Source organism: Streptomyces sp. NPDC107521, from assembly GCF_055598485.1.
Genome location: NZ_JBVKAT010000001.1, coordinates 217,437 through 273,848 on the forward strand (window position 1 = coordinate 217,437; position 56,412 = coordinate 273,848).

Annotated in this window: 50 protein-coding genes and 1 other RNA gene (1 of these 51 cut by a window edge); 22 read left to right on the forward strand and 29 right to left on the reverse strand. The window is 76.4% G+C overall.

Annotated elements, in window-relative coordinates; translation table 11 throughout:
* Positions 1-184: 184 nt before the first annotated feature.
* Entirely contained in the window at positions 185-541 is a 357-nt protein-coding gene (locus ACZ7LB_RS00900) for a hypothetical protein (RefSeq protein ID WP_471464519.1), read from the reverse strand.
* Between the two features lie 334 nt (positions 542-875).
* Between ACZ7LB_RS00900 and ACZ7LB_RS00905 the strand changes: the two genes are divergently transcribed.
* The gene (locus ACZ7LB_RS00905) at positions 876-1,103 is read left to right on the forward strand and encodes a DUF2277 domain-containing protein (protein ID WP_471464521.1); all 228 of its coding nucleotides are present in this window, start codon (positions 876-878) and stop codon (positions 1,101-1,103) included.
* A 29-nt stretch (positions 1,104-1,132) separates the two neighbouring features.
* Here ACZ7LB_RS00905 and ACZ7LB_RS00910 read toward each other — a convergent pair whose 3' ends face one another.
* The 5 genes from ACZ7LB_RS00910 to ACZ7LB_RS00930 all read right to left on the reverse strand — a co-directional run bounded on the left by ACZ7LB_RS00910 (position 1,133) and on the right by ACZ7LB_RS00930 (position 4,136).
* Entirely contained in the window at positions 1,133-1,777 is a 645-nt protein-coding gene (locus ACZ7LB_RS00910; protein ID WP_265291384.1) for a DedA family protein, read from the reverse strand.
* 222 nt (positions 1,778-1,999) lie between these two features.
* Positions 2,000-2,452: a DoxX family protein gene (locus ACZ7LB_RS00915; RefSeq protein ID WP_471464523.1), complete on the reverse strand. Its 453-nt coding sequence runs from the start codon at positions 2,450-2,452 to the stop codon at positions 2,000-2,002.
* Positions 2,453-2,731: 279 nt separating this feature from the next.
* Positions 2,732-2,944, reverse strand: a complete 213-nt coding sequence (locus ACZ7LB_RS00920; RefSeq protein ID WP_471464525.1) for a DUF397 domain-containing protein — start codon at positions 2,942-2,944, stop codon at positions 2,732-2,734.
* A gap of 149 nt (positions 2,945-3,093) precedes the next feature.
* Positions 3,094-3,306 carry a DUF397 domain-containing protein gene (locus ACZ7LB_RS00925; protein WP_471464527.1) on the reverse strand — a complete coding sequence of 71 codons (213 nt, stop codon included), beginning with the start codon at positions 3,304-3,306 and terminating at the stop codon, positions 3,094-3,096.
* Positions 3,303-4,136, reverse strand: coding sequence for a helix-turn-helix domain-containing protein (locus ACZ7LB_RS00930; RefSeq protein WP_471464529.1), 834 nt, complete (start codon positions 4,134-4,136; stop codon positions 3,303-3,305). The genes ACZ7LB_RS00925 and ACZ7LB_RS00930 overlap by 4 nt, the downstream gene beginning before the upstream one ends.
* Before the next feature lie 112 nt (positions 4,137-4,248).
* Between ACZ7LB_RS00930 and ACZ7LB_RS00935 the strand changes: the two genes are divergently transcribed.
* The 4 genes from ACZ7LB_RS00935 to ACZ7LB_RS00950 all read left to right on the forward strand — a co-directional run bounded on the left by ACZ7LB_RS00935 (position 4,249) and on the right by ACZ7LB_RS00950 (position 6,824).
* Positions 4,249-4,494, forward strand: a complete 246-nt coding sequence (locus tag ACZ7LB_RS00935; RefSeq protein WP_471464531.1) for a hypothetical protein — start codon at positions 4,249-4,251, stop codon at positions 4,492-4,494.
* Complete coding sequence (locus ACZ7LB_RS00940) at positions 4,491-4,985, forward strand: hypothetical protein (protein WP_471464533.1); 495 nt, start codon at positions 4,491-4,493, stop codon at positions 4,983-4,985. The genes ACZ7LB_RS00935 and ACZ7LB_RS00940 overlap by 4 nt, the downstream gene beginning before the upstream one ends.
* Before the next feature lie 282 nt (positions 4,986-5,267).
* Positions 5,268-5,441, forward strand: a complete 174-nt coding sequence (locus ACZ7LB_RS00945) for a hypothetical protein (RefSeq protein WP_471464535.1) — start codon at positions 5,268-5,270, stop codon at positions 5,439-5,441.
* 255 nt (positions 5,442-5,696) lie between these two features.
* Positions 5,697-6,824, forward strand: coding sequence for a Rossmann-fold NAD(P)-binding domain-containing protein (locus ACZ7LB_RS00950; RefSeq protein WP_471464537.1), 1,128 nt, complete (start codon positions 5,697-5,699; stop codon positions 6,822-6,824).
* A 106-nt stretch (positions 6,825-6,930) separates the two neighbouring features.
* Here ACZ7LB_RS00950 and ACZ7LB_RS00955 read toward each other — a convergent pair whose 3' ends face one another.
* The gene (locus tag ACZ7LB_RS00955; RefSeq protein WP_471465099.1) at positions 6,931-7,575 is read right to left on the reverse strand and encodes an HNH endonuclease family protein; all 645 of its coding nucleotides are present in this window, start codon (positions 7,573-7,575) and stop codon (positions 6,931-6,933) included.
* Between the two features lie 961 nt (positions 7,576-8,536).
* Entirely contained in the window at positions 8,537-9,859 is a 1,323-nt protein-coding gene (locus ACZ7LB_RS00960) for an MFS transporter (RefSeq protein WP_471464539.1), read from the reverse strand.
* Positions 9,860-9,940: 81 nt separating this feature from the next.
* Here ACZ7LB_RS00960 and ACZ7LB_RS00965 point away from each other — a divergent pair, with 81 nt between their 5' ends.
* From ACZ7LB_RS00965 to ACZ7LB_RS00975, 3 genes are all read left to right on the forward strand, one after another.
* Complete coding sequence (locus tag ACZ7LB_RS00965) at positions 9,941-10,669, forward strand: helix-turn-helix domain-containing protein (RefSeq protein ID WP_471464541.1); 729 nt, start codon at positions 9,941-9,943, stop codon at positions 10,667-10,669.
* A gap of 208 nt (positions 10,670-10,877) precedes the next feature.
* Positions 10,878-11,459 (forward strand): TMEM165/GDT1 family protein, encoded by a 582-nt coding sequence (locus tag ACZ7LB_RS00970; protein ID WP_471464543.1) that lies wholly within the window; start codon positions 10,878-10,880, stop codon positions 11,457-11,459.
* A gap of 896 nt (positions 11,460-12,355) precedes the next feature.
* Positions 12,356-13,018 (forward strand): HAD-IA family hydrolase, encoded by a 663-nt coding sequence (locus ACZ7LB_RS00975; protein WP_471464545.1) that lies wholly within the window; start codon positions 12,356-12,358, stop codon positions 13,016-13,018.
* Positions 13,019-13,103: 85 nt separating this feature from the next.
* On the opposite strand, the gene ACZ7LB_RS00980 is transcribed toward ACZ7LB_RS00975, so the two are convergent.
* The gene (locus ACZ7LB_RS00980; RefSeq protein WP_471464547.1) at positions 13,104-13,973 is read right to left on the reverse strand and encodes a peptidoglycan-binding domain-containing protein; all 870 of its coding nucleotides are present in this window, start codon (positions 13,971-13,973) and stop codon (positions 13,104-13,106) included.
* Positions 13,974-15,693: 1,720 nt separating this feature from the next.
* Between ACZ7LB_RS00980 and ACZ7LB_RS00985 the strand changes: the two genes are divergently transcribed.
* On the forward strand, positions 15,694-17,748 hold the full coding sequence (locus ACZ7LB_RS00985; RefSeq protein ID WP_471464549.1) for an MDR family MFS transporter: 2,055 nt from the start codon (positions 15,694-15,696) through the stop codon (positions 17,746-17,748).
* Positions 17,749-17,836: 88 nt separating this feature from the next.
* Here ACZ7LB_RS00985 and ACZ7LB_RS00990 read toward each other — a convergent pair whose 3' ends face one another.
* Positions 17,837-18,373, reverse strand: a complete 537-nt coding sequence (locus ACZ7LB_RS00990; protein ID WP_471464551.1) for a GNAT family N-acetyltransferase — start codon at positions 18,371-18,373, stop codon at positions 17,837-17,839.
* Between the two features lie 535 nt (positions 18,374-18,908).
* Between ACZ7LB_RS00990 and ACZ7LB_RS00995 the strand changes: the two genes are divergently transcribed.
* The gene (locus ACZ7LB_RS00995) at positions 18,909-19,337 is read left to right on the forward strand and encodes a hypothetical protein (protein ID WP_471464553.1); all 429 of its coding nucleotides are present in this window, start codon (positions 18,909-18,911) and stop codon (positions 19,335-19,337) included.
* Between the two features lie 182 nt (positions 19,338-19,519).
* Positions 19,520-19,912 carry a hypothetical protein gene (locus ACZ7LB_RS01000; protein WP_471464555.1) on the forward strand — a complete coding sequence of 131 codons (393 nt, stop codon included), beginning with the start codon at positions 19,520-19,522 and terminating at the stop codon, positions 19,910-19,912.
* 78 nt (positions 19,913-19,990) lie between these two features.
* Here the strand turns inward: ACZ7LB_RS01000 and ACZ7LB_RS01005 are convergent, their stop codons facing one another.
* Entirely contained in the window at positions 19,991-20,662 is a 672-nt protein-coding gene (locus tag ACZ7LB_RS01005; RefSeq protein ID WP_471464557.1) for an O-methyltransferase, read from the reverse strand.
* An 800-nt stretch (positions 20,663-21,462) separates the two neighbouring features.
* Between ACZ7LB_RS01005 and ACZ7LB_RS01010 the strand changes: the two genes are divergently transcribed.
* Positions 21,463-23,784, forward strand: a complete 2,322-nt coding sequence (locus tag ACZ7LB_RS01010; RefSeq protein WP_471464559.1) for a bifunctional glycosyltransferase 87/phosphatase PAP2 family protein — start codon at positions 21,463-21,465, stop codon at positions 23,782-23,784.
* Here ACZ7LB_RS01010 and ACZ7LB_RS01015 read toward each other — a convergent pair.
* The 7 genes from ACZ7LB_RS01015 to ACZ7LB_RS01045 form a co-directional block, all read right to left on the reverse strand.
* Positions 23,738-25,378 carry a hypothetical protein gene (locus ACZ7LB_RS01015; RefSeq protein WP_471464561.1) on the reverse strand — a complete coding sequence of 547 codons (1,641 nt, stop codon included), beginning with the start codon at positions 25,376-25,378 and terminating at the stop codon, positions 23,738-23,740. The two genes, ACZ7LB_RS01010 and ACZ7LB_RS01015, sit on opposite strands and share 47 nt — an antisense overlap.
* A gap of 182 nt (positions 25,379-25,560) precedes the next feature.
* Positions 25,561-25,974, reverse strand: coding sequence for an aggregation-promoting factor C-terminal-like domain-containing protein (locus ACZ7LB_RS01020; protein WP_161225011.1), 414 nt, complete (start codon positions 25,972-25,974; stop codon positions 25,561-25,563).
* A 282-nt stretch (positions 25,975-26,256) separates the two neighbouring features.
* Positions 26,257-27,108 (reverse strand): ECF transporter S component, encoded by an 852-nt coding sequence (locus ACZ7LB_RS01025; protein ID WP_471464563.1) that lies wholly within the window; start codon positions 27,106-27,108, stop codon positions 26,257-26,259.
* On the reverse strand, positions 27,105-28,814 hold the full coding sequence (locus ACZ7LB_RS01030) for an ABC transporter ATP-binding protein (protein ID WP_471464565.1): 1,710 nt from the start codon (positions 28,812-28,814) through the stop codon (positions 27,105-27,107). The genes ACZ7LB_RS01025 and ACZ7LB_RS01030 overlap by 4 nt, the downstream gene beginning before the upstream one ends.
* Complete coding sequence (locus ACZ7LB_RS01035) at positions 28,811-29,953, reverse strand: CbiQ family ECF transporter T component (RefSeq protein WP_471464567.1); 1,143 nt, start codon at positions 29,951-29,953, stop codon at positions 28,811-28,813. The genes ACZ7LB_RS01030 and ACZ7LB_RS01035 overlap by 4 nt, the downstream gene beginning before the upstream one ends.
* 349 nt (positions 29,954-30,302) lie before the next feature.
* Positions 30,303-31,004 carry an SCO2322 family protein gene (locus ACZ7LB_RS01040; protein ID WP_471464569.1) on the reverse strand — a complete coding sequence of 234 codons (702 nt, stop codon included), beginning with the start codon at positions 31,002-31,004 and terminating at the stop codon, positions 30,303-30,305.
* Positions 31,001-32,260 (reverse strand): prenyltransferase/squalene oxidase repeat-containing protein, encoded by a 1,260-nt coding sequence (locus tag ACZ7LB_RS01045; protein ID WP_471464571.1) that lies wholly within the window; start codon positions 32,258-32,260, stop codon positions 31,001-31,003. The genes ACZ7LB_RS01040 and ACZ7LB_RS01045 overlap by 4 nt, the downstream gene beginning before the upstream one ends.
* Positions 32,261-32,935: 675 nt before the next feature.
* On the opposite strand from ACZ7LB_RS01045, the gene ACZ7LB_RS01050 reads away from it, so the two are divergent.
* The 3 genes from ACZ7LB_RS01050 to ACZ7LB_RS01060 are packed head-to-tail and all read left to right on the forward strand — an operon-like array spanning position 32,936 to position 36,128.
* Positions 32,936-34,324, forward strand: coding sequence for a glycosyltransferase family 4 protein (locus tag ACZ7LB_RS01050; RefSeq protein ID WP_471464573.1), 1,389 nt, complete (start codon positions 32,936-32,938; stop codon positions 34,322-34,324).
* The gene (locus tag ACZ7LB_RS01055; protein WP_161225017.1) at positions 34,318-35,052 is read left to right on the forward strand and encodes a class I SAM-dependent methyltransferase; all 735 of its coding nucleotides are present in this window, start codon (positions 34,318-34,320) and stop codon (positions 35,050-35,052) included. The genes ACZ7LB_RS01050 and ACZ7LB_RS01055 overlap by 7 nt, the downstream gene beginning before the upstream one ends.
* On the forward strand, positions 35,049-36,128 hold the full coding sequence (locus tag ACZ7LB_RS01060) for a prenyltransferase/squalene oxidase repeat-containing protein (RefSeq protein ID WP_471464575.1): 1,080 nt from the start codon (positions 35,049-35,051) through the stop codon (positions 36,126-36,128). Before ACZ7LB_RS01055 ends, ACZ7LB_RS01060 begins: the two co-directional genes overlap by 4 nt.
* A gap of 82 nt (positions 36,129-36,210) precedes the next feature.
* Here ACZ7LB_RS01060 and ACZ7LB_RS01065 read toward each other — a convergent pair whose 3' ends face one another.
* The 3 genes from ACZ7LB_RS01065 to ACZ7LB_RS01075 form a co-directional block, all read right to left on the reverse strand.
* Positions 36,211-37,047, reverse strand: a complete 837-nt coding sequence (locus ACZ7LB_RS01065; protein WP_471464577.1) for a hypothetical protein — start codon at positions 37,045-37,047, stop codon at positions 36,211-36,213.
* A 168-nt stretch (positions 37,048-37,215) separates the two neighbouring features.
* A complete protein-coding gene (locus tag ACZ7LB_RS01070) occupies positions 37,216-38,238 on the reverse strand; it encodes an N-acetylmuramoyl-L-alanine amidase (protein WP_471464579.1) in 1,023 nt (340 codons plus the stop codon).
* Positions 38,239-38,248: 10 nt separating this feature from the next.
* The gene (locus tag ACZ7LB_RS01075; RefSeq protein ID WP_471464581.1) at positions 38,249-38,905 is read right to left on the reverse strand and encodes a class I SAM-dependent methyltransferase; all 657 of its coding nucleotides are present in this window, start codon (positions 38,903-38,905) and stop codon (positions 38,249-38,251) included.
* Between the two features lie 395 nt (positions 38,906-39,300).
* On the opposite strand from ACZ7LB_RS01075, the gene ACZ7LB_RS01080 reads away from it, so the two are divergent.
* A complete protein-coding gene (locus tag ACZ7LB_RS01080) occupies positions 39,301-40,761 on the forward strand; it encodes an MFS transporter (RefSeq protein ID WP_471464583.1) in 1,461 nt (486 codons plus the stop codon).
* A gap of 740 nt (positions 40,762-41,501) precedes the next feature.
* Here ACZ7LB_RS01080 and ACZ7LB_RS01085 read toward each other — a convergent pair.
* Positions 41,502-42,701, reverse strand: coding sequence for a hypothetical protein (locus tag ACZ7LB_RS01085; RefSeq protein ID WP_471464585.1), 1,200 nt, complete (start codon positions 42,699-42,701; stop codon positions 41,502-41,504).
* A 196-nt stretch (positions 42,702-42,897) separates the two neighbouring features.
* Here ACZ7LB_RS01085 and ACZ7LB_RS01090 point away from each other — a divergent pair, with 196 nt between their 5' ends.
* Genes ACZ7LB_RS01090 through ACZ7LB_RS01100 form a run of 3 tightly spaced genes read left to right on the forward strand, consistent with a single transcriptional unit; the run spans position 42,898 to position 45,862 of the window.
* Positions 42,898-43,764, forward strand: coding sequence for a Nif3-like dinuclear metal center hexameric protein (locus ACZ7LB_RS01090; RefSeq protein WP_471464587.1), 867 nt, complete (start codon positions 42,898-42,900; stop codon positions 43,762-43,764).
* Positions 43,761-44,504, forward strand: coding sequence for a zinc ribbon domain-containing protein (locus tag ACZ7LB_RS01095; RefSeq protein ID WP_471465100.1), 744 nt, complete (start codon positions 43,761-43,763; stop codon positions 44,502-44,504). Before ACZ7LB_RS01090 ends, ACZ7LB_RS01095 begins: the two co-directional genes overlap by 4 nt.
* Positions 44,505-44,527: 23 nt before the next feature.
* On the forward strand, positions 44,528-45,862 hold the full coding sequence (locus ACZ7LB_RS01100; protein WP_471465101.1) for a bifunctional RNase H/acid phosphatase: 1,335 nt from the start codon (positions 44,528-44,530) through the stop codon (positions 45,860-45,862).
* On the opposite strand, the gene eda is transcribed toward ACZ7LB_RS01100, so the two are convergent.
* From eda to ACZ7LB_RS01115, 3 genes are all read right to left on the reverse strand, one after another.
* Positions 45,837-46,541: a bifunctional 4-hydroxy-2-oxoglutarate aldolase/2-dehydro-3-deoxy-phosphogluconate aldolase gene (eda, locus tag ACZ7LB_RS01105; RefSeq protein ID WP_471464589.1), complete on the reverse strand. Its 705-nt coding sequence runs from the start codon at positions 46,539-46,541 to the stop codon at positions 45,837-45,839. The genes ACZ7LB_RS01100 and eda overlap by 26 nt on opposite strands.
* A 676-nt stretch (positions 46,542-47,217) precedes the next feature.
* Entirely contained in the window at positions 47,218-48,000 is a 783-nt protein-coding gene (gene yaaA, locus ACZ7LB_RS01110; RefSeq protein ID WP_471464591.1) for a peroxide stress protein YaaA, read from the reverse strand.
* Between the two features lie 319 nt (positions 48,001-48,319).
* Positions 48,320-49,111 (reverse strand): MerR family transcriptional regulator, encoded by a 792-nt coding sequence (locus ACZ7LB_RS01115; protein WP_471464593.1) that lies wholly within the window; start codon positions 49,109-49,111, stop codon positions 48,320-48,322.
* Positions 49,112-49,501: 390 nt separating this feature from the next.
* Here ACZ7LB_RS01115 and rnpB point away from each other — a divergent pair.
* Positions 49,502-49,908: RNase P RNA component class A (gene rnpB, locus ACZ7LB_RS01120), an RNA gene on the forward strand.
* An 821-nt stretch (positions 49,909-50,729) separates the two neighbouring features.
* Here rnpB and ACZ7LB_RS01125 read toward each other — a convergent pair.
* Positions 50,730-51,188 carry a MazG-like family protein gene (locus ACZ7LB_RS01125; protein ID WP_471464595.1) on the reverse strand — a complete coding sequence of 153 codons (459 nt, stop codon included), beginning with the start codon at positions 51,186-51,188 and terminating at the stop codon, positions 50,730-50,732.
* 53 nt (positions 51,189-51,241) lie between these two features.
* Complete coding sequence (locus ACZ7LB_RS01130; protein WP_471464597.1) at positions 51,242-51,784, reverse strand: DoxX family protein; 543 nt, start codon at positions 51,782-51,784, stop codon at positions 51,242-51,244.
* Between the two features lie 704 nt (positions 51,785-52,488).
* On the opposite strand from ACZ7LB_RS01130, the gene ACZ7LB_RS01135 reads away from it, so the two are divergent.
* Complete coding sequence (locus tag ACZ7LB_RS01135) at positions 52,489-52,815, forward strand: nuclear transport factor 2 family protein (protein WP_471464599.1); 327 nt, start codon at positions 52,489-52,491, stop codon at positions 52,813-52,815.
* Between the two features lie 311 nt (positions 52,816-53,126).
* Here the strand turns inward: ACZ7LB_RS01135 and ACZ7LB_RS01140 are convergent, their stop codons facing one another.
* Entirely contained in the window at positions 53,127-53,861 is a 735-nt protein-coding gene (locus ACZ7LB_RS01140; protein WP_471465102.1) for an SDR family oxidoreductase, read from the reverse strand.
* 357 nt (positions 53,862-54,218) lie between these two features.
* On the opposite strand from ACZ7LB_RS01140, the gene ACZ7LB_RS01145 reads away from it, so the two are divergent.
* Positions 54,219-55,862 (forward strand): alkaline phosphatase D family protein, encoded by a 1,644-nt coding sequence (locus tag ACZ7LB_RS01145; protein WP_471464601.1) that lies wholly within the window; start codon positions 54,219-54,221, stop codon positions 55,860-55,862.
* On the opposite strand, the gene ACZ7LB_RS01150 is transcribed toward ACZ7LB_RS01145, so the two are convergent.
* On the reverse strand, positions 55,849-56,412 hold the 3' portion of the coding sequence (locus tag ACZ7LB_RS01150; RefSeq protein WP_471464603.1) for a Gfo/Idh/MocA family protein. The gene runs 471 nt beyond the window's last position; 564 of the gene's 1,035 nt are visible here — the last part of the coding sequence; the start codon falls outside the window, past its right edge; it ends in the stop codon at positions 55,849-55,851. The two genes, ACZ7LB_RS01145 and ACZ7LB_RS01150, sit on opposite strands and share 14 nt — an antisense overlap.

Below are 56,412 nucleotides of genomic sequence, written 5' to 3' on the forward strand. Positions count from 1 at the left end.
GCCACCCGGAGCCACCCGGAGCCACCCGGAGCCACCCGGAGCCACCCGGAGCCACCCGGAGCCACCCGGAGCCACCCGGAGCCACCCGGAGCCACCCGGAGCCACCTCGGGGGCGACCCCGGTGTCGTGGCATCCGGCGCGCCCCGGGCCCGGCGTCGCCCGCCCGCCGTCCCGGGGCCGCGTCCTACGCGTCCCGCTCCGGGCCGTCCCCGTCCGCGGACTCCCGCGTGCGCTTCAGGTCGCTGCGGGCCCGCACCCGGTCGGGACCGGTGATCTCCGCCCAGTAGCGGTGCGTGCTGACGAACACCGCCAGCTCGCGCTCGCGGCGGCGGAGCTTCTCCACCTCGGCCTGCTCGTCCTCCGACCAGCCGGGGGAGGCGGGGCGCTCGACCTTGCGCCAGCCGTTCTCGTCGCTGAACCCGTCCAGCGGCTCGACCGACCAGGGGAGCCGTTTGAGCAGGGCCGACAGCTCGGCCCGGACCTGATGCAGTTCCTCCTGGCCGGCGAGGAGGTCACTGGGGAAGTCATAGGTCGTTGCCACACCCCGATGATACGCCTGTTCGATTTTATGGCGCGCGCCATCGCGTGCACGGGACGCCGGATTTCCGGCGCCGGACGCGGCCGGGTCTGTCGGTGGGGCGTTCTACGGTGGGAAGCGTGGACGACGTGCGAGGCGTCGTCGCCGGCGCGCGGTTCCGTCGCGGGGGACGGACACGGGGACGGAGACGGGGACGGGGGCGTCGCGCCCGGGCCCGTCGGCTCGGGGCGCCCCCGCCGGTTCACCGGTCCCGCCTCCCGGGGCGGCCGGTGCCGGACGGGTCCGTCGCGAGGCCGGGACCGGCGCGCCGGACGGGACGAGGGGAGAGACTGGGACCATGTGCCGCAGCATCAGGACACTCCGGCCGCCCGCGACGGCGGAGGAGGCCACCGAGGACGAGATCAGGGCCGCCGCCCTGCAGTACGTGCGCAAGGTCTCCGGCTTCCGCGCACCGGCCGCCCACAACCGGGAGGTCTTCGACCGGGCCGTCGATGCGGTCGCGCGCGCCACCGCCGACCTGCTGGCCGACCTGGAGGTACGGGGCGGCGCCCGCCGGGCGGAGTAGTGCCCCCGCCCGGGGTCCGGCCCGGTCCGTCAGGCGGTCTCCGCCGCCGGCCGCCGCCGGACCACGAACGCGGCGCCCGCGCCCGCGCCGAACAGCGCGAGCAGGGACACCCCGGTCGCGAGCCACGTCGCGCCCAGCCACTGGCCGCCGAAGTACCCGAGGGCGACGCTGTACGCCGCCCACGCCAGCCCGGCCACCGCGGACCACGGGAGGAACTCGCGCTTGCGCCGGTGCGCGGCACCGGCGACCAGGGAGACCACCGAGCGCCCGGCCGGCGCGAACCGGGCCAGGACGACCAGCGCGCCCCGGGCTCCGCCGCCCCGCGCGAGCGCGCCGCCGAGACGCTCCCGGGCGGAGGTCAGCCGCCGGGAGCGGGCGATGGCACGGTCGAGGCGCGGCCCGCCGCGCCAGGCGAGCCGGTACGCCACCAGGTCGCCGAGGACGGACGCCGTCGTGGCGCACAGCAGCAGCACGAGTATGTCGGGCACGTCGTGCGGGACGTGCCCCGCTGCCGCCGCTCCCGAACCGGCTGCCGCCGCCGTCGCGGCCCCGATCACCAGGACCCCGCTCGGCAGCACCGGCAGGAACACGTCCAGCAGCACCGACACGGTCACCATCGCGTAGATCCATGGGCTGCTGACCAGCGCCACGACGCTTCCGAAACTCTCCACCACCACTACTCCCCGTGAATCCCCCGTTGGCCGGACCAAGCCGCGACGCGGGGAACGGCGGGAGCGGCCAATGACAGCCATACAGCGTACGCGCAGGGTGGGGGCCGTGGTTCACAGGGGGCACGGGCGGGGGCCACGAACCGTTCACAGAAGGTCCTGTGAACGACGGCGGTGCCGCACCCCCGGCCCTTGGGGGTGCGGCACCGCCGTGTGCGTGCCGTGCGGTCAGGCCGCTATCGGGGTCTTCCCGGCCCGGTTCTCCTGGGTGGCCGCCCTGCGGGCGAACACCCGGTCGACGCCGAGCGCTCCGGAGCCGGTGAAGACCAGCAGCAGGAACGTCCAGCAGAACATCGCGGACGCCTCACCGCCGTTCTCCATCGGCCAGAGCGCGTCCGGCTGGTGCACCTTGAAGTAGGCGTACGCCATGGAACCGGACGCGACGACCGCGGTGACGCGGGTGCCGAGGCCCACCATCACGAGGATCCCGCAGACGAGTTGGATGACGGCCGCGTACCAGCCCGGCCAGGTGCCGGCCTGGAGGGTGCCGCCGTTCGTGCCCGCGGCACCGCCGAGGACGCCGAACAGCGAGGCGGCGCCGTGGCAGGCGAAGAGGAGCCCGACCACGATGCGGTACAGGCCGAGGGCGTAGGGCGCCGAGGTGTCTAGGCGTTGGGACATGCGAATGGAGCTCCTTCGGTCGGCCGGCCCGGGAAGACCGGCTGGGGGGACGGAACCGAGTGAGCTGTTCACGTTAGGGGTGCCTAACTAATGCTTGCAAGTTCAACATTCAGCCAAGAATTCGCTGGTGGTGAGGGGGGTCGCGGAGTGCGTAATCACAATTGGGAGCGCTCCCAGAATGGGGATCGCGGCCGGCTTGATGGCCGAAACGCATCTGTCCGTCCGGCGGGAACGGTGAGGGCGCCCGTCGTCCCGGGCGCCGGGGGAGCCGCCGCCGGGTCAGCGCGCGCGCTGCGCACCCGCGCGCAGGCCGCTCACGAAGGCGGAGAAGGCGGCGGCCGGGAAGGTGAGCACCGGGCCGTCCTGAACCTTTGAGTCGCGGACGGGGATCGTGCCGTGCGAGGGGGCGAGGTTGGTGGCCACCTCGACGCACTGCCCGCCGTTGCCGCTGTGCGAGGAGGTCTTCCAGCGGGGGGTGCGGGGCGTCGTCATGGGGGTGCCCTTTCGGAACGGTTGCCGCTGGGGTGCTTCGGCGTGCTTCCGATGGTAGGGCGCCGACGGGGGCGTTGCGGAGGTGCTTTCGGGGCGCGTGCGACGGCCCCGCCGCTCCGTGGGGAGGGGCGGGGCCGTCGGGCGGTGCGTCAGACGGCGCCGGGCCCGGCCGCCTTGAGGCCGTTCACGAACGAGGAGAAGGCGGCGGCCGGGAAGGTGAGCACCGGGCCGTCCTGAACCTTTGAGTCGCGGACGGGGATCGTGCCGTGCGAGGGGGCGAGGTTGGTGGCCACCTCGACGCAGGCGCCGCCGTTGTCGCTGTAGGAAGAGGTCTTCCAGCGGGGGGTGTGAGTCGTTGTCACGCGGTGCCACCCTTTCGGAGCTGTTCAATCATGGCCACAGATGCTGCTTGTGAGAGCGCTTCGGCCTGTAGCTGATGGTAGGCGGTCAACACCGGGATAACCGAGGCTGGTTCTCGATCAAGATGCCCTTGGGTCTGGGACTCTGCGTAGCACAGAACGGACCGGTCCGGCAGTGTCAACAAGTAGACCGGGAGATTGACCGATCGGCGTTCCCCTATCCCGAAAGGCGCGATCTGGAGCACGGTGTTCGGAAGGGCGGCGAACTCAAGAAGGTGGTCGAGCTGGTTGTCCATCAGCTCGGCTCCACCGACGGACCGGCGGATGCAGCTTTCGTCCATGACCACCCACAGCATGGGCGGGCGCGTCCGTGCCAGGGCTTCTCTCCTGGCCGCAAGGGATGAGACTCGTTCTGCCGCCCTTTCCTGTGTTGTCGCACCGCGCCGCACCGCGCTGTCGGCCAGCACCTGGGCGTACTCCGGGGTCTGCAACAGGCCCGGGACGATGCCGATTTCGTAGAGCCGGATCTCGACGGCGCGTCCCTCGTAGCCGACGTACTCCGCGAAGCCCTCCAGAAGCGCGCCGTGCTTGATCTTGTGGCACTCGCGCTGGAACAGGTCGCCCGTGCCCAGGGCGCGGTCCGCGCTGTGCGCGAAGCGCGAGGTTGGACATTTACGGCCGGTTTCCACGGCCGAGATGTGCGTGCTGGAGTATTCCATCCGGGCGGCCAGATCCTCCTGCTTCCAGCCGTGCTCCTCCCGTGAGGTGCGCAGTAACGCGCCGTAGGCCGCTTGCGGGCTGCTCTCCGGATGCAGTTCCTTGCGGTTGACCATGTCGACACCAACTTTCCTGCCGGAACTGCCACGTTGAAGGGTCTCCGACTCTAGGTCACTCTGAAGCCGCTTGGTAGCGGAGTCGCTACGGAGAGGAATGGTCGTGCCGTGTATGTGTGGATTGATCCGCCCTCCGGAGCTGCCCGAACCCCCGGCCGTGGGAACGCACGTGGTGGACGCGTGGGACAGGGTCGGGGAGTTCCGGGGGGAGTGGGCCGGGTTCTGGAACCTGAGGCCCCCGGCGGGCGGCAGGGAGTGGAGCGTGCGCCCCGAGGACACGCGGCCGGCCGGTCCGGAGCAGTGCCTGCGGGCCAAGGCCGCCCGTGCGAACGCCCGGAGCCGGGGGGAGGTGCTGTGATCCGCCCGTGCGGCGGTCCCCCGGCCGAGCCGCCGGGCTACTGGGCGGAAGTGGTGGCGCGGGGGCCGGTGTGCGGCACGGGGGAGAGCGCCCGGCATGTGCTCGGCACCTTCCGGACCCTCTCGCCGGTGCTGGCGCTGCGCTGGCTCCGCGGGCAGGCGCGGCGGATCGCGGACCGGATCGACCCGGACCCGGCACGGTCGGAGTGGGCCGGACGGGTCGTGCGCGCGACGGCGCGGTCGGAGCCCGACTGCCCCGCGGAGCTGCGCCGTTGGGCCGGGGACGCGGCCGGGGAGCGCGTGGCGCGGGAGCGCGTCAAGGGCGGTCGGCCGCTCTCGGTCACCTTCGCGGATCTGGACTGCGCCTACACGCTGACCGTCGGTCCCGTCCCGCCGGGCGGCACCGCGCCGCGCGGCGGGGCCCCGCGGACCGGCGCCCCGCCGTCCCGGCCCGCGTGCCCGCCGCCGACGGGGGAGGGTGCATGGGCGTAGCGGAGGCGCGCCGCCCGACCCCCGCCGAGCTGGCCGCGGCGCGGCAGGCCGCGCGGGCCGACCGCGAGGCGATCGTGCGCCGCTGCCGGGCACGGGAACCGGTGCGGCGCATCGCCGCCGGATACGGCGTCACCCGCGCCTGGCCGACCCGGTGCCTGGCTGACCCGGCGGCTGCGCGACTGGGGCGTCACTCCGCGCCGCGGGTACGAGGCCCACGCGCACCGCCGGTCCGCCGGCCGGGTCTTCCGGGGCCGGCCCCTGACCCGGCGGACCGCCGCCGAAGTGCGGGCGGCGCGCGACCTGTTCATCGCCGCACGCGACGAGGCGGTCCGCCGCTACCGTTCCGGCGAGGTCTCCGCCGCCGGTCTCGGGCGCGAGTTCGGGGTCCATCCCGCCCGGGTCGGCAGACGCCTGGCGGAGTGGGGCGCGCGCGAGGCCCGGCCCCGCCCGCGCTGACACCCCGCCCGCCCCGACGCCCGTCCCCGCCCCGACACCCGTCCCGTATGCGCCGCGTACGGGCGGACGCAGCCGTTCGCAGCCCCGTACCGACGCTTCGTACCGCCCCGCCGTACGCCCGCCGTACGCCCGACCCGCGCCGTACCGGAGCCACCGCGCTCCGTACCGGTGAACCGCCGAACCGCCGGATCTCCGCCGTCCCGTACCGGACAGTGGAGGGCGGCCGGACCCGAACCGACCGAGGAGAGGTGCCCCATGGACATCCGGGAACGCACACGGCTCGACGCCTACTTCGCCCATGTGGCAAGGGAGTTCATGATGCCCGGGCCGCCGCCGTCCGCCGTGCTGGTCACACCGCTGCTGCCCGAGCACCCCCCGTTCGTCAGAGCGGTCGGCGCCGTCTCGCGGCTGCGCGCCGTGCTGCCGGACCCGGACCCGGCCGACGGGCTCGCGCACCGCGAGGTCCAACGCGCCTTCGCCGTCGACGAGCTGGCCCGCGACCGGCTGGCCGACCCGGACACCGCCGTCACCTACCTGGAGGCGCGGGCGGCGGGCGAGCGGGTCGTGCTGCTGGACGCGGGCGGCCGGTTCGCGCCCTCGCTCGACGCGCTGTGCGAGCGGTTCAGCGGCACCGTGCTCGGCGTCGTCGAGTCCACCGGCGGCGGCCACGACCGCTACGCGGCGCGGACCGGGCTGCCCTGCCCGGTGGTGTCCGTCGCCCGGTCCCCGCTGAGGGAGCCCGAGAACTACCTGGCGGGGCACTCCATGGTCGCCTCGGCGGAGGACCTGCTGAGGGGCCGCGGGGACACCCCGCACGGCATCCGCGCCCTGCTCCTCGGCTTCGGCGGCCCCGGCGGCCACGCGGCCCGGCTGCTGCGCGGCCGGGGGGTGCGCGTCACGGTGCACGACCCCGACCCGGTGGGCCGCACCCGGGCCCTCGCGCAGGGGTACGGCGTCGTCGAGGACCGGGACCGCGCGCTCGGCGCGGCCGGACTGGTGCTGTGCTCCACGGGAGCGCACCGCCTGGGCGGCGAGGAGGCCGCCGGGCTGCGGAACGGCACGCTGGTCGCCCTGCTCTCCGCGCCGGAGGACGGCCCGGGGCCGTACGCGCCGCCGGAGGGCTACGCCCGGTACGGCGCGGCGCGGCACATCACGCGTTACGAGAGGGACGGGCACCACTTCTACGTGCTGGACGCGGGCGGGGTCACCGCCGCGCCGCGCGGGGTGCGGGCCCGGCGGTTCCGGACCCTGGTGCAGGCCGAGGCCATCGCGGGGCTGCGGGCGCTGGCCCGGGACGGCCTGGAGCCGGCCCTGCACGAGGTCCCCGCGGCGGACCGGGCCGGGATCGCCGGTGTCTGGCTGTACCACTTCGGTGAGCGGTGACGGCGCCGTGCCGTCCGGTGCCGCCGGGCGCCGTGCGCGCGGGGCGGGGCCCGGCGGTCCCGGGGCGCGCGTACGGCGGCCCGGGACCGGGGCGGGGGAAGCGGCCTCAGCAGCCCGCGAGGTACGACTGGAGCGCGGACTTCTCGGCGGAGTCGACCGAGAGGTCGTAGTAGTACTTCACCTGGACCCAGGCGCGCACATAGGTGCAGCGGTAGTCGGAGCGCGAGGGCATCCACTCCGCCGGGTCCTTGTCGCCCTTGGCCTGGTTGACGTTGTCGGTGACGGCGATGAGCTGGGGGCGGGTCAGGTCGTTGGCGAAGGACTGGCGGCGGGCGGTGGTCCAGGAGCCCGCGCCGGAGTCCCAGGCCTCGGCGAGCGGCACGACGTGGTCGATGTCGAGGTCGGAGGCGGCGGTCCAGGTCGCGCCGTCATAAGGGGAGTACCAACTGCCCTTGACGGAGGCGCAGGCGGCGTCGGTGACCACGCCCGAGCCGTCGCGCTTGAGGACCGTCTCCCGGGTGTTGCAGGTGCCGGACTGGGTGATCCAGTGCGGGAACAGTTCGCGCTTGTAGCCGGTGCGGTTCTCGGTGGCCACGGTGAGGGAGGCGAGGTAGGAGCGGGCGGTGGCCGCGCTCACCGGGGTGGGGAGGGCGGCGGAGGCGGCCGGGCCGTTGAGGAGGCCGGCCGAGGCGATGAGTCCGGTGAGGGCGGCGAGGACACCGAGCCGTCGACGCGCGTAGAACCTGGAAATGCGAACTCCCTTGTGGTGTGGGGGTGTTGGGGCGCGGGCGTGGGGAATGCTCGCGTTGCCGCATGGCGCACGGATGTGCGGCTGGTTAGACGGTAGTGACGTGTTCATGACACGTCTACGGCCCCGGTGGGACTTCACCGCATCGGGGCGTTCCCCGCGCTGGTGTTCCCAGGGGGTCCGGGGCGCCACCGTCCGCGGCCCCGGGCGGACGGGGCCCGGCGCCGGGCGGCTCGCCCGGGCGCGGCTGTCACCCTGTGACGGGACCCGCGTCGCACCGGCATCGGAACGGCCGCCCCGTTGGGCCGGGAGGAGCCGGGCGACCCTTCCCGAGGGCGTCCCTTCCCTTCCGCCGTTCACGTCCCCGGGTCGCCGCGGTTCATCGCCGGGCGGTACGAGACGCCCGCGGAAGCCGCCGTCCCGGCCCCGGGGGCGATGCGATCGGCCGGGGCCGTCGCGTGCTCCGGAACGCGCACCACCCCGGGCCCCGGGGGCGGAATCGGCGATCAGCGGGTTTTCCGCGGACTCACCCCGGGTTCGCCCGAGTTCGCCTGTGTGGGCCCTGGGCGGATGCCGGGACGGTGCTGTCGGGCCGCGGCGACGGGACTCGCCGAGGGGCCTGCCGACCGCAAGGGAGGAAGCGCGCTCCGGGCGAGGTGACGGGGATGGCCGGCTTCGCTTCGTCCTTCCACGGGGATCGGGCGCGGTACGGGCCGTGCCCGGCGCGCGTGTACGAGTGTGCCGGGGGCCGGAGGCCGCGTTGGGGCCCCTCCCGGGCGGGATCACCGAGGCCGCCGGGACCGGTCGCCCGCCCTCGGAGCCGCGCGGAGTGGCGGGGAGGCTCCCGTACCGCGGTGTCTCCGGGGGCCGAGCGCCGTCCGGTGCCCTGGTGGCGCTGGACCGATCCGCGCTCCGGCGGCCGGTGGCGGTGCCCCCGCGTCCCGGTTCACTGCTCGCTCCCGGCTCACTCCTTGTGCGTGGTGCCGGGCTCCCGCTGTTCCCGCTCCGGCGCGGCCTCCCGCGGCGGGGGCTCCTGCCGGGCCGCTTCCTCCGGGGCGGCCCCGGAGGTGTCCCGTCGGCGCCGGCCGCGGGCGCCGGCCGTCAGGGACAGGGCCGCCGCCAGGGAGAGGGCCGCCGCCGCGGCCAGCTGCACCCGGTGGTCGAGGGCGGCGACCATGGCCGTGCCGACCAGGAGGGCCAGGGCCGTCGGCATGAAGACCACCGTGTTCGCGGTGGCCGCGACCCGGCCGAGGAGGGCGTCCGGCGTCTCCCTCTGCACCGTGGTCAGCGCGCTGATCAGCGGCCAGGGCAGCCCCACGCCGATCAGCGCGCAGCCGGCCAGCACCACCGGGACCGAGTCGCCGGTCCGGGCCAGCGACCCGAGGGCGAACAGGACGAGCCCGGCGGCCGACAGGGTGTGCGGAGCCATCCGGCGCAGCAGCGCGCCGACGGCCAGGCCGCCGACGACCGAGCCGACGCCCTGCGCCGAGACGAGCACCCCGGCGAACGCCGCGGGCCGGTGCAGCCCGTGGTCGAGGAGCGCGTACGTGGCCGTGCTGCTCAGGCTCGACGCCGCCATGGCGCAGCCGCCCGCCAGCACCAGGGGGCGCAGCACCGGATGCCTCCGCAGATGGCGGACGCCCTCCGCGGTGTCGGCGGCCCAGCTCTGCCCCGGGACGCGCACGGGCTTCGGCTCGCGCACCCGGACCAGGGCGAACGCGGCGGCGCCCAGGGCCAGGCACAGGGCGTTCAGCAGGGCTACGGCCGGGCCGCCGAGCACGGTGAAGAGGGCCGCGCCGACCAGCGGGCCGAGCAGCTTGTTGCTCTCGATCGCCGTCCGGGCCAGGCCGTTGAAGTCCCCCCGGAGCGGGCCGGGCACCGCCGCCGCGATCAGCGCGGTCTCGGCGGCGCCCATGACCACGGTGCCGACGCCCACGGCGGTCAGGACGGCGAAGAGCACCCAGACGTGCCCAGGGGAGCTGATGGCGGTCGGCGCCAGCATCACGGCCGCCAGGACCAGGCTCGTGGCGACCAGCAGGGTGCGGCGGCGCACGCGGTCCGCCAGGGTGCCGAGGAACGGCCCGGCCAGGGCGGGCGCCCAGGCGCAGAACCCCACCAGGGCGGCGAGGCCGTTGGAACCGGTCAGCTCCTTCACCCAGACCCCGGCGGCCAGCATCATGGCCGTGTCCCCGAAGGTCGAGACCGTCACCCCCGCCAGATAGCGCCGGGCATTGCGGTCCCTCAGCACCGTCAGCAGGCCCACGGACACGAGAATCCCCCTCGTCATCGCTCGCGACTCCGGGTGACCCTACTCCCAACCAGTTGGTTGGGGGTAGTCCGGTGGAGGCCGTGCGCTTTACTGGCTGCCGTGACCGACGCAGATCCCGTCCTGAGAGCCCTCGCGCACCCCGTGCGGCTGCGGATGCTCACGCTGATGTGGCCCGGCCCGATGTCCGCCGCCGAACTCTCCCGCGAACTGGACATCTCCCACGCCCTGGCCAGCCGTCATCTGCGGACCCTGGCCGCCACCGGCCTGGCCGAGCTGGCCGAGGAGCGGGTGCGCCGGGGCGGCCGGGAGCGCCGGTACCGCACCGTCCACGGGTCGCCGCTGTCCGACCGGGACGACGGGGCCGCGATGCTCGGGGCGACGCTGGCCCACACCCTCAAGGAGCGCACCGGGCGACGGCATCCCGAGGGGCGGGGGGTGACCGTGGACGCCGAGCTGTGGGTGGCCCCGGAGGTGTGGGAGGAGGCCCGGCGGCGACTCGCCGGCACCACCCGGGAACTCCACGACGCCGCCCGCCCGCCGCGCTCGCCCGGGACCGTTCCGGTGGGTCTGACGCTGATGGCCTTCCCCCTGCGGGAGGGGGTGGCGGGGGCCCCGCCCGGAGGGCCGTCCGGAGTGTCCGACGGGGTGCCGCCGGGGCCGGACGCCGGGGCGCCGCCCGTGCCGTCGGAGCCGTCCGTTCCGCCGGGCGCGCCGGTGCCGCCTGGGCCGTCCGGAGGTGTGCCGGGGGAGGCGCCGCACGCCGGTGACCGGGGGGACCGGGCTCTGCCGGGGGCTTCGCGTACCATGGGCGGCGCAGAAGGGGAGTAGCTCTTCGCCGGACCGTCGACATACTGCTCAGCCAGCCTGAGCCGGCGCCCGGAGGCGGCCTCGGAGACGAGGTCCGCCAGCGAGACCTTCGGCAAGCAGTGCAGACCCGCGCCGTGCGGCGCGGGCATCCGTGTGCTGCCATGCCGAGGTGTCTTGCGTGCGAGGCCCGACACTCTCGGCGGGGCGGCCCCGACCGATTGAGGACCCCTTGATCAGCATCACCGTGACGGCGCTCGTCTTCGGCGTCGTCTTCCTCGCGGAACTCCCGGACAAGACCGCGCTCGCCGGGCTCGTCCTCGGCACCCGCTACCGCGCGTCGTACGTCTTCGCCGGTGTCGCCGCCGCCTTCGCGCTGCACGTGGTGCTCGCCGTGGCGGCGGGCAGCGTGCTGACCCTGCTGCCGCAGCAGATCGTGCAGGCGGTGACCGGCGTGCTGTTCCTGGGCGGCGCCGCGATGCTGCTGATGAAGAAGGACGACGAGGAGGAGTCCGTCCGCAAGCCGGAGGACCAGTCCTTCTGGAAGGTCGCGGGGGCGGGCTTCATGCTCATCCTGGTCGCGGAGTTCGGCGACCTCACGCAGATCATGACGGCCAACCTCGCCGCCCGCTACGACGACCCGCTCTCGGTGGGCCTGGGCGCGGTGCTCGCGCTCTGGTCGGTGGCCGGGCTCGGCATCGTCGGCGGCAAGGCGCTGATGAAGCGGGTGCCGCTGGCCCTGATCACCAAGATCGCCGCCCTGCTGATGCTGGGCCTCGGCGTGTGGAGCCTGTGGGAGGCGGTCACGGGCTGACGCGGACCGGTCCTGCGGGCTGACGGGACCTGCCCCCCGAGGGGGTCGGGACCTGCCCGGTGGGTGGCCGGCCTTCCCGGCGGGTGCCGGGCCTGCCGCTGGGGCCCGGGCTCGGTGGTCCGTCCGGCCCGGTGGTCCGTCCGGCCCGGCGGTGCGGCCCGCCCGGCGGCTCGCGGACTGCCCGGCCGCCGGCCCGCCCGGACGGGGTCACCGTGCCGCCCGGCTCGTCCGCCGGTGGCTCGCCCGCCCGGTGGTGCGGTGAGGCCCTGTTCTTCCGTGCACATCCGGCTCCTGGATGTGCACGGTCCCGTCGCGTACGTCCGTGGGGCCGGAGCCGTCCGGCCGAGCGCGGTGGGCCGGGGGCACGCGCGACGACCCGGCGACTCCGGTTCGCCACCCGAGAGCGCGCGGGGTTCGGCCCTCCGGGGCGCCCCAGGGGCGTCCCGGGGCCCTCGCGGGTTGTCCCTGGCCGTTCCGAGCCCTCGGGTCACCCCGGGCGCCCCCGGCCCGGGGCCACTCCGGGCCTCGGGCCACCTCGGGCCACCTCCCGGAGGCGCCCCGGGCTACCCGGGTTGCATGCAGCCGTTCCGGGCCTTCGGGGTGCCCCCGGGCCTTCGGGGTGCCCACCCGGGCCCTCGGGGTGACCCCAAGTCCCGGCAGTCACTCCGGGTCACCCCGGGCCCCCTCCGGGTCACCCCGGCGGGCGGCCGCCGTCGTCCGCGGTGGCCGGAAGGCGGCGCACCGTGCCCGGCGGGCGAACGGAGCGTGAATCCGCCGACCGGTGCTGGCGCCGGGGCGGGAGCTTTTGTACCGTTGAGAAACAAAGTGGTTCCGCCCGTTCTCCCTGACCGGCGGGCGGGACCGCTTGCTCACACCCCGTGCTCTGGAGTCTGCCGATGACGGCCACCACCGTGTTCACCGCCCGTGCCCTGCTGCTCGACATGGACGGCACCCTCGTCAACTCGGACGCCTCCGTGGAGCGCGTCTGGCGGCGCTGGGCCGACCGGCAGGGGCTCGACGGCGACGAGGTCATGAGCGTCGTCCACGGACGGCAGGGCTACGCCTCCATGGCGATACTGCTGCCCCGGCGGCCCATGGCGGAGAACCACGCCGACAACGCCCGGATGCTCGCCGAGGAGACCGCCGACACCGAGGGCGTCGTCCCCGTCCCCGGTGCCCCCGAGTTCCTCGCCTCGCTGAGCGGGCTGCCGCACGCCCTGGTGACCTCCGCGGACGTGGGGCTGTCCACCGCGCGGATGGCCGCCGCCGGGCTCGCTCTGCCCGAGGTCCGGGTCACCGCCGAATCGGTCGGCGCCAGCAAGCCCGACCCCGAGGGCTTCCTCAAGGGCGCCGCCGAGCTGGGCATCGCCCCCGCCGACTGCGTGGCCTTCGAGGACTCCGGCGCCGGGATCGCCGCCGCCCGCGCCGCCGGGATGCGCGTCGTCGGCATCGGCCCCCGGGCCGCCGTCCACGGGCCCGACGTCGTCGTGGACGATCTGACGGGGGTGCGCGTGGAGCCCGGCGCCGAGCCCGGCACGCTGCGCCTCACCATCGGCTGACGCACCCGGCCCGGACTCCCGGGCCGGGTGCGACACGGCCCCGCCGGTACGGTCCTGTCCGTACCGGCGGGGCCGTCGCGCGTGGTCAGGGCTCGTGGGTCTCCGACTCCAGCATCGCCCTGGTCGCCGAGCCGTAGACGCCCAGGCCGTCCGAGCCGGTGCCGCGCGCCCACTGGTAGGTGCGCACCGAGTTCTCCAGCTCGTCGCTGTAGGTGCCGTCCGTGGGGCCGACGTACAGGAACAGCTGGGTCAGGCGCTGCTGGAGCTCCAGGACCTCCGGGCCCCGGTCGCCGAGGCGCAGTCCCGGGCCGCCGCCGGGGCTGTCGCCGGGGTCCCCCTCGAAGCCCGTGCCGGGGTCGGGGGAGGGGGTCGTGGCGGGTTCCGAGGACCGGCCGCCGGACGGGGTCGCCGTCGGGGAGGCGCTCTCGCTGGGGGTGGCCGAGGGGGATGTGCTCTCGCCGGGCGAGGGCGACGCGGAACCGGAGGCGGACGGCGTGGGCGCGGCGGGCGGCGGGGCGGCGGTCGCGCTGGGCGAAGGGGCCGCCGAGGCGGTGCCCGCCGGTCCGTCGGGCACGCTGGCCCGGATCTCGTCCGGCAGCGCGCCGTTGCGCGAGGGCGACTCGTAGGAGAACAGGCCCCCGGCGTACCCGGCGGCCCCCAGCACCACGGCGACCGCGCCGGCCGCCCCGAGCACCAGGGCCCGGCGCCGTCGGCGCTTCGGCTCGCCGCTGCCGTCCCCGCCGCTCCCGCTCCCGGCGTCGCCGGGGCCGGACGGCAGGCGCACCGCCGCCGTCGCCCCCGTCTCGAAGAGGCGCAGGTCGTGGGCGCTGGGCGATCCGGTGGTCGGCGCGAGCGGCGTGGGCAGGACGGAGGCGGCGTCCGCGTCGCCCGCGCCGGTCCCGGTGCCCGCGGGGGGCGCGGCGGGCGGTTCGGTGCCGAGGGTGCGGAGCGCCATGGTGGCCTCCGGGTCCGCCGGGGCGGGCGGCCGGGCGGCGGCGGTCCCCCCGGCCGGGGGGACGGCGGCGGAGCGGCCCCGGGAGCCGTCCAGTTCGACGTAGGGGCGGATGCGCAGCGGGTCGAAGTCCTCCGCCGCGGCCGCCTGCTCCGTACGGGTCCGGCGCAGGGCGTCGGCGGCGCGCGGACCGCACCCGCAGGAGGTGGTCCGGTCCGGCTGCCGGGGCGCGCCGCACTCGGGGCAGAGGTGGTCCCGCCCGGGACGCGGTCCCTGCGGTCCCTGCGGTCCGGGGGGCCCGGGGGCCTGGGGGCGCCGGGGGGCCTGGGCCTGCGGGACGGGGTTCCGCGGGGCCCGGGACGCCTGGGCCCGGGGCTCGGCGGCGTCCGGGGACGCCCCGGAGGCGTGGGCGGTCCGCGCCTGGGGCTGGTGCGGTGACCGGTGCTCAGGGGGCGCCTGGGAGGACCGGGAGGACGGGGGCGCCTGCGGGGCCGGGGCCGTGGGCCGCGGGGGCGTGCCCGGGTGCCCCGCCGAGGAGGGCGGTGACGCGGAGGGCGTCCGGGAGGGGAGAGGGGCCTGGGGCGCGCGCCCGGCATGCGGCTGGTGCGGCTGGTGCGGTTCGTGCGGCATCGGCGGTGAGTCCGAACCGTGCGGCTCGTGCGACGTCCGCGGCGGGTCGGACCTCCGCGGCTCGCGCGCCCCGTGCGGCTCGTGCGCCCCGTGCGCCGACGCTGGCCGGTGCGCCGTCTCCGGGCGGTCCGGCGCGGACGGCGGGGGCGTGGAGGCCGTACCGGCCCCTTGGCCGGGCCGCGGTCTTCGCTCCTGCCCCGGCTCGCGGGTGTCCCCCGCGGGACGGCCGTCCCGCGCGTCCGGCGCGGACGACGCGCCGTGGGGCGTCGGGCCCCCCGTACCGGCCGACGGCATCCGGGCCTCCGTACCGGCCGGCGCGGACCCGGTGCCGGTGCTCGTGGCCCCGGGGCGGGCCCGGGGTCCCGCACCGGGCCCCGCGGCTCCTGTACCGGCGGTCGGGGAGGCCGGGGCGCCGTGGGTCTCCGGGCCGCCGTGGGCCGCCGAGTGGGCCGGCGTGCCGGGGTGGGGCCGGGCTCCCGGGCGGGGCTGCGCATCCGGGCCGGGCCGGGGGTCCGGGGCCGTGTCGGAGCCCGGGGCGCCGGTCCGGTGCGCGGGGCCGGTCCGGGGCGCCGGACCCGTCCCGGGTATCGCCCCGTCCCCGGGCGCGGCGGAGGGCCGGTGGGGCTCCCCGGCGCCCGGCGCCGTTCCGGGGGCCGCACCCGTGTCCTCGCGCGCCGCCCCGGGCCCCGGCTCCCGCCGCGGCCCGTCCGGCTGTCCCGTGCCCCTCGGTGGTCCCGCCGACCGCGGTCCGGGCGTGGCCCCGTGCGGCCCGCCGGCCGCCGGACGCTCGTGCTGCTCCATGGGTGCTCGTCCCTCCCCTCGCGACTCCCCGCGCGAACTCCAGAGATTATGCAGACCTTCTCCACACTTCGGCGCCCTTGCCCCCGAAACGGCTGCCTCCCGCCCACAAATCGGCGGTACCCCCTCAGCGGAACGGTGGTCCCCCGCCACCGGAACGGCCGCCCCGGCCCCGGCGGCGGTGGCGTCCCGCGCCCCGGGGCCGTGGCCCGCGCGGAGGACTGAACGGGCCCAAAACGGTCACACCGGCCAGGATGGTAGGGCGAAGTGGCCCGAGACACCGGTGGAGGTCCGCATGACCGCTCAGACGCGCGAGGCGCCGGGCCCGGCGCGGCCCGAGGAGGGGGAACACGTCTCCGGCGGTGTGCTCGTCTCGATCGGTGCCCTGCTCCTCGGCATGCTGCTCGCCGCACTCGACCAGACCATCGTGTCGACGGCGCTGCCCACCATCGTCAGCGACCTCGGCGGCCTGGACCACCTCTCCTGGGTCGTCACCGCCTACCTGCTGGCCGCCACCGCCGCCACCCCGCTCTGGGGCAAGCTCGGCGACCAGTACGGGCGCAAGCGGCTGTTCCAGACCGCCATCGTCATCTTCCTGGTCGGCTCCGCGCTCTGCGGCATCGCCCGGTCCATGCCCGAACTGATCGCCTTCCGCGCCCTCCAGGGCCTCGGCGGCGGCGGGCTGATGGTGCTGTCCATGGCGATCGTCGGCGACCTCGTCCCGCCCCGCGAGCGCGGGCGCTACCAGGGGCTGTTCGGCGCGGTCTTCGGCGCCACCAGCGTGCTCGGGCCGCTGCTCGGCGGGGTCTTCACGGAGCACCTGAGCTGGCGCTGGGTGTTCTACGTCAACCTCCCCGTCGGCGTCGTCGCGCTCGCCGTGATCGCGGCCGTCCTGCACATCCCCCGGCACGCCACCCGGCACGTCATCGACTACCTCGGCACCCTCCTCATCGCCTCCGTCGCCACCTGCCTCGTCCTGGTCGCCTCGCTCGGCGGCACCACCTGGGCCTGGGGATCACCGCAGATCATCGGGCTCGCGGTGCTGGGCGCGGTGCTGGCCGCCGTCTTCGTGGCCGTGGAGCGCCGGGCCGCCGAACCGGTGCTGCCGCTGAAGCTGTTCCGGGTGCGCACCTTCACGCTCGCCGCCGTCATCAGCTTCGTCATCGGCTTCGCGATGTTCGGCGCGATGACCTACCTGCCGACCTTCCTCCAGGTCGTGCGCGGCGTCAGCCCCACCATGTCCGGGGTGTACATGCTGCCCATGGTGTTCGGGGTGCTGCTGGCCTCCACCGCCTCCGGCCAGATCGTCAGCCGCACCGGCCGCTGGAAGGTCTTCCCCGTCGCGGGGACCGCCGTCACCACCCTCGGCCTGCTCCTGCTGCACCGGTTGGACGAGCACAGCTCGACCGCCCTGATGAGCGCCTACTTCTTCGTCTTCGGCGTCGGGCTGGGCCTCGTCATGCAGGTCCTCGTCCTCATCGTGCAGAACGCCGTGCCCTACGAGGACCTGGGGGTCGCCACCTCCGGGGCGACCTTCTTCCGCTCCATCGGCGCCTCCTTCGGCGTCGCCGTCTTCGGCACGATCTTCGCCAACCAGCTGGCCGGCCGGCTCGGCGACGTCCTGCGCGGGGCGCGGCTCCCGCCCGGCGTCTCCGCGGACAGCCTCAAGTCCGACCCGCGCGGCCTCTCAGCGCTGCCGCCCGCGCTGCGCCCCGACGCGCTGCACGCCTACGCCTCCTCCATCACCGACGTGTTCCTCTACGCCGCCCCCGTCGCCCTCCTCGGCTTCGTGCTCGCCTGGTTCCTCAAGGAGGACCGGCTGCGCGGCTCGGTCACCGCGCCCGACGGCGCCGAGACCTTCGCCAGCAACCCGGTCGAACGCTCCTCGCGCGACGAGGTGTGCCGCGCGCTGTCCGTCCTGGGCACCCGGGAGGGGCGCCGGGCCGTCTACCGGCGGATCACCGAGCGCGCCGGGTACGACCTGCTGCCCGCGTCGAGCTGGATGCTGCTGCGGATGCGCCGGTACGGCAGCGTGGAACCCGCCGTGCTCGCGGAGCGCAGCCCCGTGCCGCTGGCCGTCGTGATGTCCGCCGCCCGTCAGGTGGAGGAGCGGGAGCTGGCCGTCCGCGAGGGCCTCGACCTGACCCTCACCCCGGGCGGCGCCGAGGTGGCGGAACGGCTGGCGCAGGCCCGCGAGGACTCCCTGGCGGAACTGCTCGGCGACTGGTGGGGCCCGGACCGGCCGACCGATCTGGTGCGCCTGGTCAAGGAGCTGAACAGCGAACTCTGCGGCTCCGAACGGGAGCGCCCCCACAACGGCGACGCGGCGGCGTACCTCGCGGAGGGGTGAGCGGGGGCCGTGAGCCGCGCGGCGCCTCCGGTCGGACGACCGTGGTGCCGGGGCCGGTCCGGACCCCGTGCCGGGGCGGCGCCCCCGGTCAGACGGCCGGGTACGCGGTGTCCGCCGGGGCCGCGGGGCCGGCCGGGGCCAGGGACTTGGCGAACCAGTGCTCGGCGTACGGGTCGCTGTTGTAGCGCGGGGTCTCCCGGTAGCCGAGCCGGGCGTACAGGGCGCGGGCCTCGACGAGGTCGCTCCGGGTGTCCAGGACCATCCGCACGGCACCGAGGGAGCGCGCCGCCTCCTCCGCCCACCGGACGAGCAGCGCCGCCCCGCCCCGTCCGCGCAGTTCCGGGAGGACGAAGACCCGGGTCAGCTCGGCCCTGCCCGGGTCCAGCAGCCGCACGCCCGCCGTCCCGGCCGGGGCGCCGCCGTAGCGCGCGACCAGCAGCCGCCCCCGGGGCGGGGCGAGTTCGGCGCCGGTCTCCCGGGCGATCTCCCGCTCCAGCTCCTCCGGCGCGGTGGGCCGCCCGGTGCGCGGCAGGTACCAGCGGTCGCTGACCTCCGTGAAGTAGGCCCGCCACAGCCGGGCGGCGGCGGGGGAGTCGTGGGGCTCCGGGGCCACGGTCCAGGTCATGACCACCATTCTCGGCACCGGACCCGGGCGCGGCGCAACCGGTATTCCCCGGGCCGGTGCACAGCTTGGTCGCCGATACCGCACTGATCAGGCCACTCTTCCTACCTGTTCTTGTGCACGCTCGTCGTCCGGAGCCATGGTGTTGACCGTTGGAGGCGGTCCGGACGGCGTCTCGGAGCGTGCGCCGAGAAGCCCGTGCCATGCGTTCGACGGGTCGGCCGCTCAGGCCCGTCGCATCCTTCGGGATCGAGTGGAACGGGGAGAAGCCGTGGCGGACCCGACGGGCACGTCACGGCTGCGGGATCGAGCACGGTGACGGTGCGAAGTGAGGGACGGACCATGGGGATCCCCTGACAGGCGGAGCGGACCCCGGGTGACTACCGGACTCAGTAGGTTCATCCGGGCGTGCAGTTGGGAGTGGCTCGGCGGGGACCGCCTGAGCCATGAGGCGTTCCATCCGGACAACGCGGGCACGAGCGGGTACGCATCGGTGATGCGGGCACGGCTCGGCCGGATCGGTTGCACGGGTTCGTGGATGACACCGCCAAGCAGTGGACGCGGCCGGTCGCTCACCGTGTGGCGGTGGGTGGGCGGCTGCGTCGGCGCGCTGGTCCTGGCGGCGCTGGCCGCCTTCGTCGCCGTCTCCCTGTGGATCGTCTGGGTCGTGAACGCGATCGATGACAGGCTCCGGGTGCCGGACGAGGAACTGCTCGGGAAGATGACGGCGTCGAGTCGCTCCAGACTCGAAAAGGGCCTGATCGACGGGACGCTGTCCGAGGCGGAGATCGCCGATGCGATGAGGGACGCGTCCTCGTGGCGGGACGAACTCGACGGGCTGCCCCCGAGCGTCGTCGCGAGGTACCGCGTGGGGGACACCGACCACTGCTACGCCTTCGTCCTCCCCGTCGGGCTGCGCGCCGGCGGGACGGTCGAGAGCCGCCCGCTCCCGGACTGCCCCGTCTGACGGCGCGGGCTCCGGGGCGCCCCGGAGCCCGGTGTGCCGGATCCGCCGGTCCGCCCGGGGCTCGGAGCCGGTGTCCGGCGGTTTCCGCTCGCTCGTGCGCCCATCGTGCCGGACGGTGTCGTACCGGCCGTCTATCATGCGGCGGCGACAGGCCCACATCGGACGTCCCCGAAGGAGCGCACGTGCTGGAACTCACCATGGCCGCCGTCACCGCGGCGGACGCGGGTGCCACGGCCGGCATGCAGATGGCCGAGGCGCCCAGCGAGCCCGGCGCCGTCCTCAGGGTCGGCCGGGACCGGAGCCGGTGCCGGCTGGGCACGCCGGACGACTGGCTGTTCGTCTCCCGCGTCCACCTGGAGTTCCGCTGCGCGCCCGACGGCGGCTGGCACGTGAGCTGGCTGCGCGGCTCCCAGCCCGAGCCGTCCTCCGAGGTGCTGCTCGCCAGCGGGGGCCGGGAGCGGCCCCTGGACTACGGCGGCACCGAGCCGCTGCCCCGGGGCGGCAGCGGCGAGATCGTCGTCCGGGACCGCTCGGAGCCGCGCAGCGTCAACGTCGGCTTCCACCACGAGGTCTGAGCGTTCCACCACGAGGTCTGAGCGCGTCCCCCGCGGCCCGGGCCGCTTCTCCGGCCCGGGCCCGCCGGGGACGGCCGCTCAGGAGGTCACCCGGGCCAGCGCGAAGCCGTCGTAGCCCTTGGCGCCCACCGTCTGGACGGCGGTGCCGCTGAGCCTCGGGTGGCCGGCGATCAGCTCGATGGCGGCCCGGGTGCCGAGCACGGCGCCGTCGGTGGCGTCCGGGTCGGCCACGCGCCCGCCGCGCACCACGTTGTCGACGACGATCACGCTGCCGACGGCGGTCAGCTTCAGGGCCCACTCCACGTAGTGCGGGTTGTTGGCCTTGTCGGCGTCGATGAAGACCAGGTCGAAGGGGGGCGGCTGCTCCTCCGCGAGCTTCGGCAGCGACTCCAGCGCCGGGCCCACGCGGACCTCGACCAGGGAGCCGAGCCCGGCGCGAGCGAGGTTGGCGACGGCGACCTCGGCGTGCCGGGCGCTGTACTCCAGCGTGACCAGGCGGCCGTCGGCGGGCAGGGCGCGGGCCAGCCAGATGGTGCTGTAGCCGCCGAGGGTGCCGATCTCCAGGATGCGGCGGGCGCCCTGGATCTCGGCGAGGAGCCGGAGCAGCTTGCCCTGGGGCGCGCTGACCGCGATCGGCGGCAGCCCGGCGGCGTCGCTGTCGCGCAGGGCGGCGTCGAGCGCGTCGTCCCGGGGGGAGAGGTGGCGGGTGAAATAGGCGTCGACGTCGTCCCAGACCTGGGGGTCGCTCATGCCGGGGAAGCCTCCGTATGTGTGGTTAGCGCGTCTAAGTAGGCGCGCTAATGAATATAGTCCCGGACGCGCCGGACGCGCCGGACGCGCCGGACGCGCCGGACGCGCCGGACGCGCCGGACGCGCCGGACGCGCCGGACGCGCGGAGGCTCCTCGCGCCCGGCCGGGGCGGCGGACGCCTCCGACGGGTCTCCGCGTCCCGCCCGCGCGCTCCGTGGTCCGCCTCCGAGGCCCCGCCCGCGCCTGCGCACCCTGCCCCCGTGAACCCGCCCGCGCCCCCGCGCGCCCCGCGGCCCCGCCCGCACTCCTCCGCGCCCCGCCTCCGTGCCCCCGCCCGCGCCTGCGCGGGACTCGCCGGACGGCCGGGCACCGCGCCGCGCGGCGCCCCGGGGGCAAGCGGTCATGGGCGCCGGTGCGCCGCTCACGCCCGGTATGCTTTTCGTCGCCCATGGCATCGGGAGGGCGCGCGGCGCGCGCGGGCCCGGCCCGTTCCGGCGCGGGCGTCGGCCCGCTCCGGCGGGCGCCCGGCCCGCTCCGGCCTGTGATCCTGCTCGCTCCGCGGGGAAGCGGCTCAACCGCCTCCGCACTATCGTCGTCCGAACGGATGGCGCCCGGAGCGCGGGCGGACGGCCGGCCCGGCCGGGCGGCGGCCGGGGAATTCCGGTCGAACACCGGGCACCTGTCAGGTGAGGCGGGGCTGTCCGGGGTCTGTTTCCAGGGGTGGCGCGGGCCTCATTAGGGTTCGCAAGGACAGCACCGCGCACCGGCGCGGTACGAACGGGGCGGGAGGCCGACGCGGCGTGGCGAATGCGGAGCACAACGGACGACCGGCGGATGCCTTCGGCGCCCCGGCCGCCGACCCGGCCACCGCGCGGCTGCGCACGACACGGCTGGTGCTGTGGCTGCTCGCCGCCCTCCTCGCCGTACGGCAGCTCGCCAGCGTCCTCGGCTCCCCGCGCGGGGAGCGGCTGACGGATCTGGAGACCTGGGTCGGCGCGGGCGGCGTCCTGCACGTCGAGGGCTCGCTCTACGACTCCACCCGGTTCACCGGCACCCCCTTCGTCGGGCTGGTCCTCAAGCCCCTCACCCGCGCGGCCGAGCAGGCCCTCGGCTGGGGCTGGACCTTCGGCTCGCTGCTCCTCGTCGTGGCCCTCGGCCTGGTCGCCGCCCGCGCCCTGCCGCCCCCCGTCGGCCGCCGCACCGCGCTGCTGGCGGCCCCCGTCGCGGTGAGTCTGCTGATGCTCTCGCTGCCGGTCCGCAACGCCCTCTGGCTCGGCCAGACCAGCATCATCCCGGTCCTGCTCGTCCTGCTGGGCTGCTTCACCGTGCGCGGCGAGCGCGCCGGGGGCGTCCTGATCGGCGTCGCCGCCGCCCTCCAGCCCACCCTGCTGCTGTTCGTCCCCCTGCTCTGGTTCACCCGCCGGCGGCACGCCGCCGGTGTCACCGGCGCCGTCTTCGCCGGCTGCACCGCGCTGGCCTGGGCCCTGATGCCCGACGACTCCTACGCCTACTGGGTCCACCACCTGGCCGGGGTCGGGCTGGGCGGCGCGGCCGACGACCTCGCCAACCAGTCGCTGCACGGTGCCCTGCTGCGCCTCGGCATGTCCGGCCCGGCGGAGATCGCCCTCTTCCTCGCCCTCGGCGCCGCCGTCGCGGCCCTCGCCGTGCGCCGCGCCGTGCGCTACGCCCGCGACGGGCAACTGCTGCTCGCGGTCGCCGTCACCGGCTGCGCCGCGGTCGCCGTGTCGCCCACCACCTGGCAGCACCAGCTCCTGTGGGTGCTGCTCGCGCTCGTCGGCCGGGTCGGCAAGCGCGCCTCCGACCGGTACGTGTGGCCCGTCGCCGTCGTCCTCGTGATGACGCTGCCCGCGCGGATGATGCTGCCGAACATGGAGGCCGCCCACCCGCTGCGGGACAACCTGGTGCTGCTGGCCGCGCTGGCCGCGGCCGCCGCGGTGCCCTTCCTGCCCCGCACCTCGCCGTACTTCGACGCGCCCGTCCCCACCCGCTACGCGGACCCGGTGCCCGCCCGCCTGCGGCACGTGCCGCTGCTGCCCTTCCTGCGCCGCGTCCTCACCCGCCCCAACCTGCTGCTGGAACTGCTCCTCATCCGGGTCACCTACGCCGCCTACCAGCAGGTCCGGCTCGCCGCGACCGGCGGCAGCAACTCGGCCGGGCGGTTCCGCGCCGAGCAGCACGGGCACCAGATCCTCGACCTCGAACGCGTGCTGCGCATCGACATCGAGCACGCGGTCAACCACGCCGTGGTCAAGATCGACTGGCTGCGGAACTTCTTCGACTTCTATTACGAATCGTTCCACTTCGTGGTGCCGCTGTCGGTACTGGCCGTCCTGTACTGGCGGCGCCCGGTCGACTACCGCTGGGCCCGCACCGCGCTCGGCTTCACCACCCTGCTGGCCCTGGTCGGCTTCTGGCTCTACCCGCTGGCCCCGCCGCGCCTGATGCCGACCCTCGGCATCATCGACACGGTGCACGGGGTGCAGGACTTCTCCAAGCCCGACTACGGCACGCTGACGGCCCTCACCAACCAGTACGCGGCGATGCCCTCGCTGCACTTCGGCTGGTCGCTGTGGTGCGGTGTGGTGATCGCGGTCATCGCGCCGAGGATGTGGATGAAGGCCCTGGGCCTGCTGCACCCGCTGCTCACCGCCTCGGCCATCGTGGCGACCGGCAACCACTGGGTGCTGGACGCGGTGGGCGGCGCCGCCGTGGTCGCCGGAGGCTTCGGGCTGGCCCACCTGTTCCAGGGGCCGAGGGCCCGCACGGCGAGGGACGCGGCGCTCGCGGGAGCCGTAGGCGGTGCCGGTGCGGCCACCGGTACGGGCGCAGATGCCGTCGCCGCCGTGACCGGGGCACCGGGTGCCGCCGCCGCGCGGGGGACCGCGGGCGGCTCCGGCGGAGCGGGTGGCGGAGCGGGTGCCGGAGCCGGTGGGGGAGCCCCCGGCGCGGACCCGTCCGGCGCCGCCCCCACGGGGGAATCCGCCCCCGACGGTGCCCCGGAGCACGCCCCCGAGGGCACCCCAGGCGTCCCCCGGCCCGCCGCGGAGCCCCCGCTCAGCAGCGGTTCCCCGGCGCGTTCGGCAGACCGTAGCGGGAGCTGATCCGGTACTCGCCCGCCGCCGGGACGGTCAGCCGGGCGAACTCGCCCTCCCGGGCGAGGCACCCGCCGTCCGCCCGGAGCCACGGCGACCAGGCCACCCGCACGGTGGCCGCGCCGGGGCGCTCCATCCGCACCACCATCTCCGCGCCGTCGGAGCGCACCAGGGCGCCGGGCGCGGAGACCAGCGGCACCGCGTCGCGCACCCGGTACACCCGCCAGTTCCGGTCCTTCCACACCGGCTCCAGCCAGTCGGGCCGCAGCGCCGCGTCGCCCACCAGCCGCGCCTCCTCCTCGGCGTACCCGTCGGGCCGGCCGAGCGGCAGCACCACGTAGCCGACCGCCCAGCGGTCCAGCCAGGCCCGGTAGGCCGCGGCGGAGAAGCCGCCGTCGTAGAAGAGGCGGGCGCGCTCGATGTCGAGCTGGCGGTTCCAGCCGCGGGCCATGTTCACGTGCGGGGCGAGGGCGACCGCCTCGCGGTGGTTGCGGGCGGGGACCACCTCGACGCGGGTGCGGTCGGCGCCCAGCCGCTCCAGCTCCCGCACGACGCCCCGGGTGTCGGCGGCCCAGGCCGGGACGTCGGTGGAGACCCGCAGGTCGTCGGCGGTCTTCTTGCCGACCCAGCCGACCGAGAACACCAGCGCGACGACCAGCACCAGGCGCGCCGCCCGCCGTGCCGGGGGAGCGGTGAGCAGGGCGGCCAGCAGCACGGCCGGGGCGAGCAGCTCCGCCAGCCGCTCCACGTTGGTGCCCACCGGCGAGGCGATCAGATACGTCAGCACGGTCCCCGCCGCGTACACGGCACCGCCCCAGCGGGCGGCCCGCCAGGCGGGCGGGGCCAGCAGCGCGACCGCCAGCCCCAGCAGCGCGGGCGGCCAGATCCGGGCGGCGGGCATCAGGTGCTCCCCGGTGAAGGGGAAGAGCAGAGTGGTCAGCCCGACCACGACGGCCGGCGGCACCAGCAGCACCAGGGCCCGCCCCACCTCCCGGACCAGCAGGTACCCGGCCCCGGCGACGGCGAGGAACAGCCCGGCCACCGGGGAGGCCATGGTCGCCAGCGCCGCGCACCCGGCGGCGGTCACCAGCCGCCGCCGTCCGGTCAGCGCCAGGCAGGCGGCCAGTCCGAGGGCGACCCCGAGGGCGAAGGTGGTCCGGCCCGAGGCGACGTTGCACCACAGGGCCAGCGAGGCCAGCAGCGCGGGCCACAGCGGGCGCCGCACCCCCGCCCGCGCCAGCAGCGCCGCCGCCAGCCAGGAGGCCGCCAGCCCGGACGCGACGGTGACCGTCCGCACCCCGAGGAGGGCCATCAGGTACGGGGATATGACGCTGTAGTTGGCGGTGTGCGTGCCCCCGTACCAGAACAGCCCGTACGCCGACGACCCGTGCCGGGAGGCGAAGTCCGCCCACGCCTGCTGGGCGGCCAGATCCCCGCCGCCGGTGGCGAGGACGGCCCACCACAGCGCGTACAGCGGCAGCAGGGGCAGGGTGGCGAGGAGCGGGACGCGGTGGCGCTGCCACAGGGTGCGCGGGAGGCCGCGGAGGCGTCCCCCGGTCCGGGACGCGGGCGGCCGGGAGGCGGTGGGCTCGGCAGGGGCCACGGTGGGGAGGTTCCGTTCGGAGTCGTCGGCGGGCACGGCGGGGCACGTGCGGGGACGTCAATTCGAACAGACGCGTCGGTACGGCGAACGGCGGCCCCCCGTGAACCGGGGGGCCGCCGTTCGCCGCGCGGGCGCGGGGGCCGGTGGCCGGGCGCGGGCTCCCGGGCGGGAGCCGGGCCGGGTCAGTACCAGCCGTGGGACTGCCAGAAGGTCCAGGCGTCGCAGGCGCTGCCGTAGCGGTCCTTCATGTAGTCCACGCCCCACTTGATCTGGGTGGCCGGGTTGGTCCGCCAGTCGGACCCGGCGGAGGCCATCTTGGACGCGGGCAGGGCCTGGACCAGGCCGTAGGCGCCGCTGGAGGCGTTGGTGGCGGTGACGTTCCAGCTGCTCTCGTGCTGGACGATCCGGTCGAAGCACTGGTACTCGGCCGCGTTGCCGATCATCTTCTTCGCGGTCGCCTGCGCCGAGGAGGCCGGGGCCGCGGCCTGGGCGGGCGCGGCGGCGATCAGCGTGCCGCAGGCGGCGGCGGCCACGGTGACACCGGCGAGGGCCTTCTTCGGGGCGGTGACACGGCGGAGGAGGGAGACGGCGGTCAAGGCGGTGCCTTTCGTCGGGGTCGGGGGCGTCGGCGCGCACCGTCCGCGTCGGAGCGGCCCGGTACACGTCGGCGCCTCGGCCCGTGGGGGCGTCGGCGCCTGGCGACGGCTCCAGAGAAACAGGCCGGAAGATCCTCCGCAATCACCCCTTTTGCTAGTGGAGTTCGTATGTGGGGTGGTGCGTGGTGCTGTGACCCGGCTCTCACCGCCCAGGTCAGAGCGGTGCGCGGAGATCGCGGGGGCGCCCCGGCGGCTACGAGGCGGGATCGTAGGTGAGCCGCGTCACGTGGGGCGGCTCACCCCGCCGGACTCCCCGAAGGTGACCGGCGCCTCGAAGGCCGCCCGCCGGGTGGCCCGGCGCAGCGCCTTCAGCACGGTGGTGCCCAGCGTCAGGGTCAGCACCACCGTCAGCACCGCCCGGCCGCCGTCCCAGCCCAGCGAGGTGGCCAGGCAGTACGCCAGGAAGCGGGCCAGGTTGGCGGAGACCGACGCGTCCGGGTCGAAGGCGATGTTCGACGACAGGGTGTTCATGAACGTCCAGCCCGCGAGGTTCGTCGCCGTCCCGTAGGCGAAGGACGCCACGAAGCCGTAGGCGGCCAGCAGGAGCAGCTCCGCGCGGCCCCGCAGCCGGTCGGGGAGGGGCAGCAGGCCCGCCCCCATGGTGAACCAGCCCATCGACAGCATCTGGAACGGCATCCACGGCCCCACCCCGCCGGTCAGCAGCGCGGAGGCGAACATGGTGAGCGAGCCCAGCACGAAGCCGAAGCCCGGCCCGAGGACCCGGCCGCTGAGCAGCATCAGGAAGAACATCGGCTCCAGGCCGCCGGTGCCCGCGCCGAGCGGGCGCAGCGCCGCGCCGGTCGCCGCGAGGACGCCGAGCATGGCCACCGCCTTGGGGCCGAGGCCCGCCTCCGAGATGGTCGCCGCCAGCACCGCCACCATCAGCACCAGCAGCCCGGCGAACAGCCACGGGGCGTCCTGGGAGTGGGCGTTCAGGGAGGCCTCGGGCGGGGCGAGGAAGGGCCAGCCGAGGCCGCCCAGGCCCACCGCGCTGACCAGGACCAGGGCGGCGACGGAACGGGGGCCCAGCCGGACGGCCCGGACCCGGCGCTCGCGCGGTGCCTCGGCGCTCATGCCAGGGCCCGCCTGACCTGCGCGACCGTCAGCCACTTCCGCGGGGCCAGCACCTTGGCCACCTGCGGGGCGAAGGACGGCGAGGCGACCACCACGTCGGCCGCCGGACCGTCGGCGATGACCTCGCCCTCGGCCAGCAGCACCACCCGGTCGGCCAGCTCGGCGGCCAGCTCCACGTCGTGCGTGGCCAGCACGACGGCGTGCCCCTCGGCGGCCAGCGCGCGCAGGATCGCGGCCAGCCGCGCCTTGGCCGCGTAGTCCAGGCCGCGCGTCGGCTCGTCCAGCAGGAGCAGCGGCGGGCGGGCGGCCAGCACCACGGAGAGGGCGAGGGTGAGCCGCTGGCCCTCCGAGAGGTCCCGCGGATGGGTGTCGTCGGCGACGCCGGGCAGCAGCCGCTCCAGCAGCGACCGGCAGGTGCCGGGCTCCGCCCCCGCGTCCCGGTCGGCCGCCGCGCACTCGGCGGCGACGGTGTCGGCGTAGAGCAGGTCGCGCGGCTCCTGCGGCACCAGGCCGACCCGGCGCACCAGCTCCGGGGGCGCCATCAGGTGCGGTACGGCGCCGCAGGCGCGGACCGATCCGGAGGCCGGGGCGACCAGGCCGACCAGCGCGGACAGCAGGGTGGACTTCCCGGCGCCGTTGCGGCCCATCAGGGCGACGGTCTCGCCGGGGGAGACGGTCAGGTCCACCTCGCGCAGCGCCTCGACGCGGTCGCGCCGCACGGCCAGCCCGCGGACCTCGGCCGCGTACCGGGCGGCCCCGTCCGGCGCCCCGCCCGGGGGCCTGCGGCGGCGCAGCCGGGACAGGACCGGGGTGCGGGCGCCGCGGGCGGGCGGCGGGGCGGTGGACGCGGGGAGGGCGCGGGCCGGGAGGGCGCGTCGCGGTGGCTCCCGGTCGGCGAGCCGGGCCCGCAGCGGGGCCGCCCGGCGGCGGGCGTCGCGGACCGTCAGCGGCAGCGGCGACCAGTGCGCGAGCCGGCCCAGCTCCACCACCGGCGGGTACACCGGCGACACCGCCATCACCTCGGCCGGGGTGCCCAGCACGGGGGCCGCGCCGGGGGAGGGCAGCAGCACGACCCGGTCGGCGTACTGGACGACGCGCTCCAGGCGGTGCTCGGCCATCAGCACGGTGGTGCCGAGGTCGTGGACCAGGCGCTGGAGGACGGCGAGGACCTCCTCGGCGGCGGCCGGGTCCAGCGCGGACGTCGGCTCGTCGAGGACCAGCACCCGGGGGTGCGGGGTGAGCACCGAGCCGATCGCCACCCGCTGCCGCTGGCCGCCGGAGAGGGTGGCGATGGAGCGGTCCCGCAGGTCGGACAGGCCGAGCAGGTCGAGGGTCTCCTCGACGCGGCGGCGCATCACGTCCGGCGCGAGCCCGAGGGACTCCATGCCGTAGGCCAGCTCCTCCTCGACGGTGTCGGTGACGAAGTGCGCCAGCGGGTCCTGGCCCACCGTGCCCACCACGTCGGCCAGTTCGCGCGGCTTGTGGGTACGGGTGTCGCGCCCGGCCACGGTGACCCGGCCGCGCAGGGTCCCGCCGGTGAAGTGCGGCACGAGTCCGCCGACCGCGCCGAGCACGGTGGACTTGCCGACCCCGGAGGGGCCCGCCAGCAGGACGAGTTCGCCCTCGGGCACCTCGAAGTCGACGCCCCGGACGGTCGGTCCGGCCGCCCCGTCGTAGGTCACGGAGACATCCTCGAAGCGGATCACGACGGCTCCTCGACGGGCTGGGCGGTGGGGGACGCGGGGGCGGTGCCGGGGGCCGGGCCGCGGGCGGCACGGACGGTGCGGGGCGCGGGGCCGGGACCGGGCGCGGGGGTGACCAGGGCCGGGAGCAGCCCGAGCAGCACGGCCGCCGCCGGCCACAGCGGCAGCGACGGCGCGACCAGCGGGACCACGCCCGGGTGCAGCGCGTCCGGGTCGCGGACGGAGGCCAGGAACAGCAGCGCGGCGACGGCCGCGCCGGAACCGGCGACCAGGACGGCGCGGGCGTCCCAGCGGTCGGGGCGGTAGCGGGTGCGCGGCGAGCGGCGCCCGCCGAGCCACAGCCCGGCGACCGCGGCGGCCACCCCGCCCGCCAGCACCGGGACGCCGTAGGAGCCGCCCGCCGCGGTCATCACCCCGTACGTCCCCGCGCACACGCCGAGCAGTCCCCCCAGGGTGAGGGCGGCGGTGGTGCGGCGGACCCGGGCCGGGACCCGCGCGGTGCGGCCGTAGCCCCGGGCGTCCATCGCGGCGGCCAGCGCGACCGAGCGCTCCAGCGCCCCCTCCAGCACCGGCAGCCCCACCTGGAGCAGCCCCCGCACGCCCCGGTCGGGGCGGCCGCGCAGCCGCCGGGCGGCCCGCAGTCGCTGGACGTCGGCGATCAGCCCGGGCGCGAAGGTCAGCGCCACGACCACGGCGACGCCCGCCTCGTACAGCGCGCCCGGCAGGGACTTCAGCAGCCGGGACGGGTTGGCCAGCGCGTTGGCGGCGCCCACGCAGATCAGCAGCGCGGCCAGCTTCATGGCGTCGTACAGGGAGAAGACGAGCGCCTCGGCGGTGACCCGGCCGCCGAGACGGATGCCCTGCGCCCAGCCGGGCAGCGGGATCTCGGGGAGCGTCACCACGGTGTGGGCGCCGGGGATGGGGGAGCCGAGGACCACGGTGAACAGGAGGCGGACGGCCAGCACGGCGAGGGCCAGCTTGACGAAGGCGCCGTAGGAGCGGGACCAGGGGGTGTGCGGGCGGCGGGTGGTGACGACGTAGGCGGAGACGGCGACGAGCAGCGCCAGCAGCAGCGGGTTGGTGGTGCGGGTGGCGGCGGTGCCCAGGCCGAGCGCCCAGAGCCACCAGGCGCCGGGGTGCACCGAGACCGGGGGGCGGCGGGGACCGGGGGCGCCGGTTCCGGGGGCGCGGCGTCCGGGCCCCGGGGCGCGGGGGCCCGGGGCACGGAGATCCGTGGCGGCGGTGCGGGCGCCCGTGCCGGGCGCGCCGGCGCGGGCGCCGTTCGCGGACGCGGTGGTGCCGTTCCCGGCGGCGGCGGGGGGCCGGGGGCCGGGGCCGGGGAGGCCGGGGGCGGTGCCGGGCGGTGTGGCGCGGGGCCGGCTCCCCGCGCCCGCGGGCAGTCGGCCGCCCGGCGGGAGCGGGGGCGGCGGGGGGCCGGTGAGGGGGCGGTCCGGCGGCCGGGGCGGTCCGGCGGCGGGGCCGGGCGCGGGTTCAGCGGGACGCATTCCCGCGCCGCCTCGCCTGCCAGACGGCGGCCCCGCCCAGGACCGCCACCACCGCGACGCCCGCGAACAGGCCGACCGACGGGCCGCCGCCGCCCGTCCCTCCGGTGCTGTCCGGGGCGGTGGCGGCGGACTCCCCGGCGCCACCGCCCTCGGCGGCGTCCGCGGAGCCCTTCGCGGCGTCCCGCCCGGTGACCTGTTCGCCGCAGCCCGTCCTCGGGTAGCCGGCGATGGCGCAGAGCAGGGCGCTGGAGTCGTAGCGCAGCGGGCCCGCCACGGCGGCCAGGGCCTCGGCGGTGGTGGCGTCCGGGGCGACGCGGGCGCAGGCGGTGCGGCCGGCGGGCGGGGCCGCGCCGTCGGGGGCGTCCGCGGCCGTGCCGAAGTCGAGGACGAGCGCCACCCGCTTGCGGCCCTCCTCGGCCGGGGTCCGCGCGCAGATCGCCGCGAAGTCCGCGGTGCCGCGCGGCGTGGCGGCGTCGGCGGAGTCCTCGCTGACCGCGAAGCGCAGGCCCTGGACGTCGCCGTCGGAGGGACGGGCGGTGGAGGGGCCCTGGGTGGCGTAGACCCAGCGGTCGCCGTCGCGGTCCCAGAAGGACCAGTAGCGGTACCCGGCGGCCTGGGCCTGGGCCGCGTTCCCGAGGAGCAGGAGCAGGAGGGCGGCCAGGACGAGCGGTGCGGCGCGGCGTATCACGACCCGGACTTCCGGTTGCGGCCGCTGAGCAGGAAGCCGATGCCCACGCCGAAGACCAGGCAGACGCCCACGAACCACCAGACGCCGAAGCCGGAGTCGTCCTTCTCGTCGTTCTTCTTCTCGTCCTTCTTGTCCTTGGCGCCGTCCTCGCCGGGCGTCTCGGCGCCCGCCTTGAAGCCCTCCGGGGCGGGGCCCAGGGCGTTCAGGGCGCTCACCAGATCGGTGCCGCCGAAGTCGCGCGGGTCGGTGCCGGTGGCGTGGGCGGCCAGGATGAGCTGGGCGTAGGCGGCGGGGCCGCTCCGCTCGGCCCACGTCCCGGCGTTCTTCTCCAGCCAGGCCAGCGGTCCGGCCGCGCTCGCGGCCCCGCTCCGCGCGGCGAGCGCCACCACGGTGTCGGCGGTGTTGCCCACGTCGGGCTGGTCCTCGGCACCGGGGAGGGAGGAGGTGAGGTGGCCGTCCTCGGCCACGGCCCGCGCGAGGTGGGCGGCGCCGTTGGCGGCGGCCTGCTCCCGCGTCGCGGGGGCCGCGCAGGCGGGGGCGGTGCCGTCGGCCTTGCCGGGCCCGGTGACCAGGCCCTTGCCGAGGGCGGCGAGGACCGCGGCGGCGGTGGCGTCCTCGTTGGCCGTCAGCTTGCCGTCCTTGTCCGGCTGGTAGGCGAAGGCGCCGTCGCCCTTGTCCTTGGCGCAGGGCAGGGCGAAGGTCAGCAGGGCGTCGTAGGGCGACCTGCCGCCCTTGACGGTGGTGGCCGGGTCGGCGCCGGTGGCGGCCAGGGCGCCGATGACCACGGCGGTGGAGTTGGCGTCGCTCGGGGAGCCGGGGGTGTAGCCCCAGCCGCCGTCCTCGTTCTGCGCGGAGGACAGCCACTTGACAGCGTCGCCGACCGCCTTGTCGTGTCCGCCGAGGGCGGCGAGCGCCTGGACGGCGACGGCCGTGCTGTTGCTGTCGACCATCGTGCCGGTGCCGCACGCCGCGTCCGGGTCGGCGCGGAAGGCGGCGAAGGAGCCGTCGGCGCACTGCTGCCCGGTGAGCCAGGCCACGGCCCGCTTCGACGGGACCATGCGCACGGTGTCCTGCGCGAGCAGGGTCAGGGACTGGCGCCAGACGCCGTCGTACTGGGGGTCGGCCTTCCCGTAGAGCCCGGGCGGCGTGCCGGGGGAGGCGGAGGGCGACGGATCGGCGGCGACCGCGGGTGCGGCGGCGCCACCGAGTACGGCCATGGCGGCCAGGACCCCGGCGCTGCGACGGCGGACGTTCATGATCGGCGGCTGCCTTCCCTGTGCGGGACCGGCAGCACGGGGCACCCCCGGGCGGCTCGGCCCCGTGTGCCTCGACGGTGGCCGTGCTCCGGCGGCGCCGGTGCACGTGAGCCGGTCACGTCCGCACGGGGCAGTCCGGCTCACCGTCCGCGCCGCGGGGCGGCGGGCGGTTCACGGTTGCGGGTCAGCGCCGGAATTGCACCGGCTTCCCCCCGTACGGGTGTGATGACGACGCCGCCACTTTACCCGTACGGCGCAAGGGGGCCGAGGAGCGGTCCGGAAAGCTGGGACCCGGGTCACGGGTTCCGGCCCGGGGCTCCGGGTGCCGCCCGCGGGGCGCGCGCGGCACCCGGCCGGGCGCCTCCTCCGGGCGGCCAGGACCTCACCGCGAGCCAGGTCCCTCACGCGCGCTTCCGCCTCGGTGAACGGGCAGCCGCGGGCTCCCGGCACCCGTCCGGCCCAGTGGCCCGCCCCCCGCCGCGCGGCTGCGCGGGGGCCGTCCGGCGCACCGCCGGGACCCCGGTCCGCCGTGGCGCGAATCACCCGATCCACCGCGCACCCCCGGGCTACCTGCCGGTAGATTCGGAGCCTCCGAGTGATCAACTCCGAAACTTGTTCCAGATCAGATGCCCGGCGTAGTCTCGCGGGACGGTGCGGTGGAGAAGGGGGCCCAGGGTGACCGCTGAGGCCAGTCAGGCGGGTCCCGGTCCGGAGCCCGCCGCCGACGGCTTGCGACCGCTCCGCGTCGCACTGCTCACCTACAAGGGGAACCCGTTCTGCGGCGGCCAGGGCGTCTACGTCCGCCACCTCTCGCGCGAACTGGCCCGCCTCGGCCACCGGGTCGAGGTCATCGGCGCCCAGCCCTACCCCGTCCTCGACACCCTCGACGACGCCCCCGGCGGCCGGCTCTCCCTCACCGAACTGCCCAGCCTCGACCTCTACCGGCAGCCCGACCCCTTCCGCACCCCCGGCCGCGGCGAGTACCGCGACTGGGTCGACGCGCTGGAGGTCGCCACCATGTGGACCGGCGGCTTCCCCGAGCCGCTCACCTTCTCCCTGCGCGCCCGCCGCCATCTGCGCGCCCGACGCGGCGAGTTCGACGTCGTCCACGACAACCAGACCCTCGGATACGGGCTGCTGGGCGATGTCGGCGCCCCCCTCGTCACCACCGTCCACCACCCCATCACCGTGGACCGGCGACTCGAGCTGGACGCCGCAGGGAGCCGGGCCCGCCGCTACTCCGTGCGCCGCTGGTACGCCTTCACCCGCATGCAGAAGCGGGTGGCCCGCCGCCTGCCCTCGGTGCTCACCGTCTCCGGCACCTCCCGCCAGGAGATCATCGACCACCTCGGCGTCCGCGGCGACCGCGTCCACGTCGTCCACATCGGCGCCGACACCGACCTGTTCTCGCCCGACCCCTCCGTGCCCAAGGTGCCCGGCCGGATCGTCACCACCTCCAGCGCCGACGTGCCCCTCAAGGGACTGGTCTTCCTCGTCGAGGCGCTGGCCAAGGCACGCACCGAACGGCCCGGCGCCCACCTCGTCGTCGTCGGCGGTCGGCCCGCCGAGGGCCCCGTCGCCCGCGCGATCGAACGCCACGGCCTCGACGGCGCCGTCGAGTTCGTCAAGGGCATCACCGACGCCGAACTCGTCCGCCTGGTGCGCTCCGCCGAGGTCGCCTGCGTGCCCTCCCTCTACGAGGGGTTCTCGCTGCCCGCGGCCGAGGCCATGGCCACCGGCACCCCCCTGCTCGCCACCACCGGCGGCGCCGTCCCCGAGGTCGCCGGACCCGACGGCGGGACCTGCCTCGCGGTGCCGCCCGGCGACGCCGGGGCGCTGGCCGCCGGGCTCGTCCGGCTCCTCGGCGACCCCGAGCTGAGGGCCCGGCTCGGCGCCGCCGGACGCGCGCGCGTGCTGCGCCGCTTCACCTGGGCCCGCGCCGCCGAGGGGACCGTCGCCCACTACCGCGAGGCCCTCGGCCGGGCGGCGGCCGTCCCCGCGACCACCCCCGGGGCCCCGACCAGTGACACCGGCGTCTACCCCGAAAGCAGGGCCACGTGCTGACCGTCGACTTCTCCCGGTTCCCGCTCGCCCCGGGCGACCGCGTCCTGGACCTCGGCTGCGGCGCCGGCCGGCACGCGTTCGAGTGCTACCGGCGCGGCGCCCGGGTCGTGGCGCTGGACCGGAACGCCGAGGAGATCCGCGAGGTCGCCGCCTGGTTCGCCGCGATGAAGGAGGCCGGTGAGGCCCCGGCCGGGGCCACCGCCACCGCCCTGGAGGGCGACGCCCTCGCCCTGCCCTTCCCCGACGAGTCCTTCGACGTGGTCATCGTCTCCGAGGTGATGGAGCACATCCCCGACGACAAGGGCGTCCTCGCCGAGATGGTCCGCGTCCTCAGGCCCGGCGGGCGGATCGCCGTCACCGTGCCGCGCTACGGCCCCGAGAAGGTCTGCTGGGCGCTGTCCGACGCCTACCACGAGGTCGAGGGCGGCCACATCCGCATCTACCGCGCAGAGGACCTCCTCGCCCGCATCCGCGAGGCCGGCCTGCGCCCCTACGGCACCCACCACGCGCACGCCCTGCACGCGCCCTACTGGTGGCTGAAGTGCGCCTTCGGCGTCGACAACGACCGGGCCCTCCCGGTGCGCGCCTACCACAAGCTGCTGGTCTGGGACATCATGAAGAAGCCGCTGGCCACCCGGGTCGCCGAGCAGGCCCTGAACCCGCTGATCGGCAAGAGCTTCGTGGCCTACGCGACCAAGCCGCACCTGCCGCCGGTGGACGCCGCGTGACCACGTCCCGCACCCCCCGCACCGAACACCTGGTCCTGCCCGGCGTCCTCACCGCCGAACAGGCCGAGGCCACCGTCCGCGGCATCCTCGCCCTCCAGCGCGAGGACGGCGCCATCCCCTGGTTCCGCGGCCACCACCTCGACCCCTGGGACCACGTCGAGGCCGCGATGGCCCTGGACGCGGCCGGCCGCCACCAGGAGGCCGCCCGCGCCTACGCCTGGCTGGCCCGGCACCAGAACCCGGACGGCTCCTGGTACGCCGCCTACGCCGACGGCGCCCACGACGACGTCACCGACCGGGGCCGGGAGACCAACTTCGTCGCCTACGCCGCCGTCGGCATCTGGCACCACTACCTCTCCACCGGCGACGACACCTTCCTGGACCGGATGTGGCCGGTGGTCGTCGCCGCCGTCGAGTTCGTCCTGCGCCTCCAACTGCCCGGCGGCCAGCTCGGCTGGCGCCGCGACGAGGACGGCACCGCCGCCACCGACGCCCTGCTGACCGGCAGTTCCTCCGTCCACCACGCGCTGCGCTGCGCCCTGGCCATCGCCGAGCAGCGCGAGGAGCCCCAGCCCGACTGGGAACTGGCGGCGGGCGCCCTGCGGCACGCCATCCGGCGCCACCCCGAGCGGTTCCTCGACAAGGACCGCTACTCGATGGACTGGTACTACCCGGTGCTCGGCGGCGCGATCGAGGGGGACGAGGCCCGCTCCCGCATCGCGGGGGACTGGGACCGCTTCGTCGTCCCGGGCCTCGGGGTGCGCTGCGTCGTCCCCAACCCCTGGGTGACCGGCGGCGAGTCGGCCGAACTGGCGCTCGCCCTCTGGGCGGTGGGCGAATCCGACCGGGCCCTGGAGATCCTCCAGTCCATCCAGCACCTCCGCGACCCGGAGAGCGGCCTGTACTGGACCGGCTACGTCTTCGACGACGACACCGTCTGGCCCCGCGAGCTGACGAGCTGGACGGCCGGCTCGCTGCTCCTGGCCGTCGCCGCGCTCGGCGGACACGAGGCCACCTGCCGGATCTTCTCCGGCGACCTGCTGCCCCGGGGCCTGGACCCCGACTGCTGCGACTGACCTCCCGCACCTACGCGGACGGCCTCCCGCCCCCCGAGTACCCGGGGGAGGGAGGCCGTCGGCGGTGCGGCGGGTCCGGCGGTCAGCCGCGCTGGATGCCCGAGGAGTCCTGCAGCACGCCGCGGCGGCCGTCCTGCGTCTGGGCGATCAGGTTCTGACCGCGCTGCTCCACCGCCAGGTACCAGGTGCCGGGCGCCAGTTCCGCGATCGGCGAGGACGAGCCGTCCTCCGCGTACAGCGGACGCGGCACCGGCACGGCGAACCAGAACGGGGAGAAGTCGCCCGCGGGCTGCGCCGCCTGCGCGGCCGGCTGCGGCTGGGGCTGGCCCGGCTGCGGCTGGCCGCCGAAGGGCTGACCCGGCTGACCCGGCTGGCCCGGCTGGCCGCCGAACGGCTGCTGCGCGCCCGGGTAGCCGTAACCGCCCTGCGGCTGGCCGCCGTACGGCTGCGGGGCGGGCTGCTGGGGAGCGCCCGTCAGCGGGGCCTTGAGGGCCGGGACCAGCGGGGTCGCGATGGCGGCGCCGGCCAGCGCCAGCGTCGCGATCAGGCCCAGGACGAGCCCCGTGCCCGCGTTGACGTCACGGGCGCCGAGGCCGTCGTAGATGTCGTCGAACGGACCCAGCGGGTCGATGATCGTCCAGAACGCCGTCCAGGCGGAGAAGACCGCCAGGACCACCCCGATCTGGCCCAGTTCGAGGCCGACGACCTTCCGGGGCTGGGGGAGTCCGCGCGCCACCACGATGAGGGCGGCGCCGGCGATGCCGCCGACGTACATGCTCATCACCAGGCCCAGGTTGTCCCAGGCGTTGGGGATGCCGCTGCCGTTGCCGCTGAATGAGTCCAGGAACGACGCGATGAACAGCAACACCGCTGCTCCGATCACCACGCCGTCGCCTCGAGTGAGGGAGCGGATATTCACTTCAGGTCCTTCGTAGATCGGTCTCGTCGTCGGTGGAGGCGCCGCCGCCGTCCGGGCCGCCGGCCCGGTGCGCGGCGCGGGGGTGGCCCCTCGTCGTACGGGCGACACTATCGCCTGCACCCGGAGGCTGTCCGCCCCGGAGAACCGGCCCGGAACACCCACCCGGCATCACCCGCGCAGAAAACTCACGATTCCCTCGGAGATGCCCCGTGCCGCCTTCTGCCTCCAGGCACCGCTGGTCAGCAGCGCCGCGTCCTTGCTATCGCGCATGTTGCCGCACTCGATGAACACCTTGGGAACCGTTGACAGATTGAGACCACCCAGGTCCTGACGTGTGACGAGACCGGTACCGTCGCCGAGGTAGTTGGACGGGGCGGTGCCGGTGGCCCGCACGAACCGGCCCGCGACCCGCTGTCCCAGCTCGGCCGAAGGGCCCACGATGGCCCGGGTGTCGGCGGCGCCGTCGTGCACCGCGCCCGGCAGGATCACGTGGAAGCCCCGGTTCCCGGTGCCCGAACCGTCGGCGTGCAGGGAGATCGCGGCGTCCGCGTGCGCCTCGTTGCCGATCCGGGCCCGCTCGTCCACGCACGGGCCGAACGGGCGGTCGCCGTCCTGCGTCAGCCGCACCGTGGCGCCCTGCGCCTCCAGCAGGTCCCGCAGCCGGTGCGCCAGGTCCAGGGTGAACCGGGCCTCCGGCCAGCCCGCGTCGGTGGCGGTGCCCGTGGTGTCGCACTCCTTCCAGTGCGTGCCGATGTCCACCTTGCGGTTGATGTCGGCGGTGTGCTGCGCGTTGCGGGGGTTGTGCCCCGGGTCGATCACCACGACCTTCCCCCGCAGCGGGCCGCCGGGCCCGGAGGGGGAGGGGGCGGACGGCGCGGACGCGGAGGGGTCCGCCGCCGGGGCGGAGGACGGGGGGCCGGAGCCGTCCCGGCCGCCGCCGGGCCCGGTGCCGTCCGCCCCCGGGCCGCCCGTTCCCGTGGCGTCCGGGGAGGTGCCGGACGGGGGCGCGGCGGCGGTGCTCCCGGCCCGGCCCGGACCGGTGCCGTCGTCCCCGCCGCCGACCGCCGCGTACACCCCCCAGCCCAGCAGCGCCCCCGGCACCAGCGCGGCCAGCGCCACCGTCAGCGGGCGGCGCAGCGGTGAACGGCGGGGCGGCTGCGGGGGATCGAGTTCCGGTCCGGTGTACGACACGGCAGGCACTCTAACGGGGCGCCCGGTCCCCCGTCCGCCGCAGGACCCGCAGCGAGCCGGTGGCCGACACCTCGGTGAACTCCCCGGAGCCCAGGGCCCGGAGGTACACGCGGTAGGGGGCCTGGCCGGTGAACTCGTCCACCGGGTCGGGGAAGACGTCGTGGATCACCAGCAGACCGCCCTCCGCCACGTGCGGGGCCCAGCCCTCGTAGTCGGCGTTCGCGTGCTCGTCGGTGTGCCCGCCGTCGATGAAGACCAGGGCGAGCGGGGTGCTCCAGACCGCCGCCACCCGGGGGGAGAGGCCGACCAGCGCCACCACGTGCTCCTCCAGACCGGCCCGGTACAGGGTGCGGCGAAAGGCGGGCAGCGTGTCCATCACGCCCAGCTCGGGGTCGACCGTCGCCGGGTCGTGGTACTCCCAGCCCGGCTGCTGCTCCTCGCTGCCCCGGTGGTGGTCCACGGTGAGCGCGGTGACCCCGGCCCCGCGGGCCGCGTCGGCCAGCAGCAGGGTGGAACGCCCGCAGTAGGTGCCCACCTCCAGCAGCGGCAGGCCCAGCCCGCCCGCCTCCACGGCCGCCGCGTACAGGGCCAGGCCCTCGTCGGCGGGCATGAATCCCTTCGCCGCCTCGAACGCGGCCAGGATGTCCGGCGTGGGTGCCGCGGCCATGGGGGTCCTTCCGGTCGTGCGGACGCTGTGCCGCCCCATGCTGCCGCACCGGGGGCGGGGCCGGAGGGGAGGGGGCTCCGCGGGTGTTCCGGCAGGGGAGCCGGGGGCGCGGGGGGACGCCCCGGCACGGGGAGCCGGGGCTCGGGGACCGCCCGGGGATATAGGGGACGCGGGGTCACGGGCGCGGGACGCGGGACACGGGCGGGGGCGGCGGGGGCGGCGGGGCGGCCCCGGCGGGGTCCGGTGGCGGGGAGGTGCGCCGGGGGTGTCCGCCCCGGGGCGCGGTCCCCCGAGCGCCGGGGTGTGCGCCCCGTGGGGTTCGCCGGGCCCCGTGCTGCCGCCCGAAGCGGAATATCCGCCGCCGGGTGTGTCCCCGCCGGGAACGGGTTGAGACCATGGCATCCATGCCCGACACCTCAGCCGCCCGCCCCACCGCCCGGATATCCCCGCCCCGCCGCACCCCGCCCGCCGGCCTGGTGGTGGCACTCGCCTGCGCCGGTCAGTTCCTCGTCGTCCTCGACGTGTCCGTCGTCAACGTCGCGCTGCCGTCGATGCGGACCGATCTCGACCTCACGGCCCAGGGCCTCCAGTGGGTCGTCAACGCCTACTCCATCGCCTTCGCCGGGTTCATGCTGCTCGGCGGACGGGCCGGGGACCTGTACGGGCGCAAGCGGATGTTCCTGCTGGGGATCGGCCTGTTCACGCTGGCCTCGCTCGGCGGCGGGCTCGCCCAGGAGGGCTGGCAGCTGCTCCTCGCGCGCGCCGTGCAGGGGCTCGGCGCGGCGGTGGTGGCGCCCTCGACGCTGACCATCGTCACCGAGGCCGTCCCGCCGGGCGCCGCGCGGGCCCGGGCCATCGCGACGTGGACCGCCGTCGGCGCGGGCGGCGGGGCCGCCGGGGGGCTCGTCGGCGGGGTGCTGGTGGACACCCTGTCCTGGCGCTGGGTGCTGCTGATCAACGTGCCCGTCGGCGTGGTCGTGCTGGCCGGCGCGGTGCTGGGGCTGTCCGAGAGCCGCTCCGCGGGCGGACGGCGGCTCGACCTGCCGGGCGCCGTGCTGGTCACCGCCGGTCTGGCCACCCTGGCGTTCGGGATCTCGCAGACGGAGTCCACCGGCTGGGCGGCGGCGGCCACGCTGGTGCCGCTGGTGGCCGGTGCCGTGCTGATCGGGCTGTTCCTCGTCGTCGAGGCGCGCACCGCGGCCCCGCTGATGCCGCTCGCGCTGCTGCGGGTGCGCTCGGTGGCCTCGGCCAACACGGCGATGATGGTCTCCGGTTCGGCCATGTTCTGCATGTGGTTCTTCATGACGCTCTACGCCCAGAACGTGCTCGGCTACACCCCGCTGGAGGCCGGGCTCGCGCTGGTGCCGAGTTCGCTGGCCGTGGTGCTCGGCTCGAAGTCGGCACCGCGCGTGATGCGGGCCATGGGGGCGCGGAACGTGGCGGTGCTGGGCACGTCCCTCGCGGCGGCCGGGTTCGCGTGGCAGTCGACGATGACCGCGGACGGCGGGTTCGTCACCGCGATCCTGGTGCCGGGGGTGCTGATGATGCTGGGCGCGGGGCTGGCGGGGACCCCGCTGGCGTCGCTGGCCACCTCGGGGTCGGCGCCGGGGGACGCCGGGCTGGTCTCCGGGCTGGTCAACACCTCGCGGACGATGGGCGGCTCGCTGGGGCTCGCGGTCATGGCGACCATCGCCGCCGCCCGCTCCGGGGGCGAGTCCGCCGGTCCCGAGGCGCTGACCGAGGGGTACGCGCTGGTCTTCCGGGTCGGCGCGGTGGTGCTGGCCGCGGCCGTGCTGCTGATGTGGCTGTGGCTGCCGTCGCGCGGGAGGCGCCCGGCGGACGGACCCCGGGGGTAGCGCCGTCGGCGGTGCGCGGGCCGGGGCCATCCGCCGACACCGCCGGGGGTGCCGACCTCACCGGGGTGCCGATGACGCCGGATACGCCGATGACGCCGGATACGCCGATGACGCCGGGTGCGCCGATGCCGCCGGGTGCGGTGGCGCGGCGCCCGTCACCGGGAGGATCGCGCCGGGAGGTCCCCCGGGGCCGTGCCGCCGGTCGCCGGTCGTTGTCCCCGTCGCTCGTCGCTCGTCGCTCGTCGCCCCTCGCCCGTGGGCCGGAACCGGCTCCGTACCGCCCCGGGACGGGGACGGCCCGCATCCGTCGGCGGGAAGCGGGCGCCCGCCGCCGCCCACCACCGGGGCCGCCGAGCCGCCCCGCCGCGCATCCGCCGCACCCGCCGGGCCGACCGGCCCGTTCACGCCGCGGCCCCGCCCGTCGTAGGTGACGGGCGGGGCCGCGGTCGGGTGCTGGGCCGTGCGGTGGCGTCAGGCCGCCGCCGGTCCCGCGTCTTCGGCGGGCCTGCGGTGGCGGCCGTTCGGGGCCGCCCGGCCCTCCTGCTCGGACACCGGTCCGCGGTGCCGGCCTTGGCCGGTCGCGGCCCCCTGAACGTCGGCACCGTCGGCCTGCGTCGGCTGGGTCGTGCTGGCGTTGCTCATCGGAAGGAATTCACCCCGTATACATGATCTTTCCTGTGGGCCGAGCGAGTGTAACCGGCACACCTCGGGCCGAATCCAGGCGGCCACGCCGACCGGGATTATTTCGTTACAAGCTGTGCGAGCGGGGCTTGTTGGAGCGGTACGGGGCGGGCCGGGGCCGGGTCCGGCAGCGCCGGGGGGAGCGCTCCGGGCGGGGTCCCGGACGGCTCGTCGGACGGGGCCCGTGCCGGTGGCTCCGGGACGGCCGGTGAGGCGAGCCGTGCCAGGCCGCAGGGCGTCTGCGCGGTGGCGTACGGCAGGTGCAGCACGGCGTCGGCCGTCCACAGCCCGGCGCCCGCCAGCCAGCCCTCCGGGGCCGGGATGTGGCGCAGCCGCCGCTCGGCCGGGTGCCAGACGGCGACCCAGCTCCCGAAGGCCCCGTCGACGCGCAGCGCCACCGCGCACCGCTCCGGCGTCAGCGCCTGCCCCGGCTGGATGGCGAACGGCGTGATCACGCAGTCCCGCAGCCGCAGGCACTCGGGGAACCGCACCGGCAGGGTGCTGCCCAGGACGCCCCAGCCCAGCCGGGGCCGCCCCGGCGAGGGCGCGTCCGAGCGGATCATCAGCAGCCCGCTGTCCGGATCGGCCAGCAGCACCCGGTCGTCGCTGTGCTCGGCGATCTGGAGCAGCGGCGACACCTCGCAGCCCCGCCCCAGGTCCACCACGACCGCCTTCACCCGGCCCCCGGTCTCCCGGTCGAGGGCCAGTATCCGCCCCGCGCGGTCCAGCCAGGCCCCGCCCGAACAGCGGCCCGGGATCTCCGCGAGGCACCGGGGACCGGAGCCGCCGCCCGCCACCTGCCAGAGCGCGGTCGCCCGCGGGCCCACGGCCAGGGCGTACGCCCGCTCGCCGCCCGGCGCCGCGGGCAGCAGCCGCAGCCGGGTCTCCGCGTCCCGGCACCCCACCGCGCCGAGCGGCAGCTCGCCGGTGCCCGGGCCGGTCGGGTAGAGCAGCGCGAAGACGTGCCGTCCGCCCGCGACCCGGTGGATCAGGACCCGCCCGTCGCCCATCGGCTGCACCTCGGTGCCGGGCTCCTCCGGCTGGTTGCCCGGCAGTGGCACCGCGTAGGGCTCCGGCCCGTCGAGGGTCCAGCGCTCCGGGTACCAGCAGTCGCCGCGGCGGGTGAGACGCGCCGCGTACCCGCCCTCCGCCGTGATGGCGCAGTCCGCACGAGGCGGTCCCCCGTCCCCCGGGACCACGTCGCGCTCGGCCTCGTGGTCCGCCGTGAGCCCGACGGGCTCTGTGGCACACGCTGTCATCGTTCGGTCACCTCCAGCGACGAAGCTAGTTTTCGTACGCACGGGCGGGGGAGAGACAGCGGCCGTCATCACACAAACGGGTGTCACAGAAACGATTCCTCCGAGGACAACGGGGTGGTGTGCTGGACATCGCCGGTCCGGCCCGGTCAGGGGCGGCGGGTACGGCGGCGCACCGCGCCCGGGTAGCCTTGCCCCCGTGCCCCGTCTGTCAGAAGTCATCGCCGCGCTGGAGAACCTGTGGCCCGCCGAGCGGGCCGAGTCCTGGGACGCGGTCGGCACCGTGGTGGGCGACCCCGGCCGGGAGGTCTCCCGGGTCCTGTTCGCCGTGGACCCCGTCCAGGAGATCGCCGACGAGGCGGTGGAGCTGGGCGCCGACCTGCTCGTCACCCACCACCCCCTCTACCTGCGGGGGACGACGACGGTCGCCGCGTCCACCTTCAAGGGCCGCGTGGTGCACACCCTCATCAAGCACGACGTCGCCCTGCACGTCGCCCACACCAACGCCGACACCGCCGACCCGGGCGTCTCCGACGCGCTGGCCGGGGCCCTCGGCCTGCGCGTCCTCGGCCCCCTGGTGCCGGACCCGGCCGACCCCGCGGGCCGCCGCGGACTCGGCCGGATCTGCGAACCGGAGCACCCGCTGACCGTCCGCGAGTTCGCCGCCCTCGCCGCCGGGCGGCTGCCCGCCACCGCGCAGGGCGTCCGCGTCGCGGGCGACCCGGACGCTCCGGTCCGCACCGTCGCCGTCAGCGGCGGTTCCGGCGACAGCCTCTTCGACCACGTGCGGGCGGCGGGCGTCGACGCCTTCCTCACCGCGGACCTGCGCCACCACCCGGCGTCCGAGGCCCGCGCCCAGGGCCCCCTCGCGCTGCTCGACGCGGCGCACTGGGCCACCGAATGGCCCTGGTGCGAGCTGGCCGCCGCCCAGCTCGACGCGATCTCCGACCGCGAGGGGTGGGCCCTGCGGGTCCACGTCTCCCCGACGGTCACCGATCCCTGGACCGCCCACGCGGCGTCACCGTCCACCCCGCCCTCCGAACACACCGCAGGAGCCCCCAACTGAACGCCGCGCCCGCCGACCAGATCCGACTCCTCGACGTCCAGGCCCTCGACGTCCGGCTCCAGCAGCTCGCGCACCGGCGCCGGTCGCTGCCCGAGCACGCCGAGATCGAGTCGCTGACCAAGGAGCACGCCCAGCTCCGCGACCTGCTCGTGGCCGCGCAGACGGAGGAGAGCGACTGCGGCCGAGAGCAGACCAAGGCCGAGCAGGACGTGGACCAGGTGCGCCGGCGCGCCGCCCGCGACCAGCAGCGCCTCGACTCCGGCGCCGTCACCTCCCCGAAGGACCTGGAGAACCTCCAGCGCGAGATCACCTCCCTCGCCAAGCGCCAGGGCGACCTGGAGGACGTCGTCCTGGAGGTCATGGAGCGCCGCGAGTCCGTCCAGGAGCGGGTCGGCGAGCTGACCGGCCGGGCCGCCTCCGTCCAGGAGCGGATCGACGACGCCACCGGGCGCCGCGACGCCGCCGTCGGGGAGATCGACGGCGAGGCCGCCTCGGTCACCAAGGAGCGCGGGGTCATCGCCGCGACGGTGCCCGCCGACCTGCTGCGGCTCTACGACAAGCTGCGCGAGCAGCAGGGCGGCGTCGGCGCGGCGAAGCTCTACCAGCGCACCTGCCAGGGCTGCCGCCAGGAGCTGGCCATCACCGAGCTGGCCGAGGTGCGCTCGGCGGCGCCCGACACCGTGCTGCGCTGCGAGAACTGCCACCGCATCCTGGTCCGTACGGCCGACTCGGGGCTGTAGGGCGCGTGACGGGGGCGGAAGCGGTGCGGGAGTTCGTCGTCGAGGCCGACGGCGGGTCGCGGGGCAACCCGGGGCCCGCCGGGTACGGCGCCGTGGTCAGCGACGCGGTGACGGGGGAGACCCTCGTCGAGACCGCCGAGTACCTGGGCGTCGTCACCAACAACGTGGCGGAGTACCGGGGGCTGCTGGCCGGGCTGCGCGCGGCCCGCGCGCTGGACCCCGGGGCGCGGGTGCGCGTCCGGATGGACTCCAAGCTGGTCGTCGAGCAGATGTCGGGGCGCTGGCGGATCAAGCACCCCGACATGAAGCCGCTGGCGGCCGAGGCCGCGCGGGTCCTCCCGCCGGAGCGGGTCAGCTACGAGTGGATCCCGCGCGCCGAGAACAAGCACGCCGACCGTCTGGCCAACGAGGCGATGGACGCGGGCGCGCGCGGCGAGGCGTGGTCCCCGTCGGCGTCCACGGCGGAACTCGACGCGGCGCCGGGCGGGACGCGGTCCGCCGGGTCCCTCTCCGGGGCGGGCGCGCGGGCCGCCGCCGGCGAGGCTCCCGGCGCCGGAGCGTCGACCGGGACCGGAGCGCCCACCCGGAACGGCGGGGGAGCGGGGGCACCCTTCCCGGCCGAGCCGGGCGGCGCCGGTGACCGGGCCGGGACCGGCCGGGGCGCACGCGACCGGGCCGACGTCCGCGCCGCCTCCTCCGTCGCCTCGCCCGGCTGGGGGCCCGCCGACATGGGCGCCCCGGCCACCTTCGTCCTGCTGCGGCACGGGGAGACGGCGCTCACCCCGCAGAAGCGGTTCTCCGGGAGCGGCGCCGGTGGCGACCCCTCGCTGTCCGACGCGGGCCGGGAGCAGGCCGCCAGGGCGGCCGACGGCCTCGCCCGGCGCGGCACCGTGCAGGCCGTGGTGGCGTCGCCGCTGGCCCGCACCCGGGAGACCGCCGCCGTGGCCGCCGCCCGCCTCGGCCTGGAGGTGGCGCTCGACGAGGGCCTGCGCGAAACCGACTTCGGCGCCTGGGAGGGCCTCACCTTCGGCGAGGTCCGCGAGCGGTACCCGGACGACCTGAACGCCTGGCTGGCCTCCCCGGACGCCCGGCCGACCGGCGGCGGCGAGAGCTTCGCGGAGACCGGCGAGCGGGTCGCCGCCGCCCGCGACCGGCTGGTCGCCGCGTACGCCGGGCGCACCGTCCTGCTGGTGTCGCACGTGACGCCGATCAAGACCCTCGTACGCCTCGCCCTGGGCGCCCCGCCCGAGGCGCTGTTCCGGATGGAACTGTCGGCGGCCTCGCTGTCGGCGGTGGCGTACTACGCCGACGGCAACGCCAGCGTCCGCCTGTTCAACGACACGTCGCACCTGCGCTGAGTCCGGCCGCCTCGCGGGCCAGCGCCTCCACCCGCGCCCAGTCCCGCCCGGCGACGGCGTCCTTCGGCAGCATCCAGCTCCCGCCGACGCAGCCGACGTTGGGCAGCGCCAGGTACTCCGGCGCGGAGGCCGGGCCGATGCCGCCGGTCGGGCAGAACCGCGCCTGCGGCATCGGCCCGGCCAGCGCCCTGAGGTAGGCGGTGCCGCCGGCAGCCTCCGCGGGGAAGAACTTCATCTCCCGCACCCCGCGCTCCAGCAGCGCCACCACCTCCGAGGTGGTCGACACCCCCGGCAGGAACGGCACCCCGGACCCGAGCATCGCCGTCAGCAGAGCGTCCGTCCACCCCGGGCTGACCAGGAACCGCGCCCCGGCCGCGACCACCTCGTCGACCTGGTCCGGCGTGAGCACGGTGCCCGCCCCGACCACCGCGTCCGGCACCTCGGCGGCGATGGCGCGGACGGCGTCGACCGCGACGGGGGTGCGCAGCGTCACCTCGATCGCGGGCAGCCCCCCGGCGACCAGCGCGCGGGCGAGCGGCACGGCGTCGGCGAGGTCCTCGACGACCACGACGGGGAGGACGGGCGCGAGGTCCAGCACCGAGGGCGGGGGCACCGGCGCGGGGGCCCCGGCGGGGGAGGAGGGAGCGGGGGAGGACGGGGACGGCACAGGCGAAGTCATGCGGTCATCGTGCCCGGACCGGCACACTCCCTGCAATCGCCGTTGCGAGGGGTGCAACCTGCGTGAGTGGCTCCGTCGTCGACGGGTGCGGGTGCGGGTGCGGGTGCGGGTGCGGGTGCGGGCGCCGGGTGTCGGTGCGTCGGGTTCGGCGGCGGTACTGGCCCGGGCCGGGCGCGTGGGCCACGTTGGCAGGGTACGGGTGGCCACCCCCGGCCGGTGCGGCACCCTCCGGCGAGGACGCAGGGACCACGGGCGTGACCGGCCCGGTGGGGCGCCCGGATCGTCCCGGGTCATGGAGTGCCGTGCCCGGGGGGCACGCCCGTATCGCCGGGGGTGCCCGGACCGTTGGCGGGACTGGCCGGGTGGGGCGCTTGGGCCTTTTGGGCCGACGGGGTGCCGGGCTCGGTGGCGCGCCGGTATCGGTGGGGAGGTCCGGTCGCCGGGGGTGCCCGGACCGTTGGCGGGACCGGCCCGGCGGGGCGCCCGGGCCCTTCCGGGCCGACGGGGCACCCGGCCCCGGTGCAGCGCCCGTATCGGTGGGGAGCCCGGCCGTCGGGGTGCCGTGCCGCCCCGGATCACCGGGGCGCTCGAACCGGTTCGGCACTCCCGGGGGCACCCGCACCCGCGCACCCGCGCACCCCGGACGCCTCGGCACCGCCGGGGGAGGCCGCGGGGGCTAGTGGATCTCGTCCACCAGCACGTCCAGCGCCCACGGACGGCCCGCCCCGCCCGGTGTCCGGGTCTCCACCGTGTGCCCGAGGTCCCGCAGGGCCGTCACCAGCTCCTCGGGGGTCCCGGGCGCGGTGCCGGTGGTCAGCAGGCTCCGCACGATCCGGCCCTTGGTCGCCTTGTTGAAGTGGCTGACGACCTTCCCGGTCGGCGCGTGCAGCACCCGCACCGTCGCCGTCCGCGCGGCGACCGCGCCCTTCGGCTTCCACGCCGCCGCGTACGCCGCCGACCGCAGGTCCAGTACCAGCCCGTCCCCGGCCGCCTCGGGCAGCACCGCGGCCATCGGCGCCCGCCAGAACGCGCCCAGCGCGCCGAGCGCGGGCAGCCTGACGCCCATGGAACAGCGGTAGGAGGGGATGCGGTCGGTCACCCGCACCGCGCCCCACAGCCCCGAGAACACCAGCAGCGAGCGCGCCGCCCGCCGCTTCGCGGCCGGGTCCAGGGTGGCCAGGCCGAGGGCGTCGTAGAGCACCCCGGTGTAGATCTCGCCCGCGGGCCGGGCCCCGGCGGTCCGCAGCGCGGCGTTCTTGCCGACCTCGCCGCGCAGCCCCTCGCTGAGCCCCAGCACCTCGCGCGCCTTCTCCTCGTCCCCGGCGCACAGCTCGACCAGTTCCGCGAGCACGGTCTCCCGCGCGTCGGCCAGCCCCGGCAGCGACAGCGACTCCGGCTTCAGCGGGGCCCCGCGGCCGGACGCGGCCTTCCCCTCGGACGGCGGCAGCAGGACAAGCACACGTACTCCTTCGGATCGGCCCCCGGTCAGGGTACGGCGTGACCGCCGCCCCCGGACGACGGCCCGTGCGGGCACCCCGCCGACGCACCCGGAGGTGTTCCGCCCGGCGTGGCCGGGCGGGCCGGGGGACCGCGGCCGGGGAACGCGTCCGGGCCCGCGCGGGCCCGTGGGGGCGGTCCGGGCGCGGGGGACCGGGGGCCGCGGTCCGGGTCCGTGCCGCGCGGGGGCCCGGCCTCCGGTCCCGGTGGCCGCCGCGCCGCCCACAGCGCCAGCCCGGCCAGCACCCGCAGCTCGTGGCGCGCGAGCAGCCCGGCGCACCTCATGGGCCGTCACCGGAGGCCAGGCGCAGGGCCAGCCGGACCGCCTCCGCCTGGGCGGGCGCGAAGTCGGCGTAGAAGGCGCGCAGGAAGACCCCTTCGGAACCGTCCCCGTCGCCGCTGCCCGCACCGGCACCCGTCCCCTCCTTCCCGCCGTCCAGCAGACCGGGGGGCAGGCAGGCGGCCAGCGCGCGGGCCGCCTCCGCGACGCGCGGATCGCCGGGCGCGGCGTCGGCGAGCGCGTCGAGCAGGGCGTAGGCCCGTCCGGCCCGTTCCGGCGCGCCGGGCGGCCCGACCGCGCCCCGCCACGCCTCCAGCAGCCGTTCCCGGTCGCCGGGAGGCACCGTGGAGTCCAGCAGCGCCAGCACCTCGCGGTCCCGGGCCGCCATGGGGGAGTCCCCCGCGGCCGGAGCCATCCGCGCGAACAGCTCCGCCAGCTCCGGTGACACCGGCCCCTCGGCCGTCGGCCGGCCCTCCGCCCGGAGCAGCGCCCGCAGCCGCTGCCGCCGCTCCGCCAGTTCCGCCTCCTGCCGGGCCAGGTCCGCGTCCAGTTCCTCCAGCACCGCCTCCAGGTCCCTGCCCGCGTCGTCCGCGAGCACGTCCCGCACCTCGGCCAGACCGAGACCCAGCTCGGTCAGCCGCCGGACACGGGCCAGGACGACGGCGTGCCGCAGGGTGTACGTCCGGTAGCCGTTGGCCAGCCGCTCCGGTTCGGGCAGCAGGCCCTGTTGGTGGTAGTGCCGCACGGTCCGCGTCGTGACACCGACGATGGCGGCGATCTCTCCGATCCGCATGGGTCCAGTACAGACGTTGACGTCGCGGCAGGGTCAAGCCGCCAGCCCTGCCGCCCGGTCGTCGCGCCAGCCCCGCCCCGCCCCGCCGCCCGTGCGTCGCGCCCGCCGTGCGCCCCGTGGGCCGTCCCCTGCCCCGGACCCCGTACCGCCGACGTCCCGGCCTTCCGACCTGTCCCGGCCTCCCGGCCGCCCGTCCCCGGCGATGCCGCGTCCCGTCCGACCTCCCGCCCCGTCCGGCGGTGGCGGCGGGGGCGGGGGCGCTCTTCCGGGGCGAACGGCTGCCGGGGGCCGTCGCCGCCTTCGCGCTGATCCTCACCGGCTCCGTCCTGACGGCGGCGGCCGGGGCACCGGGGCGGCGCGCCCGCCCGGTACCATGGTCGGCACGGCAGACGAGCCGGGCGGACGGCCGCGTGGAGTTCCCTTGACAGGGGGCTTCCCGAGGAACGTCCGGGCTCCACAGGGCAGGGTGATGGCTAACGGCCACCCGGGGTGACCCGCGGGACAGTGCCACAGAAAACAGACCGCCGGAGGCCTCGGCCCCCGGTAAGGGTGAAACGGTGGTGTAAGAGACCACCAGTGCCCAGGGCGACCTGGGCAGCTAGGTAAACCCCACCCGGAGCAAGGTCAAGAAGGAAACACCCCGGTGTTTCTGCGCGGACGATCGAGGGCTGCCCGCCCGAGTCCGCGGGTAGACCGCTGGAGGCCGGTGGCAACGCCGGTCCTAGATGGATGGCCGTCACCGGCGGGACCGCGAGGCCCCGCCGGAACAGAACCCGGCGTACAGCCCGACTCGTCTGCCGCCCACCCAGCCCGTCTGCTGGGCGCGGGGCAGGGGCGCCTTCGCCCGCCGGCGCGGCTCCCCCACGGGGCCGGGCACGGCGCGCCGCCCTCGAAGCGGTATCGCGCGGACTCCTCCCCGGCAACGGCCCGTTCCGGTTCGACGACCGCCAGGGGGCGTCCCCGGGCGGTTCCCCGCTCGGCCCGCCGCACCGTCCGCCGAACTCACGACCTCCGGCACCGTGTGAACCTCGTGGACGTCGCCACCGGATCGCAGCATGGCCGGAACAGGGCCGAAGACGGCCGGACCGCGCACCGGCACGGCCCCCCGTGCCTCTGGGACCGGGGGAGGACGCTCTCACCGCCCGGCAGGACGCGGGCTCACCACCGCACTCCGGCCCGGCCCGACCATGGGCCCCGACGGCACCCGTGCGGTTCCCCGGACCCGGCGGCCGCTCCCGGGACCTGCCGGTCCGGTCTGCCGACCACGGGAGCGCCTTCCGCGAGCCGGGGGCGGGCGCCCTCGGACAGCGGTCGCGCGGTGCCCCCAACCGCTCCGCCACCGTCCGGTGGAGGCACCGGACCCGCTCCACCCGACCCTCTGCCCCCTCCGTCGTCGTCCACCGGCCCTAGTGACCTGAGTCAGAGATATTCGGGTAGTTCTCGCGAGTTGCCCGGTGTGCCGGAGGCCGGATGTCAGCAGGCCGGGCCGGACCTGCCGGCCTCTCGGCATCCGGCTGATGGGCGCGATCTGACGAAGAATCTCTGACTCAGGTCACTAGGGTCTTTCGTTTGGATCAGGCCGGACCCCGCGAGCCCGGCCTGATCCAAACGAGAGGCCCTAGCCGGAGGATCCCCGGGCGGTGGCGGCTTCCTCCTTGCCGGGGCCCGTTCGGGAGTCCGTCGTCAGGGAGCGTTCCGCGACGCGCGCCAGGTGGCGGGTGAAGACCCGGCCGGGCTCCGGGGTGAGGGTCCGCAGGGCCACCAGCGCCGTGAGGGCGACGTCGCACAGCTCCGCCCGCACGTCGTCCCAGGTGTGGGTGGTGCCCTTGCGGGGGTTCTGGCCGGTCGCCCCGATCACCGCCTCGGCGACCTCGCCCACCTCCTCCGACAGCTTCAGCACGCGCAGCAGCAGCCCCTCCCGGCCGCCCACCGGCTGCTCCCGTTCCAGCCACCGCCACAGGGCGTCGACGGTCTCCCAGGGGACGGGGTCCGCGGTGCCCGCACCGGCGGCGGGGGAGGGGGAGGGGACGGCGGCCGAAGGGGCGGCGGGGGCGTCCCCGGGGGTGTCGCTGGTCATGGGGCGCAGCCTCCCACGGTGCCCGCGCCCGCCGGGGGAGTTCGGCGGCGCTCTCAGGGGAACAGGGGCTCCTGCTCGCCCTCCGCCGCCCTGCGCACCCGCTTGGTGCGCGCCCCGACGACCACCGCCGTCGCCGCGGCCACCGCGCCGATCGCCGCCGGGACCATCCAGCCCCGGTTGACCGCGTGGCCCAGCGCGTGGTCCAGGGAGATCCGGCCGGGGCCGGTGACCGCCAGACCGACGGCGGTCAGGCCCAGCGAGGCCGCGTACTCGTAGCCGCCGCCCTGCGCGAAGAAGCCGTTCGGGGCGTGCACCGCCGCCGCGCCCGCCATCGCCCCGGCCGCCGCCGCGCCCGCCGCCGGGGTCGCCAGGCCCAGGGCGAGCAGCGCTCCGCCGCCGGTCTCCGCGAGGCCCGCCGCCATCGCACTGGTCCGGCCGGGGGCGTAGCCCACCGACTCCATGAACGCGCCGGTCCCCTCGATCCCGCCGCCGCCGAACCAGCCGAGCAGCTTCTGGGAGCCGTGCGCCGCCAGTACCCCGCCGGTGCCCAGCCGGAGCAGCAGCAGGCCCAGATCACGGCGTTCGAAGCAGGTCATGTTCGGCTCCCGGACGTACGGCGACGGCTCTCCACCCGCCCACCTTCACCCCGCCGGGCGGTACGGGCCCCTCCGGAAACGCCGTTCGGGTGGCGCCCGGCCCCGGCCCCCGGCTTCGGTCCCCGGGCTTGGTTCCGGCCCCGGCCGGGCTCCGTCGTGTGCGCTCCGGCTTCGGTCCCGGGGCTCGGCCCCGGCCCCCGGCCGGACTCCGTCGTGCCCGCTCCGGCCTCGTTCCCCGGCCCACGACTCCGACCTCGGGCAGCCTCCGGCTCCGGCGATTGGTCCGGCACCGTCCGCCCGTGCGTTCCGGTATCGGCACCGGCGCGCCGGGGTCCCGGCGTCTGCCGTCAGGGCCTGGCTCCGGCAGCGGTGATCGACTGCGCTGTCCGCCTGTCCGCCTGTCCGCCTGTCCGCCTGTCCGCCTGTCCGCCTGTCCGCCCGCGACACCGGCTCGGCACCTGGGGCCGGTCCCGCCCGTCCGCCCGGCCCGGTCCCGTCCGTAGGTCCGGCCCTCGCGTGTCCGGCCCTCGCGCCGGTGGGCCCGTACGCTCGGCCCTCGCGCCGCTGGACCCGGCCGGTCCGGCCCCGGCACGGTCCGGCCCCGGCCCCCGGCCCCCCGGCATCGGCAGGGCCCCGCCCCGTCCCGTGCGCCCCGCCGCGCGGCCGGGTGGCGGGGGTCCGGGGGCGGTGTGACGCTGACCGGCATGACGATTCAGCCCACCCGGCTCAGCGACCCGGCCGTCCGCGCCTTCGTCGCCGCCGTCAACGCCCATGACCGCGAGGCCTTCCTCGCGCTGCTCGCGCCCGACGCCACCATGGCCGACGACGGCGACGACCGGGACCTCGACCAGTGGATCGACCAGGAGATCTTCTCCTCCCACGGGCACCTGGAGGTCGACCGGGAGTCCAACGGGGGCCGCGCCCTCGTCGCCCGCTACCGCAACGACACCTGGGGCGAGATGCGCACCCGGTGGGACTTCACGGTCGACGAGGAGGGCAGGATCGCGCGGTTCGAGACCGGCCAGGCGTGACCGCCTCCGCACGGGAGGCCGGGGGCCGCGTACGGGACGGCGGCCGTTCCACGTCACCGGTGTGCATCCGCGGTGCCACGCGGGTCCACCCCCAGTCGGTGCCGTTGAACGGCCGCCGTCTCCCCCCCTCGCGATGGTCTGCGCGCCCGGCGGAATCTGACGGAGGATCAGCACTCCGTCTGTGAAGTTCTGGTGAAGGAGAGTTCAGCACAGATCCACGGTCCGCCGCAATGGCGCGCCTGTGCGAAGACCGGCCACAGGGGCAGTCCCGGCCCGCCGTACGCGCCGCGCGGACCGCCGCCGGGCTCGGCTCAGCCCCGCCCCACGTACGGCATCGCCGTCGCCATGACCGTCGTGAACTGCATGTTCGCCTCCAGTGGCAGTTCCGCCATGTGCCGCACCGTGCGCGCCACGTCGGCGACGTCCATCACCGGTTCCGGCGCGATCTCGCCGTTCGCCTGGAGCGCCCCGGCCGCCATCCCGGCCGTCATGTCCGTTGCCGCGTTGCCGATGTCGATCTGGCCCACCGCGATGCCGTGTCTCCGGCCGTCCAGCGAGAGGGACTTGGTGAGCCCGGTCAGCGCGTGCTTCGTCGCCGTGTACGCCACCGAGTGCGGGCGCGGGGCGTGTGCGGAGACCGAGCCGTTGTTGATGATCCGGCCGCCCCGGGGCGTCTGCTCCTTCATCGCGCGGTACGCCGCCTGCGCGCACAGGAACGCCCCGTTGAGGTTGGTGTCCACCACCTGCCGCCAGGCGTCGTAGGGGAGTTCCTCGACGGGGACCCCGGCCGGACCGAACGTCCCCGCGTTGTTGAACAGCAGGTCCACCCGGTGGAAGCGGTCCCTCGCTGCGGCGAACAGGGCCTCCACGTCGGCGGGTCGGGACACGTCGGCGCGGACCGGGAGCGCCGTGGCACCCGGGGGAGCCAGTGCCGCCGTCTCCTCCAGGGGCGCGCGGCGCCGTCCGGCGAGGACCACCGACCAGCCTCCGCGCAGGAGTTCGGCGGCGACGGCCCGGCCGATGCCGGAACCGGCGCCGGTGACCACGGCGATCCGGCCCGAGCCCGGCCCGCCGCCGGGCCCCGCTCCCGTGGTCGTGCCGCGCCCGCCGGGCCCGGCGTTCGTGGGCGTGCCGCGCCCGGCGGCCGGGGTGCGCGCGGCGCCCGCGGCGTCCCCGGCGCGCGGTTCCGGGGCGGGTCCGCGGTGCCCGCCCGCGCTCTCCCCGCGGTGCCCGCCCGCGGCTTCCCCGTCGTGGGTTCTCTCGGTGTTCATGGCTCGGCAGCGTACGTGTGGCGGAACGCGGGGAACTCATCCCCGCGACACGCTTTCGCCATGTCCGCGCCAATGAGGTGTCGTCCCGGGCGATTCGAATGCCCCCTGCACCCATCGCCAGGGGAGGACCGGATGACATCCGTCGACCACCGCCAGCCCGGACACGCGCCCGAACTCCGCGCCGCCGCCCGCCACATGGGCCGCCGCCGCTTCCTGACCGGCACCGGCGCCGCCGCCGCGCTCGCCTTCGCCGTCAATCTGCCCGGCACCGGCACCGCCGGCGCCGCCGAACTCGACCCGGCGCGGCTCACCGCCGACCCCTTCACCCTCGGCGTCGCCTCCGGCGACCCGCTGCCCGACTCCGTGCTGCTCTGGACGCGGCTGGCCCCCGCCCCGTTCCAGGCCGACAGCGGGCTGCCCGCGCGCCGCGTCACCGTCGACTGGGAACTCGCCCTCGACGAGGGATTTCGCGGCGTCGTCCGGCGGGGCCGGGCCACCGCCCACCCCGAGTTCCACCACGCGGTCCACGTCGAGGCCGGCCACCTCGCCCCCGGCCGCGTCTACTACTACCGCTTCCGCGCGGGCCGCCACACCAGCCCCGTCGGCCGCACCCGCACCGCGCCCGCCGCCCGCAGCCTCCCCTCCGGGCTGACCGTCGGCCTCGTCTCCTGCCAGCGCTACGACCAGGGCCACTTCACGGCGTACCGGCACCTCGCCCAGGAGGACCTCGACGTCGTCCTCCACCTCGGCGACTACCTCTACGAGTACGCCGTCAACGACACCGGCGGCGCCCGCGGCTACCCGGCCGGGACGCTGCCCGCGCTGTTCCGCCGCGAGACGGTGACGCTGGAGGACTACCGGCTGCGCTACGCCCTCTACAAGTCCGACCCCGACCTGCGGGCCGCGCACGCCGCCCACCCCTTCGTCGTCACCTGGGACGACCACGAGACCGAGAACAACTACGCGGGCGACGTCTCCGAGGACGAGGTCCCCGCCGAGGAGTTCCTGCTCCGCCGGGCCGCCGCCTACCGGGCCTACTGGGAGAACATGCCGCTGCGCCGGCCGCAGCTCCCCCGGGGCCCCGACCTGACGCTCCACCGGCGGCTGCACTGGGGGCGGCTCGCGCAGTTCGACGTGCTCGACACCCGGCAGTACCGCTCGAACCAGGCGTACGGCGACGGGTGGCAGTACCCGGGCCCCGAGTCCGAGGACCCGTCGCGCACCCTGACCGGCGCCGCCCAGGAGCGCTGGCTGATCAACGGCTGGCACCGCTCCGACGCCCTGTGGAACGTGGTGCCCCAGCAGGTCACCTTCGCCCGCCGGTACAACGCGACGACCCTGCCGTCCAAGGTCTCCATGGACTCCTGGGACGGCTACCCGGCCTCCCGGGACCGGGTCCTGGCCGGGGCGCGCGCCGCCGGGGTCGAGAACCTGATGGTCCTCACCGGCGACGTGCACGTCCACTACGGCTTCGACATCAAGCGGGACTTCGACGACCCGGACTCCCGGACCGTGGGCACCGAGATCGTCACCAGTTCCATCACCAGCGGCGGCGACGGCACGGCCAGGCCGTCCAACTGGAAGACGCTGATGGCCGCCAACCCGCACCTGAGGTTCTTCAACGGGCTGCGCGGCTACGCGACGGTCGCCCTCGGCAGGGAGGTGGCGCGCACCGACTTCAGGACGGTCTCCCACGTGACCACCCCGGGCGCGCCGCTGACCACGGCCGCCTCCTTCGTCACCGAGGCCGGCGAGCCCGGGCTCAAGCCGGCGTGACCGCCGCCGACGGCTCATCGCCCGGGTAGCGGACGCCGACCCGGTCGCGGATCGCGTCCAGCGTCCGCATCACGGCGAGGGTGCCGTCCAGCGGCACCAGCGGCGACTCGCTCTCCCCGGCGCGCAGCGCGCGCATCACCTCGCGGGCCTCGTGCGCCAGGGTCGCCGGGGAGCCGTCGGCCGGGTCGGCCGTGAAGGTCTCGGGATCGCGGCCGTCCCGGTGCAGCACGAAGCGCTCCGGGGCGAAGAAGCCGTCCGGCACCTCCACGCGCCCGGTGGAACCGGTGACCGTGGCGGAGTTGGCCGACCCGCCGACGACGGAGCAGTGCACCGAAGCGAGAGCACCGCTCTCGTACGAGAGCAGGGCACCCGTCTGGAGATCGACGCCCTCTTCCGAGAGCACCGCTCGCGCGGCGATGTCCGAGGGCTCGCCCAGCAGCAGATGCGCGAGCGACACCGGATACACGCCGAGGTCCAGCAGCGCGCCCCCGCCCTGCGCCGGGTCCAGCAGCCGGTGCCCGGGCGGGAACGGCCCCGCCAGCCCGAAGTC

Excerpts from the sequence above, each read along its gene's own strand:
- ACZ7LB_RS00905 (WP_471464521.1), top strand. The coding sequence starts at position 876 with ATGTGCCGCAGCATCAGGACACTCCGGCCGCCCGCGACGGCGGAGGAG.
- ACZ7LB_RS00915 (WP_471464523.1), bottom strand. The coding sequence starts at position 2,452 with ATGTCCCAACGCCTAGACACCTCGGCGCCCTACGCCCTCGGCCTGTAC.
- ACZ7LB_RS00920 (WP_471464525.1), bottom strand. The coding sequence starts at position 2,944 with ATGACGACGCCCCGCACCCCCCGCTGGAAGACCTCCTCGCACAGCGGC.
- ACZ7LB_RS00930 (WP_471464529.1), bottom strand. The coding sequence starts at position 4,136 with ATGGTCAACCGCAAGGAACTGCATCCGGAGAGCAGCCCGCAAGCGGCC.
- ACZ7LB_RS00935 (WP_471464531.1), top strand. The coding sequence starts at position 4,249 with ATGTGTGGATTGATCCGCCCTCCGGAGCTGCCCGAACCCCCGGCCGTG.
- ACZ7LB_RS00950 (WP_471464537.1), top strand. The coding sequence starts at position 5,697 with ATGGACATCCGGGAACGCACACGGCTCGACGCCTACTTCGCCCATGTG.
- ACZ7LB_RS00960 (WP_471464539.1), bottom strand. The coding sequence starts at position 9,859 with ATGACGAGGGGGATTCTCGTGTCCGTGGGCCTGCTGACGGTGCTGAGG.
- ACZ7LB_RS00975 (WP_471464545.1), top strand. The coding sequence starts at position 12,356 with ATGACGGCCACCACCGTGTTCACCGCCCGTGCCCTGCTGCTCGACATG.
- ACZ7LB_RS00980 (WP_471464547.1), bottom strand. The coding sequence starts at position 13,973 with ATGGCGCTCCGCACCCTCGGCACCGAACCGCCCGCCGCGCCCCCCGCG.
- ACZ7LB_RS00985 (WP_471464549.1), top strand. The coding sequence starts at position 15,694 with ATGACCGCTCAGACGCGCGAGGCGCCGGGCCCGGCGCGGCCCGAGGAG.
- ACZ7LB_RS00990 (WP_471464551.1), bottom strand. The coding sequence starts at position 18,373 with ATGACCTGGACCGTGGCCCCGGAGCCCCACGACTCCCCCGCCGCCGCC.
- ACZ7LB_RS00995 (WP_471464553.1), top strand. The coding sequence starts at position 18,909 with ATGACACCGCCAAGCAGTGGACGCGGCCGGTCGCTCACCGTGTGGCGG.
- ACZ7LB_RS01005 (WP_471464557.1), bottom strand. The coding sequence starts at position 20,662 with ATGAGCGACCCCCAGGTCTGGGACGACGTCGACGCCTATTTCACCCGC.
- ACZ7LB_RS01025 (WP_471464563.1), bottom strand. The coding sequence starts at position 27,108 with ATGAGCGCCGAGGCACCGCGCGAGCGCCGGGTCCGGGCCGTCCGGCTG.
- ACZ7LB_RS01045 (WP_471464571.1), bottom strand. The coding sequence starts at position 32,260 with ATGAACGTCCGCCGTCGCAGCGCCGGGGTCCTGGCCGCCATGGCCGTA.
- ACZ7LB_RS01075 (WP_471464581.1), bottom strand. The coding sequence starts at position 38,905 with ATGGCCGCGGCACCCACGCCGGACATCCTGGCCGCGTTCGAGGCGGCG.
- ACZ7LB_RS01080 (WP_471464583.1), top strand. The coding sequence starts at position 39,301 with ATGGCATCCATGCCCGACACCTCAGCCGCCCGCCCCACCGCCCGGATA.
- ACZ7LB_RS01085 (WP_471464585.1), bottom strand. The coding sequence starts at position 42,701 with ATGACAGCGTGTGCCACAGAGCCCGTCGGGCTCACGGCGGACCACGAG.
- eda (WP_471464589.1), bottom strand. The coding sequence starts at position 46,541 with ATGACTTCGCCTGTGCCGTCCCCGTCCTCCCCCGCTCCCTCCTCCCCC.
- ACZ7LB_RS01115 (WP_471464593.1), bottom strand. The coding sequence starts at position 49,111 with ATGCGGATCGGAGAGATCGCCGCCATCGTCGGTGTCACGACGCGGACC.
- ACZ7LB_RS01125 (WP_471464595.1), bottom strand. The coding sequence starts at position 51,188 with ATGACCAGCGACACCCCCGGGGACGCCCCCGCCGCCCCTTCGGCCGCC.
- ACZ7LB_RS01130 (WP_471464597.1), bottom strand. The coding sequence starts at position 51,784 with ATGACCTGCTTCGAACGCCGTGATCTGGGCCTGCTGCTGCTCCGGCTG.
- ACZ7LB_RS01135 (WP_471464599.1), top strand. The coding sequence starts at position 52,489 with ATGACGATTCAGCCCACCCGGCTCAGCGACCCGGCCGTCCGCGCCTTC.
- ACZ7LB_RS01145 (WP_471464601.1), top strand. The coding sequence starts at position 54,219 with ATGACATCCGTCGACCACCGCCAGCCCGGACACGCGCCCGAACTCCGC.